Origin of the sequence: Halobellus captivus (assembly GCF_007655485.1) — an archaeon.
GTDB lineage: Archaea > Halobacteriota > Halobacteria > Halobacteriales > Haloferacaceae > Haloquadratum > Haloquadratum captivum.
Window position 1 is genome coordinate 425,891 of the sequence record NZ_VJXQ01000002.1, and the last position, 55,680, is coordinate 481,570.

Here is a 55,680-nt window from a genome sequence, read left to right on the forward strand (position 1 = left end):
CGGCGTCGGCCGACCGGCACACGGCGGCGAACGGCGCCGCTCTCGGCGCGGCGTCCCTCGCGTGGGTGTGCGGTCGTCGCATCGTATCCCACAGATTCGTCTCGTCGGTTATTAACGTTTCGCGCCGCGCGCCCGTTCGGAGAGATCGGTCGGCAGCGCACCCGTGGCTCGTCGGATCGAGCAACCGGCGCGCGCGCCATCAGGCGCGGACCTCCTCCTGTTCGTCGTCCTCGTCGACCCGCTCGACGTCCGCCTCGCGGGCGAATCGCGTCAACACGTCGACGGTGACGCGCTCTTTCTCCGCGCCGTAGTCCTTGACGCGGCGGGTGACCTCGCGGACCTCCGTGTCCGTCGGGGTGAACCCGGACTCCTCCAGTCGCTTCCGGACGGAGTGCGTGCCGGTGTGCTTTCCGAGGACGAACTCCCGCTGGGCACCGACCATCTCGGGCGTCATCACGCCGGGTTCGAACGTGTCGGCGTTCTCGAGGACGCCCGCGGCGTGGATCCCGCTCTCGTGTGAGAAGGCGTTTCGTCCCACGACCGGCTTGTTGGCCGGAACCGGGATGTCGCTGGCCTCCTCGACCATCCGCGACAGTTCGGTGATTCGGGTGGTGTCGACCCCCGTATCGACGCCGTACAGCGACTCCGCCGCCATCACGACCTCCTCGAAGGCGGCGTTGCCAGCGCGTTCGCCGATCCCGTTGACCGACACCTGCGCCTGCGACGCGCCGGCCTCGAAACCGGCCATCGCGTTCGCGGCGGCCAGTCCGAAGTCGTCGTGCGCGTGGACGTCGATCCGCGCGTCGGTGTGCTTTCGGACCTCGCGAACCATATTCGCGAAGCGCGTCGGCGTCGCGACGCCCGTCGTATCGGGGATGTTGACCCAATCGACGCCCGCCTCGTCGACGGCGCTCAGGATCTCCGCCAGGAAGTCGATGTCGGTCCGGGTGGCGTCCATCGGCGAGAACATCGCTTCCGCGCCCGCCTCTTTCACCCGTTCGACGCTCGCGACGGCGCGCTCGACGGCCTCCTCGCGGGAGGCGTGCATCGAGTCCGCCAACTGGACGTCGCTCGTGCTGACGAAGACGTGGATCAACTCCACCCCGGAGTCGATCGCGGCTTCGACGTCTTTGTCGACGACACGAGCCAGTCCGCAGACGGTCGTGTCCGTCGCGGCGGCGATGTCGCTCACGGATTCGAACTCGGCCTCGGAGTTGACCGGGAATCCCGCCTCGATGACGTGCGTCCCCATCTCGTCCAGCGTCGCGGCGATGTTACGCTTCTCGTCGTAGCTGAACGAGGTGCGTGGCGACTGCTCACCGTCGCGGAGCGTCGTGTCGAAAATCCGTACGTTCTCGATCTCGGATTCAGTTATTTGGGCTAATGTGCCCTGGAAGAACTCGACCAGCCGGGGTGTCCGACTGAGCCTCCATGTCGTCGTGAGACATTGTATCTGTTCACTGCCCGGGAAAGCTATTAAAGGCTTTCGCTGTGGCCGGTCTCGACGGCGGATTTCGGCTCACGCGACGACCGTGGAGATCGCTTCCGAAACGTCCGAATCCGCCGTGTGATCCGCACTCTTCCGACAGAATCACCCGAGTCGCATTCTCAGTGATTCGCCGGTTCGGGCCGTGTCACGACTCCGGAATTGGCGCAATTTCCGCCGCAAATCCGGCCGATCGACCACTCGAAACGCTCGCGCGCACGTCAGAAGTGGACACACGACCAAGCTCTTGTCGGACGGATGCGTATCCTCGTCGCCGCCACTTCCGGACCATCGTACGTGGCGCCGCTCTCCGTCACCGGCGGGCAACCACGCCCGAATCCTTTTCGTCCCGCTTCTCGTGGGAGCGATTATGAGCGATTTCAACCTGAACCTCTCGGAGGCCGAAGAACACCTCGACGACGACGTCGAGGGCGACGTGGTGCTCGGTGTGCTCGACGGCTCGACGGATCCCGAACTGTGGATCGAAGCGATCGAGTCCGACAACGTCCTCGTGCTCGCCGTCGAGGGCGACCTCAACGAACTGGCGAAGGGCTTCGCCCGACCCGTGCGGGATATGGGCGGTACCCTGACGCACTTCCGCCGGTTCCTCGTCGTCGCGCCGCCGGGCGTCGATATCGACACCGACCGGCTCTGATCAGCGGTCCTCGGCCATCGATTCGCATCTCACTGCCCACGATTCCCCAGTGACATCGACCGCGGGACTCCCGGATTCACCGTTCCCACCGCCGGGTCGTCGAGTCATCAGTCGTCGGTTCGCAGAAACGTCAGCACGTGTCCGTCGTCGTCGACGACGCGGATCCCGCCGTCGACGGGTACCGGGTCATTCGGCCACGGTCCGCCCGCCTCGACCGCGGCGTCGGGGTTCGGTGCGGCGAACGCGAGATCGACGTGGACGCCGCCGCGCGCGTCTGCAATCCCCAACTGCGGCTCCCAGAGTTCGAGTGCCACCGGGCCGTCGAGGCGGACGCGGCGGCGCTCGGATCCGCGGTCGACCACCTCGAATCCCAGCCGTCGGTAGCGGGCCTCCGCGCGACCGAGATCCGTCACCTCCAGCACGACCTCGAAGATTCCCGTGAGCGGGGGCGTCGTTTCGTCGGACTCGGGGGCCGCGGGGGGCGGGGTCGCACTTTCTGCCCCGGTGTCGACACTCCCGATCTCGACGCAGTTCCCGTCCGGATCGTACACGTACAGCGAGTCGCTCGATCCGAACGAGAACTCGACGGGGTCGAGATCGGCGAGTCGGCGTCGCCAGCGCGGGTACGCCTCCGGCGTCGTCGAGAACGCGTAGTGGGTGTGGACGCCGCCGCGCGGCCGATCGGTCGGCCGACGGAGCACGAGCGTGGTCGGATCAGCATCGCCGGTGCCGATCCGGTATCCAATCGATTCGGAATCCGGATCGGCGTCGCGGTTCGACCTCGCGTCCCGTGCGGTCTCCGTTCGCGACACTGATTCACCCGACGGCGCGAGACCGAACCGCTTCTCGTAGAACGTCCGCGCCCGTTCGAGCGATTTCACTTCGAGGCCGAGCCGACGGAATCCGGTGAGCATACCACCGATTGGCGCTCGACTCCCAAGGGTGTGCTGCCCGGGCGGAGTATCGTTTCGAGCAGAGTGTCAGTTCGGGCAGAGTGTCGGTTCGGGCGTTCCGAGAGGGAACCCAGCGGTCAACTAGCGTCGCATCGGCCAAATGGCGGTGCGTCGGCAAGCTATCAGCCGCGATACCCGCCGCGTACTTATATATCAGCAGTCTCTGTATTGTTTCGTATGGCTGAAACGACGGGGGTCTCGCGGGACCAACCCACGGAGACGCGCGTGCTCCACGTCGACGACGATCCGGCGATCGTGGATCTCACGGCCGCGTTTCTGACTCGGTTCGACGACTCGTTCTCCGTCTACACCTCGACCGATGCCGAAGCGGCGCTGGAACGTATCGAAGGCGAACAGATCGACTGCGTGGTCAGCGACTACGAGATGCCGAAGATGGACGGACTCGAACTCCTCGAACGGGTGCGGGAGTTCGACCCCGACGTTCCGTTCATCCTCTTTACGGGCCGGGGATCCGAGGAGATCGCGAGCAAGGCGATCTCCGCCGGAGTGACTGACTACCTCCAGAAGGAAACCGGGACCGAGCAGTACACCGTCCTCGCGAACCGGATCGAAAACGCCGTCGAACAGACCCGTTCACAGCGGGCGCTGGCCGAAAGCGAGAAGCGGCTCTCCCGTCTGTTCGATCAGTCGCCGCTGGGGATGATCGAATACGACGAGACGTTCACGGTCGTCAGGGTCAACCACGCGGCGACGGAGATCACGGGCTACGACGCCGAGGAACTGGTCGGCGGCACGTGGCTCCCGATCGTCCCCGAGGAGCTCCACCGCCACGTCGCCGAAGTGGAGCGACAGTTGCTCGCGGACCGCGGCGGCTACCAGAGCGTGAACGAGCTGGTGCGCAAAGACGGTGAGCGACGGCTGTGCGCCTGGCACAACCGGGTCGTCACCGACGGCGACGGCGAGATCATCACGATCTTCTCGCAGTTCGAGGACATCACCGAAGAGCGTCGTCAGCGCGAGGCGCTCGAACAGACGAACATCCTCCGGTCGACGCTCTTCGAGACGCTTCCGGTCGGCGTCCTCGCGGAGGATTCCGATCGGAACGTGCTCCGGATCAACGATCGGTTGCTTGAACTGTTCGACATCTCCGCAGACCTCGACGACGTAATCGGTTCCGACTGCGAGGCCTTTGCCGAGGAGATCAGCACGCTCTTCGAGAACCCGGCGGGCTTCGTCTCGCGGATCGAGAAACTGATCGACTCGCGGGAAGCCGTCTGGAACGACGAACTCGTCCTCGCGGACGGCCGCGCCTTCGAGCGGAACTACCGCCCGATCGAGCTTCCGGACGGGCCGGGGCATCTGTGGGTGTACTACGACATCACGGAGCGCAAGCGACGCGAACAGCGACTCGAAGCGCTGAACGAGACGGCCAGAGAGTTGATGACGGCCGAAAGCTGCACCGAGGTGGCCGATATCGGCGTCGACGCAGCCGAGACGGTCCTCGAACTCGACGCCAACGTCATCAACTTCTACGAGGAGGGCACGGGCCTGGTTCCCGTCGCCTACAGCGAGACGGCGACAGAACTCGTCGGTGAGCTACCCGCGTTTTCGACCGGCGAGGGAATCGCGTGGCGCGTCTACGAACAGGGAACGCCGCAGTCGGTCGAGGACGTCCAGTCGGATCCGGACGTCTACAACCCCGACACGAACATCCGCAGCGAGCTGTACATCCCGCTCGACGAGTACGGGCTACTCATCGCGGGATCGCCGACGCCGGACGCGTTCGACGCCGAGGACGTCGTCCTCGGCGAGATCCTCGGGATCAACATCGTGACGGCGCTCGAACAGGTCCAGCGCAACGAGCGGATTCGCGAGCGCGAACGGGAGCTGACCCGACAGAACGCGCGGCTGGAGGAGTTCGCGAGCGTCGTCTCGCACGACCTCCGCAATCCGTTGAACGTGGCTGAGGGACGCCTGGAACTGGCCGCCGAGGAGTGCGACAGCGAGCAGCTCGAGTACGTCGCGGACGCGCACGACCGGATGATCGAACTCATCGACGACCTCCTCACGCTCGCGCGCGACCGGGACACCGACATCGATCCGACGCCCGTCTCGATCGGTTCGTTCGTCGAGTCGTGTTGGCAGAACGTCGAAACAGGGGACGCCGACCTCGCGGTCGACGTCGACGGCGTGATCAGCGCCGACGAAACACAGCTCAGACAGCTCCTGGAGAACCTCCTCCGCAATGCCATCGAACACGGTGGGGGCGCGGTGCGAGTCGGCTGCGTTCCGGGCGGGTTCTACGTCGAAGACGACGGGCCGGGCATCCCGGCCGACGAACGCGAGCAGGTCTTCGAGTACGGCTACTCGACGACCCAAGGCGGGACGGGATTCGGCCTCTCGATCGTGCAACAGTGCGCGGCGTCGCACGGCTGGGAGATCCGCGCGACCGAGAGCGACTCCGGCGGCGCGCGGTTCGAGGTCACCGGCGTCGACCTCGCGGAGGAGTGACTCGGGTGTCTGAACGAGAGGAGATCCGAACCGCCGCCGCGCATCGCATTTCGCGCCTCTCCTCACCTACTCATACGCGCCTCTCCTCACCTGATCTTTCGCACGTCGCTGACGTCGAAGCCGCCCTCGTGAATCTCGGTCTCGAACCGGACGATGTTCTCGCGTTCGATCTGCGAGAGGACGCCGCGGAACTCCTGGACGACCATCGTCCGCGCGCGTTTCGATCCGCCGGACTCCCACTCGAACTGCAGCGTCCCGTCGGCGGCGTCGATCAGGTGACCGAGTTCGGTCCGTGCGAGCGCCTCGCGGCTGGCGTACGCCAACACGAGGCCGTCCCAGCGGTGTGCGGCCTTGCCGAGCCCGCGCAACAGCATCGCGATGTCGTTCCAGGTCATCTCGTCGGAGATCGCCGCGAGGAGGTCCGTGATCGAGTCGATGACGACGAGGTTCCCCGGCGCGTGGGCGTTGAGGTGACGTCCGAGCGCCGTGAGGACCGACGCTCGCTCCTCGCGACCGCCGAGGTCCTGTAGCGTCGTCGTCTCGCCTAAGTACCACTCGCGCGGGACCGGGCTCAACTGGAAGTATTCCGGAGAGAAGTCGCGAACGGAGATCTGATCCGCCGCGGCCCTCACGAGGTCGTCGTCGAGCACGTACGACATCTCCCGATACAGGTTCTCCTCCCCGTCGGTAAAGGAGAGGTAGTGAACATTCTCGGGGAGCCTGGCGTCGTCGTGAAGGTCGCCGTAGTGGAGTCCGAACAGCTCGGGATCGACGTGCGCGACGGCGTTCATCGTCGCGCTCGTGTACATAAACTCCCGCGCGCCCGCCCCCGGTTCCCCGACGAGGAGCACGACCGTCCCCGACGGCGCGCCGCCGCCGACGACGCTGTCGAAGTGGGACACGCCGAACGGGATGCGATCCATACGCACCCGTCTCGGGCGTCGCCGTTAACCGTTTCGGGCAACCGGGGACAGCAACCGTTCTCTCGGACGTGAGATATCGAAGAACCAGTTACGGGAGCGGATCCCGAACCTCTCGGACCGACGTCAGGGCAGCGGACAGAGACTCGCGGTGAAGACGGCGACCTCGTCGGCCTCGTTGCGCGCGCCGTGGACGGCCCCGCGGTCGTGCCGGACCACGCCGGGAGCGTCGACGGTCTCAGTCTCCCCGTCGCGCACGACGGCGACAGCGCCTTCGAGCACGTGGAAGACGTTCGTGCTCTCGGCGTGTTCGTGCGGTTCGAGTTCGGCTCCGGGACCGAGCGCGAACGCCTTCACGAGCACGTCGTCGGTGACCACGAGCTCTGCGGTCTGGATCTCTCCGTCGTCGGGGTCGAGCGTCGAACGGACGTCGTCGTACAGGTCGAGTGCCATACCTGAGCGGTGCGGCGGAACCGCCTATAGGTTGTCGGTCGCGCGCACGTGCGATGACGACAGAGGTGAACCGGGGACTATACGGTGATGAATCGATGGCTCGACCGTGGAAAGTCGATGGATCAGTCCGTTCGGACCTCGAAGCGTGCGCCGCCGTCCGTCCCCTCGGCCGCCCGAATCTCCCAGCCGTGGGCGTCGACGATCTCGGAGACGATAGCGAGGCCAAATCCGGTTCCGTCGGTGGACGTCGTGTACCCTGCCTCGAAGATCTGCTCGCGTTCGTCGGCCGGGATGCCCGGCCCGTCGTCTTCGACGTAGAACCCCGGCCCGTCATCGAGGGGGCCGACTGTCACCGTGACGTCGCCGCCGCCGTGTTCGACGGCGTTTCGAAACAGGTTCTCGAACAGTTGCTGGAGGCGTTCTGGGTCCGCGATAACCCGCAGTCCCGCCTCGGTATCGACCGAGAACGACGCTTCCTTGGACGCGATCATTCCCCACGACCGCTCCGCGAGGACACCGATATCGACGGGTTCGGTCTCGTCGATTGCGACGCCCTCGCGGGCGAGAGTCAGCATCTCCTCGATGAGCTGTTCCATCCGCCTGTGCGCCCTGACGACCGGTTCGAGATGCTCGATTTCGTCCTCGTCGATGGCGAGTTCGACCCGCCCCTTCGCGACCTGTAGCGGGTTGCGGAGGTCGTGTGAGACGATACTCGCGAACTGTTCGAGCTTCTCGTTTTTCGATTCGAGCTCCTTGCGATACTGTTCGCGGTGCGTCACATCGGTCAGGACGATCGACCTGCCCGTCTGTGCGCTCCCGGTCGTGAACGGGTTCGAGGAGACGTTGTAGTACCTGGTCGTGTCTCCGTCCTCGATTTCGAGTATCGACTCGGGATCGTCGACCGCGTCGAGCAGCTCCGGGGTCAACTCCCCCAAAGGCTCGTCGAGCGCGTTCGAGAGCGCGGGGAACAGCTCCGCCGCGCGTCGGTTGTAATCCCGGAGATCACCGCTTTCGTCGACGACGATAATCGGATCGGTCGTCTCGCCCGCGACCCTGACGAACTGGAACTGATCGAAGTACAGCGAGAACACGCCCACGGAGAACGCGGCCACGCCGATCGACGAGTAGGTGATGTCGAGGACGTAGGGAGAGACCGCCCCCGCGACGTCGAGCAGCACCGGAATCGCGGTGAGGCCGATCAGCACGAACAGCGGGCGAGTGTCGGAGTTGACGCGGGTGAACAGCTCGAAGAGCATAAAGAAGCCGACGAACGCGAGCGCGTACGCCAGTCCCATCGCGACCCAGTGGAACGCCCGATGGCGCATTTCGAGGTACGCGAAGGGCGTCGTCGCGGACTCGGCCACGAAGTACCAGTTGTGAATCGGGTTCGTGAGCTTCACCGCGATAATCACGATGAACACGGCGACGAACGCGCGCCGCACGGTGGGGTTACGGTGGATCGATCGGCCGGTGTAGGCCGAGCAGAAGTACAGCCACGGGCCGACAGAGGCGATACCGACGACGAGCCCGATGACGTAGGCACCGTATCTGAGCCCGACCGTCGGGAGCGTGAGGTATCCAACGTGTGCGGCCGCCCAGCCGCCGCTCGTCAGGAGCAACCAGCGGAGGCCGTCCCGGGTATCTTCGTCTTCGATCTGTCTGGTTCGAGACACCGTCGCAAAGCAAACGATCGCAGCGGCGGCGAAGGCGAACACGTAGGCGCCGTACAGTGCGCTCTGCGAAGATAGCGGAAGCATCCGTATCGGTTTGCTCCCGAATTGGGAGGCACCATCATCAACCCACCGAATCGCGTGACCGATGAGTCCTGAACCGCGCGACTGGCGAGTCGCGAATCCCCGAAAAGGGAGTGTCGATCGCGTGGATGGGGTACCATCCACAACCGGGTGCCTCTGTTCACCGGTCGCCGGTGGGGTCAGCGATCGGCAGCGGAGGTACCCTTGTTTCGGGCCGGTGGTCAGGCCAGCCGGCCGCGACGCCGACGAGGCCGAGACGGGAGCATCGGCGCACGTCGGCGCGTCGGTCCCGCGGTGAGAGGCCGAAGACGCCAGTGGGGAGGCGTCCGCGGCCCCTCGAACGGGTGAGACGGCCGCACCGACCATCCATCGGGGCGGCCGCACAGCGACGTCGCGCGGCGCGGCACGACGTCGCAGTCACTGCTTACTCGGGAGGGAACTTCAACCGGCCCGACGGTCAATCCGATTTCACTGCTCTTCGACGATCAAATCCGGCTAAATTCGGGTAAATCATCACACTTCCTTGCCGGTATTTTTCTCGATCGTCCGACGCCTTTTGTACGATGCCGCGCCAACGCGGCGTATGACCACGATCAAGGACAGCGTCCACGACCACATCGAGGTCGATGGCGTCGCCGCCGCCCTCCTCGATACCGAGCCGGTGCAGCGACTCCGACACGTCAAGCAGTTGGGCACCGTCCAGTTGGTCTACCCCTCCGCAAACCACACGCGCTTCGAGCACTCACTCGGCGTCTATCACCTCGCGGACCGCGCGCTCTCTCACCTCGGGATCGAAGGACCGCGGGCGGAGGAAATCCGCGCGGCGGCCCTGCTGCACGACGTCGGTCACGGACCCTACAGCCACAACGTCGAGCCCGTCACGCACCGCTACACCGGCAAGTACCACGACGACGTCCACGAGCTACTGGCCGGGGGGTCGGTGGGTGACACGCTCCGGGAGCACGATCTCGATCCCGCCCGCGTCGCCGACCTCGTCGCTGGCGAGGGCCAGTACGGCCAACTCGTCTCCGGCGAACTCGACGTCGATCGGATGGACTACCTCGTCCGCGACGCCCACCACACCGGCGTTCCCTACGGAACGATCGACCACGAGCGACTCGTCCGCGAGCTCACGTTCGTCGACGGCGAGCTCGTGCTCGCGGAGGGGAACGTCCAGACGGCGGAGTCCCTGCTGCTCGCACGCGCGCTGATGAATCCCACCGTCTACCAGCACCACGTCGCCCGCATCTCGAAGGCGATGCTCCGACGCGGCGCGGAGCGACTGCTCGATCGGACGGACCGCACCCCCGAGGAGCTCCGGCGGATGGACGACCACGACCTGCTGGTCGCGCTGCGAACGACCGAGGCGACGGCGGCGACCGCCCGGCGACTGCGGACCCGCGATCTGTACAAACGGTCGGTCTGGGCCGAGATTGACGCCGTTCCCGACGAGGTCGTCGACGCAGACTACGAGACGATCCGCGACCTCGAAGCCGAGATCGCCTCGCGTTCGGACCTAACCGACGGCGAGGTCGTCGTCGACGTCCCGAAGCGCCCCGGGATGACGGAGTCGACCTCGCGGGTGATGGTGAGCGGCGAGATGCGACAGTTGGGCAAGCAGTCGCCCCTGGTTTCGGCGCTGCGGACGGCCCAGCGACAGCAGTGGCGGCTCGGCGTCTACGTACCCGAATCAGAGACGGACGCGGTCGGACGCGTGGCGGCCGAGACGCTCGGCCTCGACATCGACGGCGCGCTCGTCTCCGACGTTCGCCCCGGCGTGACGGCGACGCTCGACGAGTTCACGGAGTCGTGAACGAAGTCGTGGATGGTGTCGTGAACGAAGTCGTGGGTGGATTCGTCCCGATCGGCGCGACACCCGCGCCGCTTCGGGAGTTTCAAGCCGCTGTACCGGCGATGCGTATGCAATGATTGTCGAGGGAACGGTACTGCGTGGTCCCGAACTCGAACCCATCAGAGGGCGCGTTATCGTCGAAGAAGGTGCAATCGTCGCGGTCGAGGAGGCGGACGTGTACTCCGAGGACGTCGTCCTCCCGGCGTTCGTCAACGCGCACACCCACCTCGGCGACTCCATCGCCAAGGAGGCCGGTGCGGGCCTCTCACTCGACGAACTCGTCGCGCCGCCGGACGGCCTGAAACACCGGTTGCTCAGAGAGGCCAGCCGCGAGGAGACCGTCGAGGCGATGCGCCGGTCGCTCCGGCTGATGGCCGACACCGGCACGGCCGCCTGCCTCGAATTCAGAGAGGGCGACGTCGAGGGCGTCGAGTACATACGCGAGGCCGCCGCGGGCCTCCCGATCGAGCCGGTTGTCCTCGGACGCGAATCGGAGGCGGCGATGCGCGAGTCGGACGGCTTCGGCGCGTCGGGCGCGCGCGACGGCGACTTCGACCGCCTGCGGAACGCCACCCGAGCGGCCGGAAAGCTGTTCGGGATCCACGCGGGCGAGCGCGACCCCCACGACATCAACCCCGCGCTGGATCTCGCGCCCGACTTCGTGGTCCATATGGTCCACCCCGAGTCGCTCCATTACGAGCGCCTCGCCGACAACGACGTCCCCGTCGTCGTCTGTCCGCGATCGAACCTCGTCACCGGCGTCGGCGTCCCGCCGATCCGCGAACTCGTCGCGCGGACGACCGTCGCCCTCGGCACCGACAACGTGATGTTGAACTCGCCGTCGATGTTCCGAGAGATGGAGTTCGCCGCCAAACTCGCCGACGTGCCCGCGACCGAAGTACTCAAAATGGCGACCGTCAACGGGGCCGAGATCGCGGGCCTGGACTGCGGCGTCATCGAACCCGGCCGCGACGCGAAGCTACTCGTCCTCGACGGCGATTCCAACAACCTCGCGGGCGCGCAGGATATCGTTCGCGCGGTCGTCCGCCGCGCCGGTGCGGCGGACGTGAAGAACGTGCTGTTGTGAGATTTCCTCAGCGAGCGCGTTATCCGGGCGAAAACACTTTACTTGCTGTCTATTATCTGTCGTGATGCGTCCGCGACTCGACCGCGGATGCAGGATCCGAGCGGCCGCTCACCGGATGGCACCAGTAGCGGTCCTCGCGATCCGTTCGAAAACGCGCGCCGCGGCGGATCTTCTACTCGGTTATCGCAGGCTGTCGAGCAGTTCCTCGGCGACGATGTCGGCCGATAAGAGCGCGGGGTCGACCGCGAGGTCGGTCTGTCCGCGTGCGAACTCCGGCAGGGAGTCGCGACTGTAGGTGAAAACCCTGATGTCGGGGTTCGTCTCCTTCGCGACCGGGATCGCCGAGGCGTCGTCCATCTCCGTGAGGACGAGGGCCCTCGCATCCTGGATCCCGGCGTCGACGAGGGACTCGCGCGTCGCGATTCCCTCGATTCGGACGACGTCAGCACCCAGCGATTCGAGCGCGTCGCCGAGGCCGTCGGCGTCGGATCCGGTGAGCAGAATCATTCGTACTCGATCGTCGCGGGCGGTTTATGCGTGACGTCGTAGACGACGCGGGCGACGTTCTCGTTCTCGCCGGTGATCCGCGATTGGATGCGCTGGAGCGTCTTCCACGGGAGTTCCTGCGCGCGAGCGGTCATCCCGTCACGGGACTCGACGGAGCGGACCGAGACGATCCAGCCGTGAACGCGGTTGTCGCCTTTCACGCCCGTCGCCTTCCCGACGACCGCGGCGAACGCCTGCCACGGGTCGTGCTCGGCCGTCTCCTCCTCGACGATGTGGCACGCCTCGCGAGCGACCTGCACGTTCTCTCGCGTCACCTCGCCGACGACGCGGATCGCCAGTCCCGGGCCGGGGAACGGCATCCGCTCGGAGATGATCGCTTCGAGGTCGAGGCCGCGAGCGACCTCGCGGACCTCGTCTTTGTACAGTTCTCGTACCGGCTCGACGAGCCCCTCGAAGTCGACGACGTCCGGGAGACCGCCGACGTTGTGGTGGGACTTGATGTTGCCCTCCGACTCGATGCGGTCCGGATAGATCGTCCCCTGCACGAGGTAGTCGGCGTCGGCCGATTTCGCCTCGCGTTCGAACTCGCGGATGAACTGTTCGCCGATCGCGTGACGCTTCTCCTCGGGATCGACGATCCCCGCGAGCGCGTCGAGGAAGCGGTCCTGCGCCTCGACGACGCGCAGCGACTCCATATAGTCGAACGTCTCGCGGATCTGATCGGTCTCGCCCTTCCGCATCAACCCGGTGTCGACGTAGACGGGCGTGAGCCGGTCGCCGATCGCGCGGTACGCGAGGGCGGCGGCCACGGAGGAGTCGACGCCGCCCGAGAGGGCGATGACCGCGTTCGCGTCGCCGACCTGTTCTTCGATCTCTGCCACTGCGTCGTCAATGAAGGATTCTACGTTCACCATTAGGCTTGCACCTCTCTGTCCGAGCGCTCTCGGGCGTCCAGATCGCCAGCGATCGCGTCCAGGAGTCCCACGAACGGCGGGCTCGCCCGATCCGGCCGCGAGCGGAACTCGGGGTGGAACTGCGTGCCGAAGAAGTACGGGTGGTCCGTCCGTTCGAGGATCTCCATTCGGTTGTTGGCTCGACCGGAGAAGGTCAGCGGACCGTCCTCCAGTCGGTCGATGTACTCGGGGTTGACTTCGTAGCGGTGACGGTGCCGCTCGGTGCAGACCGTGTCGCCGTAGACCGTCTCCGCGAGCGAGCCCGATTCGATATCCGTGTCGTGCGCGCCGAGTCGCATCGTGCCGCCCATATCGTCGACCTCGTACTGCTCCGGGAGGATGTCGATGACCGGGTGCGGCGTGTCGGGCTCCAGTTCCGCGGAGTGCGCGCCGTCGAGACCGAGCACGTTACGCGCGTGCTCGACGACCGCCATCTGGAAGCCGAGACAGAGACCGAGGAAGGGGACGTCGTTCTCGCGGCAGTACTGAATCGCTTTGATCTTTCCGGCCGTCCCGCGCGAGCCGAACCCGCCGGGAACGACCACGCCGTCTGCCTCTTTTAACCGGTTTTCGTGGCGGTCGAGCATCTCGTCGGAGTCGACCCACAGGACGTTCACCTCCGTCCGACGCTCGATCCCGGCGTGCTTCAGCGCCTCGTGGACGGACATATACGCGTCTTCGAGGTCGTATTTCCCCACTAGGGCGATGTCGACCTCCTCCGTTCGTTCGCGCGTCACGAGTTCGCGCCAGCGGTTGTCGCGCTCGGGCTTCGGCAGGGCCTCCGGTTCGAGGTCGAGCCGTTCCATCACGTACTCGTCGAGCCCCTCCTCTTCGACCATCAGCGGGACGTGGTAGACGTCCTCGACGTCGGAGTTCGAGAAGACCGCCTCCGTCGGGACGTCACAGAAGAGCGCGATCTTCTCTTTCGTCTCGGGATCGAGTTCGTTCTCACAGCGCCCGACGAGGATGTCGGGCTGAAGACCGATCGAGCGGAGTTCCTTCACCGAATGCTGCGTCGGCTTCGTCTTCTGCTCGCCGTTCTTCGAGTACGGCACGAGCGTGACGTGCGTAAAGAGGATGTCGCCGTCGTCTTCCTCGTGGGAGAACTGCCGGAGCGCTTCCAGGTAGGGCATCCCCTCGATGTCGCCGACGGTGCCGCCGACCTCGACGATGCAGACGTCGGTCCCCTCGGCGGCCTCCCTGATCCGGCGTTTGATGTCGTCGGTGATGTGCGGGATGATCTGGACGGTCTTTCCGAGGTAGTCGCCCGCGCGCTCCTTCTCGATGACGTGCTGATAGGTCTTCCCCGTGGTGACGTTGTGATCGGAGGTCATATCGACGCCGAGGAAGCGCTCGTAGTTCCCCAAATCGAGGTCGACCTCGCCGCCGTCCTTTAGCACATAGACCTCGCCGTGCTGGTAGGGGTTCATCGTCCCCGCGTCGACGTTGAGGTACGGATCGATCTTGACCGCGGTCACGTCGAATCCGGCGTTCGACAGCAGGCGGCCGGTACTCGCGGCGGTGATACCCTTGCCCAGCCCGGACATCACCCCGCCGGTCACGAAAATGAACTTCCGACCCAGTGAGGGGTCGTACCCGGTGTCGGGTTCCTTCGGCATACCGAGTGTGCGCGAGGCCCCGTCAAAACCGTTTCGGAGCGGACGATCCCCTGCGAAACCCCCGCACGCGTTCCTCACGGTTGTTCCGCGAATTCGGCCCGCCGCGGCATCGACGCGACGGTCGACGGCGTCATCGAGTGTGTCGTATAGAGCGGCCGAATCCGATATCGAACGCGCCGTTGGGACGACCGAATGCGACACCGAAAGCGTCGTGGGGACGGCGTGTGACTGATCGAGTATGGCACTTCCACCGCTCGGCTTCGGCACGTACAAACTGACCGACCCGGAGGCGGCACCGGCGGCCGTCTCGACCGCCGTGGATCTCGGCTACGACCACGTCGACACCGCGCAGAGCTACGGCAACGAGGAACTGGTCGCCGAGGGACTCGCGCGCGCCGACCGCGACGCCGACGACGTCTTCGTCGCGACGAAACTCGACACGGCGAATCTCGCCTACGGCGACGTCATCACCACGGCCCGCGAGAGCGCCGAGCGACTCGACGTCGACTCGCTCGATCTGCTGTACGTCCACTGGCCGATCGACACCTACGACCCCGAGGAGACGCTGCCAGCGCTCGACGAACTCGTCGACGACGGCGTCGTCGACCGCGTCGGCCTGAGCAACTTCCGCCGCGATCAGCTACTCGATGCGATCGATCGCCTCGACGCGCCGCTGGCCGCGCACCAAGTCGAGATGCACCCGCTCCTTCCCCAAGCGGAACTCCACGATCTGGCCGTCGAGCACGACCACCGGCTGGTCGCGTACTGCCCGATCGCTCGCAACCGGGTCGCCGAGGTCGAGGCGATCATCGACGTCGCCGAGAAGCACGACGCCACGCCCGCACAGGTGTCGCTCGCGTGGCTGCGGGCCAAGGGGAACGTCACCGCGATCCCGAAGGCGGCCTCGCTGCCGCACGTGCGCGAGAACTTCGGTTCGCTCGACGTCGAACTCGATGACGAGGACGTCGCCGCCATCGACGCGATCGACGAGCGACACCGCATCGTCGATTTCGAGGCCGCGCCCTGGAATCAGGTCTGAGTGTCTGGGAGCGGTCGTAAATATTCCTCACTCGACCGCGCGCCCGTCGTTCACTCGGTGGTACGCTGTCGTGCGGTCGGATCTACGCAAGTTGCAGACGCTCCGAAGGGTTATATCCGAAGACGGGGCCAGGCTCTCCGTGACGTAACGAGCGTCCCGCGTCGGTCAGCGGTTGTTTCGACACCCCGACGCGGGAGCGGCCTCCGCCCGCACGCGACTGTGTCGACTGTTCGCCCCACACGGTATTCCGTGCGACCTAGCCGGTGTTCTTCATTCCCGCGGCGATCCCCTTCACCGTGAGCCGAAGCGTCTGTTCTTCCTCGTCGGTGCGGAACTCCTGTTCGAGCAGATGCGTCTGCAGGAGGTTCAGCGGATCGACGTACGGGTTGCGTCGGCGGAGGCTCTCGTCGAGCCACTCGCGTTTCAGCAGCGAGTCGTGACCGGTCACCTCGAGGACGACGTCGCGGGCGCGCTCGTACTCCGCAGCGAGGTGCGGGAAGAACTCCTCGCGGAGGTCCGGATCCGCGAGGTCGGCGTAGTACGTCGCGATGTCGAGGTCCGTTCGCGCGAGCGCGAGCGACGCGTTGTCGAGCGTCGTCCGGAAGAACGGCCACTCCTCGTACATCTCTCGCAGGGTTTCGAGGTCGCCGCCGCCGTCGAGGTACGACTGAATGCCCGTGCCGAGCGCGTACCAACCGGTGATGATACAGCGGGACTGCGTCCAGGAGAACACCCACGGGATCGCCCGCAGGTCCTCGACGGTTCGCTCGCCCGAGCGCGACGCCGGGCGCGAGCCGAGATTCAGGTTCTCGATCACGCCGATCGGCGTCGCCTGTCCGAAGTAGGTCACGAACCCGTCGGACTCCAGCAGATCGCGGTACTGCTTGCGCGCCGTCGTCGCCATCTCGTCCATCGCGTCGAGCCACTCGTCGCGGACGTCCTCCTCGGGTTCGCGGATCGCTTGATGTCTCGCGCGCACCTGCGCGTTCAACATCTGTTCGACGTTGCGCTCGGCGATCTGCGGGTTCGCGTACTTCTCCGCGATTGCCTCGCCCTGCTCGGTGAACTTGATCTGCCCCGTGACGGTCTCGTTCGGCAGCGCGAGCATCGCCTCGTTCATCGGGCCGCCGCCGCGGGAGATCGATCCCCCGCGGCCGTGGAACAGCCGCATCTTCACGTCGAAGTCGTCGCAGATCGTCGCCAGGCGGCGCTGGTTCTTGTAGAGATCCCAGTTCGCGGCTAAGAAGCCGTTCTCCTTGTTCGAGTCGGAGTAGCCGAGCATAATCTCCTGGACGTTGTCGCGCGCGGACAACGCCTGCGCGTACGCCTCGTTCTCGAAGAGCATCCCCATAATCCGGCGAGCACCGTTGAGCGCCGATTCCGTTTCGAGGAGCGGAACGACGTCGAGCCCGCAGTGATCCGGCAGCGAGACCACGCCCGCCTGGTCGGCGAGGAAGAGCACTTCGAGCACGTGGCTCGGCTCCTCCGTCATCGAGATGCAGTAGGTGTCGATGGCGCCGACGCCGAACTCCCGCTGCCACTCGCCGAGCGTCTCGAACCGTTCGAGGACTCGCGCGGCCTCCTCGGACACGTCGCCGGGGTCATCAAGATCGAGGACTGGTTCGTCTTGCAAGATCGCCTCCGTGAGGACTTCGATCCGCCCGTCCTCGTCCCGACCGCGGTAGTCGATCCCTTCCTGGGTGAGCGCCTCGTGGACCGCCTCGGTGTGGTTCTTCTGATGATCTCGGAGGTCGAGGCTCGCGAGCGTGAAGCCGAACGTGTCGACCTGCCGCATCAGGGGTTCGACGTACTCGTCGGCGACGGTCTCCGCGCCGATCGAGCGGAGGCTCCCGTCGATCACGTCGAGGTCGGCGAGCAGTTCGCCTTTCTCGCTGTAGCCGTCGGGACGGACGTCCTCGATGCGGCGGAGGCGCTCGCGCATCAGTTTCAGCTTTTGTCGGTAGGGTTCGCCGGGGTAGCGCTCCTCGGCCTCGGCGGCGACGCCGGGGAGCCGAGCCCGGTCGGCTTTCAGCGATCGTTCGAGGTCGGCGCCGACGTCGATGCGGCTGCCGTCCTGACTCAGGAACCCGGAGAGGCGTTTGAGCGCCTGGCTGTACTTTTCGAGCACCACCGAGCGCTGCCGTTCGAGCGTGTCGGTCGTCACCTCGGTCGTGACGAACGGGTTGCCGTCGCGGTCCGAACCCGCCCACGACCGGAACTCGAAGAGCTTCGGGACGTCGACGTCGGGGTAGTCGTCGGCGAGCAGGTCCTCTAATTCGGCGTACACTTCGCCGACGACGTCGAACAGAATCGATTCGAGGTACCACTGGACGTTTCTGGCTTCGTCCTGCGGTTCGGGGCGTCGCTCCCGGACCTGTGAGGTCTGCCAGAGGCTCGTGACCTCGGCGTCGACCTTCCGCCACAGCTGGTCGTGCTCGCGGTCGGTGACCCGACGCTCGTCGAGTTCTTCGAGTCGGCTCGCGATCGAGCGGAGTTTCGCCTTCACCGTCTTCCGGCGCGCCTCCGTCGGGTGCGCGGTGAACGTCGGCTCGATGAGGACGTCGTCAAGTACCCGTTGGACCGTCTCGGCGTCGGTGTCTGACTTGACGAGGGTCTCAACGGTGGCGACGAGGCCGTCCTCCAGCTCTCCGGCCTGCGAGGATTCGCGGACGACGCGGGCGCGCTCCCGCTCCTCGGCGAGGTTGATGAGCTCGAAGTACGTCGTGAACGCGCGGGCGACGATGCTCTCGTCCGCAGGCGAGAGGCCGTCGAGCAGGTGGTCCAACTCGTCTCTGGATTCGTGCTCTCCCTTCCGGTAATCGATCGCCGCGGTCCGGATGCCCTCAACCGTCTCGAAGGACTCTCGAGAGGTCTGCTCGGCCAACACGTCGCCGAGCAGCGCCCCGAGTTCCCGGACGTCCTGTTTGACGTCCCTGCTGTGTAAGTCCATACCAAACGATATATTTTCATCCGAGTAAAAAACCACCGAGTTGCCGGGATATTTACACCCGCCGAAACAGGGTATTACCGCCCGAGACTGCCGTCTGTGATCGACGATCGTTGAGCTATTCATCGACGACTAACGTCTCGAATCCGCGTGTCGTGTCGTGATTATTTCAGGCTCTTTCCGTCTAGTTGAGAATCCGACACGATTTGTCAATGAATCGCCGGACGATGATCGACCAGGGGTTTCGTCATCCTTTTTACCAGCGGGACGAACTGTCCCGTATGAGTGAGCGCGACAAGTATCCGGCGGAGTCGGGTCGCCGTCGGTTCGTGAAGGGTGTCGTGGGGGGTGCAACACTCGCGGGCGTCGGCGCGACGGGTGCCGCTGCGATCAACTCCGCGACGCAGGCCGCCGGTGCGGGCGGCGGTTCGACCGTGGCGTACGCTATCGAGAACATCGACGGTCCCGCTCCGCGCGGAATGCCGCAGATCCCGGTCGAAATCGACGACGAGGGATATCTCAAGGGCGTCTGGCCTGAAGTCAGAACTGTGGAGGAGCAGGGTCTGCAGGTCACTATCGCTTCGACACAGGATTTCAAGGGCACGGGAATCACCTACTCCTCGGACTGGTTCCAGTTCTGCGGCGTCGAGTCCTACGGGGGCATCGACCCGGAGTACGATTCGGAGAACTACTTCCGGTCGGGATCGAGCCCGGGCTACGAGTGGCAGACCGAAGCGTACTCCGAGGGGGACCGCCTGCACGTCGACGACTTCGACGACTATCAGGAGTGGTCGAACGGCGTCGGGAGCGACGGTCTCGGCAAGCCAGCGACCGGTCGCTGGCGCTCCGAGGACGCAGAAGACGTCATTCCGATCCAGGTCATCAAATCGGACCGGGTGATGGAACTGGCCGAAAGTAACCCCTGGCTCGAGGCCTCGACGGAGGAGGGCTTCATCGCGTGGCTCAACAAGTGTACGCACTTCTGCTGCGTGCCGCAGTTCAAAGCCGAGGGCTCGGCGAAGTTCAACGCCGAGGACGACGTCTACTGTCAGTGCCACCAGTCGGTCTACGACCCGTTCAGCATCGTCGAGACGCTGTTCGTGGCGCGTCCGCGTCCGGCCGAGTAACCGGCAACTCCGTTTTTCCCGAAGTTTATCTACTGAGGGGTGTCTCCCCGCGACCGACGCGCGCCAGCGACGGCCTCTCGCGGCTGCGCATACGATCAGCGACGCGGTGGGAACGTCTGCCGATTCGGACAGCTTCATGTAGGACGGCTTCAGAGAGTAGTGTAATGAGCAAATCCGAGGCCGATCTAGCCCCCGACGGCGAGCGTCTCGACGCCTCGGAGATCCACGACGTCCTCCGGAACGACCGCCGTCGACTCGTGCTCGAACGGCTTCGCGCGGGCGAGGGCGTCGAGACGGTGTCCGATCTCGCAGAGCAGATCGGGGCCGTCGAGGCCGGGGAGTCGCCGCCGCCGCGGAAGGTTCGACAGAGCGTCTACGTGTCGCTTCATCAGACGCACCTGCCGAAGCTCGACGAACTGGGAATCGTCGAGTACGACCCGGACGGCAAAACCGTCACGATCGCCGACAACGCCGCCGACGTCGCCGTGTATATGGAAGTCGTTCCGCAGTACGGCATCTCGTGGGCGGAGTACTACCTCGGCCTCGGACTGCTCGGCGGACTCTCGCTTCTGGCCGTCGCGATCGGCGTCCCGATCTTCAGAACGCTATCGCCGCGTTTCATCGCTGTGGGGTTGTCGTTGGCGCTGGTGGTCTCCGCACTGTATCAACTGATCGACCAACAGAGTTCGTTCCTCCACCGACGTCAAAACGACTGAGACCGGCGACGGGCGGCTGACTGTACGGGAGCAGACCGCGACGGATTCGCCTTCACCGATCTTCGCGGACCATCCACACACTGACGGACAAGCCCGTCACGAGGACGAACGCGATCAGCGAGAGCCGCGGGATCGTGAGCAGTCCTCCGGCCATCGGGTAGAGGATCGACGAACAGCCGCCGCCGACCGAACAGGTCGCTCCGATCGCGGGGCGGAGTTGGAGTACCACGTGGTAGGCGGCGACGCCGACGCCGAGCCCCGAGAGCGGCAGCACCGTTCGAATCACCTGTGGCCGGTTCTCGACGGTCGCGACGCCGAGCACGACGGTCAACGGATACAGCAGAATCCGCTGATACCAGCACAGTTCGCACGGGACGAGACCGAGCCCGAGACTGAAGTAGAGGCTGCCGATCGTTCCGACGAGTGCGACGGCGGTGGCAACGCCAAGTAGCGTTCGCGTTCGAGGTGGCACAATCGCGAGGAAACGCCGAAACCGCTTGGTCCTGTCGACGAACCTGTGGGTTTCCCCGCCATTCGGGGCGGATTCGATCATTCTCCCGGGCCTGGGAAGAAAGACTTATCATCGTTTCCCAACCGCAAATACCGTGAGGATAGTTATCAATGGGTATCGCCGAGACGTACACACGCGGACGGCAGTTCGCGATCGCGCGGCCGGGCTCCGTCCTTCTGACACTCGTCGGGGCCGTCCTGCTGTTCGATCTGCTCTCCGGTCTGGCGACCGGGCAGCACTCGTTCAGTAATGTCGGCTCGCTCGTGTGGGACGGGCTGATGCGCGGACTGGTCGTCGGTCTCGCGGGCATCGGGCTCTCTATGACGTACAGTATTTTGAACTTCGCAAACTTCGCACACGGTGACTACATTACCGCAGGGGCGTTCTCCGGGTGGGCGGCGACGTACCTCATCGCCGGGATCGGCCGCGCCGACGTCGGGGCGCTGTTGCTCGTCGGTGCGGGCGGTTCCGTCTTCGGCGGCACGCTCGGAATCGGCGTCACCGGAACGCCCATCGCGGTCCTTGCGGGCATTCTCACCGCCGGAATCGTGACGATCGGCTTGGCGCTGTTCATCGATCGAACGGCGTTCCGCCCGATTCGCGACGCCGACGGGATCACGCTGCTCATCACCAGCATCGGCGTGGCGTTCGCGCTCCGGTATCTGATGCAGTTCGTCTTCGATTCGAGCGTCCGGGGGACGACGTCGCAGCCGCCTGCGTTCCCGCTGTATCTCGTCGACGGCGCGGTGCGGGTCAACGCCCACGACATCGCGCTCGTCGTGGTCGCCGGGAGCCTGATGCTTGCGGTGCATCTCCTCTTGCAGTTGACGAAACTCGGCAAGGCGATGCGAGCGATGGCCGATAACGAGGACCTCGCACAGATCACGGGCATTCCCACCGAGCGCGTCGTCCGCGCGGTGTGGGTTATCGGCGGGGGACTGACGGGCGTCGCGGGGTATATGTTCATCCTCTGGAAGGGGACGCTCGGCTTCAACGACGGGTGGCTGTTGCTGCTCTTGATCTTCGCGGCGGTCATCCTCGGCGGGATCGGTTCGATCTACGGGGCCATCGTCGGCGGTCTCGCGATCGGTCTGACGGCGTCGCTGTCTGTCATCTGGATCCCATCGGCATTCACACGCGCGGCGGCGTTCGCGGTGATGATCGTCATCCTCTTGGTGAAACCCGAAGGGATCTTCTCCGGGAGGACGACCGCATGAGCGTCCGAGAAGACCTCGCAGATCGAGTTCCGGGCGGCGATGCGGGATTCATCGTGGCCGTTCTACTCGGCGTCTACGCCGCGTACGTACTCGCAGGCGTGGCACTCGGGTATTCGATCCGCGGCCAACTGAACTCCGTCGCGGTCTTGACCTTCTACATCGGCGTCTTCGCGATGCTCGCGCTCGCACTGAATCTACACTGGGGATACACGGGGCTGTTCAACATCGGCATCGTCGGCTTCATGGCCGTCGGTATCTACGTGATGGCGCTGGTGTCGAAGCCGCCAGCAGGCACTGGCGCGGCGCAGATCGGCGGGCTCGGTCTGCCGCTCGTCGTCGGCATCGTCGCCGGGATGGCGGCTGCCGCCCTGCTGGGCGCGTTGGTCGCGTTACCGGCGTTACGGTTGCGGGCTGACTACCTCGCGATCGTCACGATCGCGATGTCCGAGATCGTGCGCTTTACGTTCCTCTCGGGGACGCTGGAGGAGTTCCAACTGTTCGGACAGCAGGTCGGGTTCGGCGGCGGATCCGGGGTCATCCTCAATTTCACCGACCCGATGGAGGCGTTCTTCCGCTTCTTCGGACTGTGGGATTCGTATCTCGGCATCGTCACCGCGTTCGAGGTCATCATTCCGAACAACCCGAAGCCGGTCGTCGACGGCCTCGTCTACGGCGTGGTCCTGTTGGGCTTCGTCGCCGTGCTCTACTGGCTGCTCAAGCGAACGGGAGAGTCGCCGTTCGGTCGCGTACTGAAAGCGATCCGCGAGGACGAAGATGTCGCGAACTCGCTCGGAAAGGACACGAACCGGTTCAAGATCAAGGCGTTCATGCTCGGGTGTGCGTTGATGGGGCTCGTCGGCATCCTCTGGCTGATGACGAGCGGCTCCGTCACGCCCAACTTCTTCCGCCCGCGAGTGACGTTCTTCGTGTGGATTGCGCTCATCATCGGCGGATCGGGCTCGAACACGGGCAGCGTCCTCGGCGGTGCGGTCTTCGCCGCGCTGCTGTTCCAGGGGCCGCGATACGTGAAGAACCTCGTCGACACCGTGATTCCGAACGCCGACGCGCCTTCGAGCTTCGGCCCGGCGGTCGCCCCGCTGTTCTCGAACTTCGATCCGTCACCGCTCTTCTTCTACACCATCGACAGCATCAGACAGCTTCAGTTGGTGTTTATGGGACTCGTTCTCATCTGGCTGATGCACAACCGACCGGAGGGGATGCTCGGTCACCGCAAGGAGACGGCCGCGGGGATCCCGCTGACCTCGTCGAGAGCGAAGGGGACAGCGCACGCGGACGGCGGTGAGAGAGGTGGGACAGATGAGTGACACCGACGCGACGAACGCCGAGACTGTCGGGAGCATCCCCGACGACGCGGTCGCGACGTCCAGCGGGAGCGACGGATCGTCGAGCAGACTCGACCTCGGCTCCGGCGGCCCCGACGTCGCCGAACAGTACCCGCTGCAGGTGGAGGGGCTGCGAAAGACCTTCGGCGGCATCACCGCCGTCGACGACGCATCGTTCCGGGTCGAGCAGGGAAGTCTGACCGGTCTCATCGGTCCGAACGGGGCCGGGAAATCGACGACGTTCAACCTCATTACGGGGATGTTGCAGCCCGATTCGGGAACCGTGACGTTCGACGGCGAAGACATCACCGGCCGGAAACCGCACGCGATCGCCAACAAGGGACTCGTTCGAACGTTCCAGATTGCGAGAGAACTTCAGGATATGACGGTCTTGGAGAACCTGATGTTGGCTCCGAAGGGCCAGCAGGGGGAGACGCTCTGGCGCTCCGTCACACCCGGGTTCCGCGACGACGTTATCGAACAGGAAGAAGAGCTCCTCGAACGGGTCTGGAACGTCCTCGAGTTCTTCGATATCGACCACATCGCCGAGGAGTACGCCGGAAACCTCTCCGGCGGGCAGCGCAAACTGCTGGAGATGGCCCGGGCGCTGCTCACCGACCCGGACATGCTCCTTCTCGACGAACCGTTCGCGGGCGTCAACCCCTCGTTGGAAAAGCGCCTCCTCGAACACATTCACGAGTTGCGCGAGCAGGGCTACACGTTCCTGCTCGTCGAACACGATATGGATCTGATTATGGAGAACTGCGAGCGAGTGATCGTCCTGCATCAGGGGCGCGTCCTGACGGAAGGCTCGCCCGAGGAGATACAGGCAAACGAGGAGGTCATCGAGGCCTACCTCGGGGGGAACGTATGAGCGCCGACACCGAGCGCGACCCGCCGCCGTACGACGCCGCGGTGTCGCAGGAGTCCGTACTCGACCGTGAGGCGCAGTCGCTCCTCGAAGTTCGCGGTCTCGACGCGGGCTACGGCGACCTACAGATTCTGACCGACGTCGACCTCGACGTCGGCGACGGCGAGTACGTCACCATCGTCGGCCCGAACGGGGCCGGGAAGTCGACCGTGATGAAGTCCGTGTTCGGTCTCACCACCCATATGGGCGGGACGGTGACGTTCGAAGGCGAGGACATCACCGGGCTCCGACCAGAGGAGATTATCCACGAGGGCATCGGTTACGTGCCGCAGAACCAAAACGTGTTCGCCTCGTTGACGGTTCGGGAGAATCTGGAGATGGGGGCGTACATCCTCGATTCCGTCCCGCAGGACGCTCTTGAGGCGGTCTTCGAGCGGTTCCCGATCCTCGAAAAACGCCAGTCGCAGAAGGCCGGAACGATGTCCGGCGGCCAACAGCAGATGCTCGCGATGGGCCGCGCGCTGATGCTCGAACCCTCGCTGCTCCTGCTTGACGAACCGTCCGCAGGGCTCGCTCCCGACCTCGTCGACGATATGTTCGATCGCATCGACGCGATCAACGACGACGGCACGGCGGTCTTGATGGTCGAACAGAACGCCAAGGAGGCGCTCCGTCGCTGTGATCGGGGCTACGTCCTCGCGAACGGACGGAACCGCTATATGGACGACGGCGATGTACTGCTGAACGACGAGGAAGTCAGAAAGGACTTCCTCGGCGGATAGGTGGCTTTCTGCGAAGGGGTCGCAGACTGTTGGATTCTGAGCGGTTTTGTGGCGTTGTTACGGATTTTTCGCCGTCGCTCGTGGCGTGGTACGTCAAAAAAATTCTGCGAATCGAGCGTCGTCTTGGGTTAGTTCCCCGACAACGCCGAACTGATGACCGACGAGTACGAGGACTCGCCGATGTTGATGCCGAGTTGGTCGTAGACCTCGCCGCCGAACTCGTCGGCGAACACGTTACTGAAGCGCTCGGAGAGCTGTTGACCGTAGTCGTTGTTGATGTAGATTGTCGTAACCGTGCTCACGTCCAGCCGTTCGGACATCACTTGCGCCATCACGCGGCCCTGAAGGATGTCCGAGGGAGCCGTCCGGAAGATGTAGTCGTCGTCTTCGAGGTTCGTGACCGACAGCGCGGTGGAGGACGGGGACATTCCAACCATCTGATTCGGAATGAAGACCTCCTGTGCGGCGGCGATGTTCACGCCCGAGGAGGCCGACCCGCAGACGCTGGGTACGCCCGCGCTGGCGAGCGATTCGGCGGCAGCCGTCCCGGCGCTCGGCGAGGTCTCGGAATCTTCGATCTGAGCGTTGACCGAGAGGCCAGCCGGGTTGGCGTCGTTGACCTGCGTTACGGGCAGTTCGGCGGCTTGAATCATCGGGCCACCCACGGAGGCCAGATCGCCTGTCTCCGGGAGGAGGATTCCGACCGACATCTCTCGGTCAGTGCCACCGGGTGAACTATCGGCCGACGGACCGCTGCCGTCGGGGTTCTCTCCCTCGAAGTTCTGCACGTCGATGGTCTCGTCGGTATTGTCGTTGAACTCCCAGACGGCGTAGGCCGCGGACGCCGGGTCGCCGTTTTGATCGAAGTTCGTCGCTGAGGACGCCCCTTGGTAGTTCACGTCCTCGCCGTTCGCCGCCGCTTCGATTCCTTCGGTGAGGTTTTCGGGAGTGACCTCCATCCCACCGGGGTTGGCGATCCGACGCATCTGATCGCGGACCGCGGTTCCGTTGTTCTCCCCCGCTGCGGCGTTCGCGAGCAACTGGAGGGCGACGGAGTCGTACGATTGTGAGGTGAACACGCCAGGTGAGGCGTCGTATTCCTCTTCGAACAGGGAGTTGAACGCCTCCTGACTCGGGCCGCCCGCAGCGGGTGCGGTCCCCGTGACGTTCGCCATCTCGTTACCAACCTGCCCCGGAAGGTCCCCGTCGCGGAGGCCGTCAGGGACGAGGATCGTCTCGCTCCCGTCCGACTGGCTGTAGTAGTCGCGGAACAGCTGGATCCCGCTTTCGGGGTAACAAATGAAGACGAGCCCTTCGGGTCCGTCTCCAGAGCCGCCGCCGCTATCGCCGCTACTGTCGCCGCCACTATCCCCACCGCTGTCTCCGCCACTATCTCCACCACTGTCGCCGCCACTATCCCCACCACTGTCGCCGCCGTCGTCCGGGCTTCCGATACACCCGGCGATGCCGGTCGCTCCGATCGTTCCCGCCGCACCGACCTGTTTCAGGAATCTGCGCCGTACGATATCACGTGCCATAAACACGGGAATGGGGCACCATTATATAAATGTACCCGTTACGACACTGGTCAGACGTGTATTCGAGACGAACGATGATAGACGTTCCACGACGGTTCAACCGCATTGGGAGCCGGGAAATCGATTTCGGTGAGACCACCGCTGAGTCTCATCCTATCTGACTTCTGTAACGATGTGCGGACACAGTCTGCCGCTGCATTCTCACACTCACTCCGAACACGTTGTCCGATATCGGATCGGGGCGTTCGTTCGAAGACGGTGGCCTCGAAGAACCGTTCGCCACCGGTCGGTTCGACGAATCGCCACCGGTCAGTTCGACGAATCGCCACGCTCAAGCGTTCGGGGCGTCCTCTGTCAGAACATGACTATCCCCTCGTTCGTCATCGGGATCGCGGGCGGGACCGGTGCGGGGAAGACGACGGTCGCGCGACTCATCACCCGCAACGTCGGCGATGCGGTCACCCGGATACCGATGGACAACTACTACGAGGACCTGAGCCACCTCGCGCTCGAAGAGCGCGAAAGCGTGAACTACGATCACCCCTCTGCGTTCGAGTGGGAACTCCTCCGAGAGCAGCTTTCGACGCTTCTGGAGGGCCAGCCGATCGAGATGCCGACGTACGACTTCGAGGTGCACAACCGGACGGACGAACCCACTCGCGTCGAACCCACCGACGTCATCATTCTGGAGGGGATTCTCACGCTGTACGACGAGGCGGTCAACGAGATGCTCGACCTCCGGCTCTACGTCGAGACCGACGCCGACGTCCGGATTCTCCGTCGCATCCAACGCGACGTCATCGAGCGCGGTCGCGACCTCGAAGGCGTCATCGACCAGTATCTCTCGACGGTCAAGCCGATGCACGAACAGTTCGTCGAGCCCACGAAGAAGCACGCGGACCTCATCGTTCCCGAGGGGGCAAACAGCGTCGCGGTCGACCTGCTCAAAGAGAAGATCCACGCTGAAGTCGGGGGGACCGCAGGGCGCGACTGGGAGCGCGAGCCGACGCCGGAGTTCGCGGACCAACTCGTCGTCGATCCCGACGAGTGAGCGGCACCGATCGCACACAGCCGATTCGACCTATGAATCACGGCCTGTTCCCCGAGACCGTCGGAATCGACGCCGATTCCCGGTTCGTCGACATCGACGTCGAATCCCGGTTCGACGACGCCGACACCGACTCCCGCCGTGGACGAGTCGACGGGGTCACCCTCCACGTCGTCGTCGCGGGACCGGAGGACGGCGAACCGGTGGTCCTCCTCCACGGCTTCCCGGAGTGTTGGTACGGGTGGCACGAGTACGTCGAACCGCTGACGGCGGCGGGCTACCGAGTGATCGTTCCCGACCAGCGCGGCTACAACGCGAGCGACAAGCCCTCGGCCGTCGGGGCGTATCACCTCGATTCGCTCGCGGGCGACGTGTCGGGGCTGCTCGACGCCTTCGATATCGGCACCGCGCACCTGGTCGGGCACGACTGGGGCGCGTACGTGGCGTGGTGGGTCGGCCTCCACGCGCCGGAGCGAGTCCGTACGCTGTCGGTGCTCAACGTGCCGCACCCCACCGTGTTTCGGCGGGCGCTCACGCGCAATCCCCGACAGATGCTTCGCAGCTGGTACGTGCTGTTTTTCCAACTGCCTCGACTCCCGGAGACGCTCGCCCGAGCGGGAGACTGGCGAACGCTCACGACCCTGTTCGAGCGAAGCAGCCGCCCGGGGACGTTCGATGAAACCGATTTCGAGCGATACCGGACGGCGTGGGAGGTCGAGGGCGCGTACCGCTCGATGCTGAACTGGTACCGCGCCATCGTCCGCGCCGATCCGCGTCCGGCGACCACCCGCGTGAGGCCGCCGACGCTCGTTCTCTGGGGAGCGAACGACGACTTCCTGCTGGAATCGCTGGCGACCGAGAGTTCGGGGTACTGCGAGTCGGGTCGGCTGGTCGTCCTCGACGACGCCACGCACTGGCTCCACCACGAGTTCCCCGATCGGGTTCTCGACGAACTCACGACACACTTCGAGCGCTGAGCGGCTCCGATATGAAACAGGGCGGTCCGACGGTCGAGTCGGAGTCGTCTCACCGGCCCGCTGGGCTACTGCCAAGCCGTGCCGACGCTTCGTGGGGGTGATGTTCAGTCGGGCTGACGCTCGGTCCCGCTGTCACTCTGTCCTGCTATATATCAATCGGGAGGCAACTTAGCGAGGTTCTTGTAACAAGCGGCCCGACTATCGCTCGACGCGAGAACACGACACCATCACGTGCTATGTGACACCGAATCCGACGGGATGAGCTCCGTGGGAGCCGCGCTCGCGTCACTTCATGAGGCGGTGACCGGGACCCCCACTCGGTCACCTGTGCTTCCGACGGTCGCCACGGCCGCGGCGATGGCCCACAGCGCTACGTTAAAACCGACCCGCCGAGACGGACGCGTATGGCGGATCTCGGAAAGGTCGACCGCGAGTTCTTCGACGAGTACGTCTTCCCGCGGCTCGGTGCCGACCGCGCCGACGTGGCGTTGGGACCGACACACGGCGTCGACTTCGGGCTTCTCGATCTTGACGGCACGGCTGTCGCCATTGCGACCGATCCCATCTCCGTACTCCCGGGCCTGGGCTTCGAGCGCGCCGGGCGGTTCGCGCTGGATTTCGTCCTCGCCGACGTCGCCGTCTCGGGTCTCGAACCCTCCCATCTGGCGGTTTCGTTCACGCTTCCGCCCTCGATGAACGACGAGTCGTTCGCGACGCTCTGGGAATCGATGCACGCGGAGGCGGCCGATCTGGGCGTCTCGATCGTCACCGGTCACACCGCCCGGTACACGGGCTGTTCGTTCCCGTGGGTCGGCGGCGCGACCGCGCTCGCCGTCGGAGAGTTCGACGCGCTCATCCGCCCGGACGGCGCGCGGGTCGGCGACGACGTCCTCGTGACGAAGGGGCCCGCCGTCGAGGCGACGGGACTCCTCACGACGCTGTTTCCAGAACAGTTCGATCTCGAAGCGGAGACGCTCAGCGCCGCACAGGCCCGGCTTGAGGAGGCGTCGTGCGTGCGTGACGCGATGACCGCCACGGCGGCGGGCGGCGTCCACGCGATGCACGACGCGACCGAGTGCGGGCTGTTCGGCGCGTTCGTCGAGATGGCCGCGGGTGCGGAGGTCCGACTGGATCTTTCGACAGGAGAGATTCCGATTCGACCCGGTGTCCGCGAGACTTGCGACGCGCTCGACATCGACCCGTGGAGCGCGACGACCGGCGGGACGCTCGTTCTCTCTGTCGATCCCGAACGAACGAGCGACGTCGTTTCCGCGCTCGAAGCCGAAGGAACGCCCGTCGGCGTCGCCGGGACGGTCCGAGCGGGTGCGGGCGTCGCCGTCGACGGCGGGGAGATTTCGCACCCCGAGGTCGATCCCTCCTGGGCGGCCTACGAGGAACTCGCGGCGGCCGATGCGGAGACAGAGCGCTAGGGAGCGCGAAGGAGCGTCTCAGTCCAACCCCTCGGCGTATTCGCGGTCCCGTCGGTCGGCCTCCGGACGTGCTCCGTCGAGTTCGATTCGCCACTCCTCCAGCACGGACGGCTCGTCGCACGCCGCACCGATCGCCCGTCGAACGTCGGCGACGTCGACGCCGTAGTAGTCGTCCGGGACGCTATCGAGGTACTGCAACGCCGTGCGAAACAGCGATCGCATCCCTCCGTCGTCGTCGAAATCGAAGTGCTTGTACGCGCCAGCGGCGACCTGGACCATCCCGTGGAGAAAGGCGCTCTCGGTCGTCCCGGAGCCGTAGTTGTACCACTCGTCCTCGAAGCAGTCGTGGGAGGCGTGAAAGTCCCGAGCGTTGTAGAGCCGAACGCCGTGAATCGTCGCGCGGCGGAGCGTCCCGTGCTCCCATCCGTTCGACACCGTCCGCTCGCGGTTCCAGCCGGTCGGCGTGCCGGTGGTCGGCGGCGCGACGGTGTCGTCGCGCGTGTGGTCGTTCACGACTCAACGTTCGCGCCGACAAATAAAGAGATTTGACCCTCCGATACTTGCCAGATACTGATGCGAATCTACGAACTCGGGGAGGGGACCCCCGAGGTCGCCGTCGTCGGATCAATCCACGGGGACGAACCCTGCGGGGAACGGGCGATCGAACGCTTCATCGCCGAAGACCCGGTCGTCGAGCGGCCGGTCAAACTCATCGTCGCGAACGAGGAGGCGCGCGAGGCCGACGTCCGCTACCTCGACGAGGATCTGAACCGCGCGTTCCCGGGCGATGCGAACGCTGAATCCCACGAGGGACGGCTCGCGCACGACCTCGTCCGCGAACTCCGCGGAAAGACGGTGCTGTCGCTGCACTCGACGCAGTCGTACGCCGAACCGTTCGCGCTCGTCGACGAGGTGGGCGCGGTCACGCGGGCGATCTGTCCACACCTCCCGATGGAGTATCTCGTCGAGACCGGATCGTTCGCCGCGGGTCGGCTGATCGACCACGCCCACACGATCGAAGTCGAGTGCGGGCTCCAGGGGAGCGAGAGCGCCGCCGCGAACGCCTACTGGATCCTTCGCGCGTTCCTCTCTGCGACGGGCGTCCTCCCCGCGCCGATCGAGGGCGAATCGGAGCCGCCGCTGTCGCTGCATCGCCGCGACGAGGGCGACGTGACGGTCTTCCGACTCCTCGATCGAATTCCGAAGAATCCCGCGGAGGAGTACCGCGTCTTCGTCGACAACTTCCAGCGGGTCGCGCCGGGCGACCTCGTCGCCGCGGCAGATGGCGACGAATTCAGCGCCGACAGCGAGTTTTATCCCGTGTTGCTCTCCGCCAACGGCTACGAGGACGTGTTCGGCTACGCGGCCGATCGGCTCGGGACGCTGGCGTAGGACGGTCGTGGAGGAAGGAGACGCCTCGTTTACTCCGGCGGCGCGAGTTCGACGAGCGTCAGGTCCCTGTCCAGATAGCAGAACTCGTGCGGCGGGTCGCCGCCGACGTCGTCGATGCGGTACTCGGTCTCGAAGTCCGCGCCCTCCGGGACGCAGTACTCGTGGCTCGGACACTCCGTGTGCGGGCACGGACCCGGGAGGCTCACTTTGCTCCCGGCGTACGCGCCCTTCGAGGCGACGTTGGCGGTGATCGACGCGGGCTCGACCTCGACCGCGCGAACCCCGGTGTCGTGGACGGCGCAGTCGAGTAGCTGACCGTTTTCGCGGACGTCCGTCACCTCGTAGCGGACGCCCTCCGAGAGGTTCAGACACTGCTGTCGGTACGGGCAGCCCTCGCACGCCGTCGACGCCCCCTCGTAGACGAACTCCGTCCCCGAGGACGCGAGCCGGTCGCCGATGAGCGTGACTTGGGTCATCTACGCGTGGCTACTCGTCGCTCGCTGTTAAGCCTGTGCGTCTATGCGCAGTAGAGCGGACAGGTTCGTCCACGGGCGGTACCGGCCCGGTAGACACCCCGGAAGAGGCGCGGTAGCAATCGCTCGCCGACGGGCGGTTCGGTCGTCGCACTGTGGCTGCGTGGTGCGTCGTGGACGCGTCGCTACTCGGTTTTGGGCGAACAGTCGGCACCCGCTGACGGCCCACGACGACGCCCTCGCCAACGCCGTCGTCGCCGTCTCCCGCGTCGACGTGCCGAGCAACCGCGACCCGACGCGGGGTGAGTTCTACGTCACGGGGACGCTGGCCGCTCCTTGGTACATAAGCACTCGCCGCGAAATCGACCTGTTCGGGTAGGTTCTACGTTCGCCGCGCGCCCGTCCCCGCGCGGTCGACGTCCGCGAGTCGGATCTCGCCGCCTTCGATCGGAACGCCCGCGTATACGTCGTCAGCGAGCAGGAGCGCGCCGTCGAGGTCGGCGTAGTCGAGGAGCGGCGCGAGGTGACACGCCGCCGCGATGGACGCGTTCGTCTCGATCATACAGCCGAGCATCACGTCGAGGCCGTGCGCCCGCGCGGCGTGGATCATCCGTTTGGCCTCGGCGAGACCGCCAGTCTTCATCAGTTTCAGGTTCACGATGTCCGTCCGGTCGGCGATCGCGGGAACGTCGGGGAGCGTCACGCACGACTCGTCGGCCGCGATCGGCAGCGAGGATCGCTCGTAGACGAATTTCAGACCTTCTGGATCGCTCGCCGGAACGGGCTGTTCGACGAACTCGACGCCGTGGGCGTCGAGGCGCTCGGTCATCCGAACCGCCTCGCGCGGCGTCCACGCCTCGTTGGCGTCGACGCGGATCCGCGCTTCTGGCGCTTCCTCGCGGACGGCGGCGACGATCTCCTCGTCGCGGTCGGTTCCGAGCTTCACTTTTAGGATATCGTACCCGCCGTCGACCGCCGCGCGGGTCTTCTCGCGCATTCGGTCCGTGGTGTCGAGACCGATCGTGAACGACGTTTTCGGCACTCGCTCGGGGTCGAGCCCCCACTTGCGATACAGGGGGACGTCGAGCCGTTTCGCCGCCAGATCGTGCAGCGCGACGTCGACCGCGGCGCGTGCCGCGGGATTGTCGTTCACGACGCCCCGGAGTCCGCGCTCGGTCCGGTCGATCGCGTGCGGGTCCCCGACCGATCCGACGACTGCGAGGAGGTCAGGCAGGACGGCCTCGACGGTGTCTGCCGTCTCGCCGTAGTGCGCCGCGGGTGCGGCGGCCCCGACGCCGGTCGTCCCGCTGTCGTCGGTGATCCGGACGACGACGTTTTCGGCGACCTCCTGGGTCCCGCGCGAGATCGTGAACGCGTCCGCCAGCGGCAGGGAGACGCGCTCGAACTCCGTCGAGAGCATCGGTCACTCCTCTCCGAGGATCGAATCGAGGATCTCGTCGGCGTCGAAGCGGACGAGGTCGGTCGCGGGTTGCCCGAGTTCGTCGGCGTACGCGTCGACGGCCTCGCGGGCCGCCGCGTCGTCCTCGATGCCCGACGTGTTGAGCGCGCCAGCGACGACGTCTCCCTCGTGGACGGGCGCGGCCAGATCCTCGTAGAGGCCGACGTACTCCCCGATCGGGGGCAGCGAGAACGACTCGTAGCCGTGGATCGCCTCTCGACCCGCCGTGTGACAGAGCACCATCGAATCGGGCATCGCGCCGTGGAGGATCCCGCAGGTGACCGCCGAATACGCGGGGTGGACGATGCTGCCCTGCCCCTCGACGAAGAGGACGTCGTAGTCGTCGCCGATTTCGAGCAGCATCTCCTCGACAGCGCCCGCGGTGAAATCGGAGACCACGCGGTCGATCGGGTTGCCCCACCCGGCGATCATAATTCCGGTCTGTCCGGTCGGGATGAACCCCGCGTCGACGCCGCGTTCGCGGGCGGCCTCGACGAGTTCGAGCGAGACCGTCATCTTCCCGACCGAGCAGTCGGTGCCGACCGTCAGGACCACGTCGGCGTCGATATCGGCGCTTCGGCCGCTTGCGACCGTGAGGTCCTCCTTGGGCTTTCGAACGTCGCGGAGCGCGACGCCGTGCTCGTCGGCGAGCGCCGCCAACTCCTCGTCGTCTGAGAGGAAGTAGTGGAGCCCGGCGACGACGTCGCAGCCGCGTTCGATCGCCGTCCGGACGTCGGGCCGCCAGGAATCGTCGAACTCGCCGCCGATCGGCGAGATGCCGATCAGGAGCGTGTCGGCGTCTGGCGCGTCGTCCATCGAGGCGACGATCGGGACGTCGGGAAGGTCCCGTCGGTGATCGCTCGCGGCGGTCCCGGGCCGGTCGCGGTTGAGCACGGCGACGACGTCGTAGTCAGCGTACTTGAGCACGCCCGTGGCGGTCTTCGCCCGTTCGGGGAACTTCTCGTGTGCGAGCACGACGACCCGCTCTGCGTCTGCATCCGGGTCCGAATCCGATGCGGTGTCGGTCATACGTAATCGGACGGCGAGGGTCGTTTTAACGGTCGTGGTCCACCGTCCCGGTGGTCGTCACCAAGCGCACGATTTCCGTGGTCGTCACCGAATTGCACTCGCGAGAAGGAACGCTCACAACAGGGACAACCGAGTCGTCCAGAACTCCCGGACCGCCCGTTCGAGCGCCTCGTCGGGGTCGCCGGTGGCGTCGACCGCGGCGGTCCGATCCGCGACGTCAGTGAACCGCCCGAGCACGGTTTTCTCGCCGAGGACGATCAGGTCGCGGTCGGCTTCGAGGTGCGCCTCGATGGCCTCGCGCGCGCGGTCCAGATGCTCGTCGACCTGCTGATCGCGACGCCGCTGGAAGCGAGCCTGCGAGAACCCGCCCTTCGAGTGCGCGCCCATCACGTCGGATTCGACGTCGTCGACGAGCGACACCGACTCGCCGTCGTAGACGCCCAGCGCGAACAGGTCAGAGCGAACGAGCGCGACCCACACCGGATCGGCGGGGGCGAACCACGAGCGCTCGATCCGGAAGTCCGGGCCCCACTCGGCGAACGCCGCGGGCGGCGTCGGCGGGTCGAGCGCGACCGAAACGAGTCCGGCGTCGTCGACGCAGACCAGACAGGGCGCGGCCCGGTGGACGAGCGCGGCGCGTTCGCCGAGCGTTTCCGAGACGGAGTCCGGAACCTCGTCGTGGACCATCGCGGTCAAGGCCCCTTCCGCGTCCGTCTCGATCGACGAGAGCCGCGAGAGGATCTCGTCGCGACGTGCGCCGCGAAGCGCTTCAGTACCGCGGAAATCGACCTCGGCGTCGCTGGTGTCGGAGAGTCGTTCGACGCGCTCTTCCAGCCCCTCGATCTTGTCTTCGAGTTGGTTGACCTCGGCTTCGGCCTCCTGTCGGTTCCGCGCGGCCTCCGACCGCCGCTCCTCCTCGGCCGCCGCCCGGCGTTCGAGGTGACGCTTCTCCTCTTCCAGTTCCTCGATCCGGGCTTTGAGCTCCGCGCGGCCGAGCAACTCGTCGAGCATATCTCGACGCGCGGCCGCGGACCACTTAGCGGTTGTCGTCCCCGCACCGACAGCAGTTAGGAAAGAATCGCCGAGAGCAGCTTTCGCTGTGCGGCCGAGAGGTGCTGTGCGAACGTCGAGGTGTCGATGTCCAGCGCGTCGGCGACATCGCCCGCGTTCGCCCGCTTCGGGTACGCGAAGTAACCCATCTCGTCGGCGGTCGCTAAGACCTCCCGCTGGCGCGCGGTCAACTCGCCGCGGTCGACCATCACGAGTTCCTCGCACTGCTCGGCCTCCCCGGATCTGACGAGGCGGTCGACGGACACCCCGGACCACCGCTCGACGAGCCGAGAGACGACAGACCGCAGCGTCTCGGCGTCTGGCGCGTGGAAGCTGACCGTCAGCGCGCCGTCCCGAGAGTGGACGTCGCGAACGGGGCAGCCGAACTGCTCGATACACTCGCAGAAGCAGGTCTGTCCCTGCGGACGCTCGAACCGGTAGACGCGCTCTGTGCCGTAGGAGAAGATCTGTTCGACGCTCTCGTCGGTCGGTTCCGAGCGGTCAGAATCTGCCAGCTCCGTGGCCGTGGCCGCGGCCGCGTCGACGACGAACTCCTCGGTCACGGGGTCGCCGGGATCCGCCGGAACCGACTTCGTGATCGACGAGGCGGCAGCCCCCAGCGATGCCGACGCGGAGGCGGCCGGACAGTCAGGCGGCGAGTCGACGGTGATCTCCGCGCGAATCCCACTCACACGCCGAGAGACGCGGCGCGGGATCAAGAATCGTTCGGGACCGCCCTCACGGATATATAAAACACCCGAATATTCGGGTGTGCGATATTCGCCCCCGCTTCGGTAACTATCCTGTGCGAACCATCCCTCGCGTCTCAGCGCGATACACTCACAACAATGAAACGACGAAACTCACCGATTGCGAAGCTCGGTCACGTCGCAGCGCACACCCCCGACCTCGACGAATCGCTGTGGTTCTTCAACGAGGTGATGGGGCTACAGATCACCGAACGCGACGGTGGCACCGCCTACCTCCGCGGAATGCGGGACTGGGAGCACCACACGCTCAGCCTCACCGAGAGTGGCCAACGGGGCGTCGATCACTTCGCGTTCCGCACCGTAAGTCCGGAGGCGCTCGACGAACTCGAAGCGCAGTTCGAGGCCGAAGGCGAGGAAATCACCCGCGTCGACGCCGGCGAAGAGAACGGAATCGGCGAGGCCATCCGGGTCGAAAAGTTCGGTCACAACTACGAGTTCTACTGGGACGTCGAGAAGCCCGGTGCGCCGGACGGACAGCGGTCCGGCCTGAAGAACCGCGTGTACAGCGAATCCGTCGGGAACCGGATCGCGCCGCGGCGGATCGACCACGTCCACGTCAACGACCCCGGTCAGAACGCGTTCGACCACGACGAGTGGCTCCGGGAGACGATGAACTTCCAGTTGAACGAGCGCTACGAGGACGAAAACGGCGCGTACTGGGGCTGGTGGTACGCCGTCACGCCGCTGCCGCACGACATCGCGATCCACCGCGAACCCGAGGACGATCCGACGCAGTTCCACCACGTCGCCTACCACCTCGACAGCCTGCAGGACCTCTGGACCGCGGGCGACATCTGCAGCGAGCACGGCATCGAAATAAACAACCGGAGTAACGGCCCGGCGATGCACGCGATCACCCGCGCGGACTGTATGTACGTGAAAGACCCCGCGAGCGGGCTCCGACTCGAACTGTTCGCGGGGCCGGGATACCTCAACTTCGAGCCCGACTGGGAACCGATCGAGTGGAAGGAGGAGTCACTCGGCGGTCCAACCAACCACCAGTGGCACGGCGGCGGCCCCACGTGGGACGGGATCGACTACGTCTAACGAGAACGAAATCTCCGTCTAACGAGAGCGAAACCTCGGTGTGACGAGAGCGGGATTCCCGACCGCTATCGCGAGAGCGGCGAGATCCGATAGAGCGTCCGAGCGGCTTCGAGGAGGCCCGTTTTCGCGATCGAGCCGCTCCGGTACGCCCCGTACTTCGCGAGTGCACCGCTCCGGTATGCGCCGTACTTCGCGTAGAAGCCGCTCTTTCTGACACCCGCGCCCGCGTAGTGGCGCGCGGACGTCGGGATCGGGGTTCTGCGACCCTCGACGCGGGTCGCCCCGTCACGGATCGCCTCGAGCACGACGTCGGCGGTCAGATCCGCCCGGGTGACGTCGTCGATCTCGATCTCGGTGTACGCGCGGCCGACGTAGCCGACCTTGTGCGCGTCGCTTCCGGCGACGCCGGGGTAGCCGAACGCGTCGGCGTAGCGCCGCGCGCGCCGGTTCTTCCACCCGGTGAACGCCCACGAGTTGTACACTTCGATGGCGTCGGGATCGACGGATTCCAGTCGGTTCCGACGGACGCCGTGTCGGCTCCGCTGGAACGGGTGCGGCACGATCGCGACCCCGCCGCGCTCGCGGATCCACGCCGCCGTCTCTCCCATCGGCGCGCGGCGGGGCGGCATCTCCTCGACGCCGAGCGCGAGCAGGTGACCGTCCGCGGTCGATACCTCGACGCCCGGAATGCCGACCAGCCCGTACATCGGGGCCAGTTCGGCCGCTCGGACCGACTCGTGGAGGACGTCGTGATCGGTCACGACGACGGCGTCCAGGCCGATCTCGGCGGCCTGTTCTAAGATCAGCTCCGTCGGGTCATTGCCGTCGTAGGAGGCCGCAGAATGGACGTGGGGATCGATTCGAACAGTGAGCGACACGGCCGTGAGTTAGTGCCGACGATAGTAAAATCTGTCTGCGCGTGAGAGAATCTCACGCTCGTGTTCGAGACAGTTCACAGCGAGCGATCGAAGTTCTCATGGACGGGATAAAACCGACAGAACCGTCCGAAATTTCGCTCACTGAGAATCGCCCCGGAACCGTTATACGGGCGTCTATCGAGCCACGAATATGCGGATTCCGAGCGGCGTTAGCGGGTTCGATCATCTGATCCAGGGCGGCTTCCTTCCGGAGCGGTTGTACGTGCTCTCTGGACCGCCGGGAAGTGGCAAGACGACGTTCACCGCCCAGTTCGTCGCTGAGGGACTCAGAAACGGCGAAAACTGCCTGTACATCACGATGCACGAATCCCGCGGGGAACTCGTCGACGACATGTCGGGCTACGGGTTCGGTTTCGAGACCCTCGCGGCCTCCGAGCAGTTCCGCTTCGTCAACCTGGCGAGCAAGAAAGGCGAGCGCCTGCTGAATCAGTTCTCTCAGAGCGGCAGTCCATCGAGCGTCCAGGGCCTGACGGACAAGGTCGTCGCGTTCGTGAACTCCAGAGACATCGATCGCCTCGTCATCGATTCGACGATGCTCTTGGAACTCTTCTTCACCGACGGCGACGAGGAGATGGCGCGGTTTCTGACGGCGTTGAAGGGCTGCGACGCGACGACGCTCCTCATCTCGGAGATGACCGATCCGAGCGCGTACGCCGACGAGCACTTCCTCGCCCACGGCGTGGTCTTCTTCCACAACTACCTGGAGGCCACCGGAATGACTCGCGGGATCCAGGTCGTGAAGATGCGCGGCACCGACATCGACTGCGACATCCGATCGCTCCGGTTCACCGACGAGGGCCTCGTCGTCGACCCGACGAAGCGCGTGGACTTCTGAGATGTACGAACGAGCCTTCGACACCGACTGGGAGTCGCTGTCGGGCGAGGAAGCGATACGTCGGATGTACGCCCTCGGAATCGCCAAACAGCTCGGAGGCGGTGACCCCGAGGAGCGGTCGCGGATCCGCGCGCTCGCCACGAGCGCCTACGAGCGGAGCGTCCTCGACCTCGCGTTCGAGGAGGGCAAACGGAAAGTCGCAGACGTCCGGCCGTTGCACGACAGCGACGAGGAGGCGTGGGAAGAGCTCATCGAAACCGAGGGCTCGACGGCTCCCTCTCCGGAATCGTTGCACGCGGACTCCCGTTCGCAGGAACTCCCCGACGCGGTCGAACAGCCGCCGTTTCTCGATGGGTTCGATATCGACGACCTCGAACGGCTTCAACTGCCGTCGTTTCTCAGGCGCGATGACGAGTGATCCAAGGCCGAATGGATGCCGGGATTGAGCGGAAGCTGACACGAAACGCCGCACACGAGCGAGAGCCGAGATGGTCCCTCGCGGATGGGGGACCCGAGCGCGACGAGAGGGAGGTTCTTGACGCTCCGGCCCCAATCGTGCGTATGGCGAACGAGACGACCCAAGACGTCCCAGACTCCGAAGACGAGTGGCGCGAACGGCTCACCGACGAGCAGTACGAGATTCTCCGAAACCGGGGGACAGAGCCGAAGTTCAGCGGCGAGTACCTCGACGTCGACGACGAGGGAACGTTCCGGTGCGCAGGCTGCGGGGCCGCACTCTTCGACAGCGACACCAAGTTCGATTCCAACTCCGGCTGGCCGTCGTTCTTCGACGCCAACGAGGACGCGATCGAGACGGAAACGGACAGTCGACACGGGATGCGCCGAATCGAAGTGCTGTGTCGGAACTGCGGCGGCCACCTCGGTCACGTCTTCGAGGACGGCCCGGAGCCGACAGGCAAGCGGTACTGCATCAACTCGGTCGCGCTGGAGTTCGATCCCGAAAAGTAGCGCGTCAGATCACTCCGCGGCCGAGAGGTTCGTCGTCAGAACCGGCATCGTCGCGCGGGCGACGACCTTCTGTGAGACGCTGCCCATCAGGTTGTTCGCGTAGTCGCCGCGGCGCGTACCCATCGTGATGAGATCCGCGTCGACCGCGTCCGCGTACGCGAGAATCTCGTCTGCGGGGTCGCCCTCGCGGATCGCCGTCGTCACCTCGATCCCGGCGTCGCGCAGGCGGGCAGCGGCGCGGTCGGTCGCGGCCTCGCCCTCCCCTTCGAGTTCGGTGAGCACGTCGGTCTTCATCTCCTCGTGCAGCGTGAGAAACGCCCGGTCGTCGATGACGTAGAGAATGTGGACCTCGGCGTCGCGGGTGTCGGCGATGTCGGCCGCGGTCTGGACGACCGCGTCCATGGAGTCAGTTCCGTCCGTCGGGAGCAGGATTCGTCCGAACATATGGCTCTGCGGGACGTTTCGCCTGCGGCACCCTATATTCTCCTTTTTCGTCTCATCCACGCCGAGGACAGGGCGACGTCCCCGCCCCCGTTGTCGAGCAGCTCGGACGGGGTCACCGCGGGCGCATCGGCGCGAACGAATGGATTCAAGTCCGCGCCCCCGGTATCGGCGAGTATGAACCCCGGAGACCGCGTCCGCGTCGAACGCGCGGGCGTCACGAACGAGGGCGTCCTGATGCCCTCCTCGACGCCGGAACACCTCGTCGTCAAACTCGACGGCGGGTACAACGTGGGGATCGCGCGCGAAGACGCCGACGTAGACGTCCTCGAATCCGACGTTTACGACGTCGAAGCCGCACAGTCGGAGTCCGCGGAAAGCGAGGTCGCCTTCGACGACGACCTCCCGACGATCTCGCTCATCTCGACCGGCGGGACCATCGCCTCGACCGTCGACTACCGCACGGGCGCGGTGACGGCACAGTTCGACGCGGAGGACGTACTGCGCGCCGTTCCTGACCTCGCGGGCCGGGCCAACTACCGCGGGCGGGTCGTCGCGAACATCCTCTCGGAGAATATGACGCCCGCGGTGTGGAAGGAACTGGCCGACGCGGTCGCCGAGGAGATCCGCGCCGGTGCCGACGGCGTCGTCGTGATGCACGGCACCGACACGATGCAGTTCTCGGCGTCGGCGCTGTCGTATATGCTCGACACGCCGGTCCCGATCGTCTTCACGGGCAGTCAGCGCTCGGCGGACCGCCCCTCCTCGGACAACGTGATGAACGCCGTTTGCGCCGTCGAAGCCGCGAAGGCCGACGCCGCGGAGGTGCTCGTCTGTATGCACGCCTCCACCTCGGACGACGTCTGTGCGCTCCACCGCGGCACCCGCGTCCGCAAGAACCACACGTCCCGCCGCGACGCCTTCGAGACGGTCGGCGCTGAGCCGCTTGGGACCGTCGACTACGACGCCGAGGCGGTCGAGTTCCGCCGCGAGTACGCCGAGCGCGGCGCGGTCGAACTCGACGTCGACACCGACTTGAACGAGGACGTCGACCTGCTGAAGTTCACGCCCGGAATGGACATCGACCGCCACGCGGAACTGCTCCGGTCCGCTGCTCTCGACGGGCTCGTCGTCGAGGGAACCGGCCTCGGGCACGTTCACACGGAGCTGATCCCGACGCTCGAAGCGCTCGTCGACGACGGCGTCGTCGTCGCGATGACGAGTCAGTGCCTGGAAGGGCGCGTCTGCGACCGCGTCTACGACACCGGTCGCGACCTGCTCGACGCGGGCGTCGTCGAGACCGGCGACACGCTCCCGGGGACTGCGAAGGTGAAGCTGATGTGGGCGCTCGCGAACCTCGACGACCCCGCCGCCGCGATGGCCCGCCCGATCGCCGGAGAGTTGCAGGAGCGCTCGGTGCCGTGGACGTAGGTGCGACCCGTCGACGACGGCAGCGGAGACCGGTCGAGCGCTGATGGCCGACACCGGCCGAGCGCTGATCACCATACTCCGACCGAGACCCAGAGACGTGAGATCTTACACGTGAACCCCCGATACGCGAGACCCCGATGACGGACGTTCAATCCGATCCGAGCCGCAGGTCAGAGCGCGACACCGCCGAGACCCCCACGTACGCCTGCGACGACTGCGGTCGTCGATTCTACACCCAAGACCTCCTCGTCTTACACCGCGGCGTCGCCCACCCGAGTGCGCTCGACGAAGGCGAGCGCGACGCGTACCGCGAGGCCTACGCGGCCGAGGAGCGCGCGATCCGATCGTTCCGCATCCGCGCGCTCGGAATCCTCGTGCTGTTGTACTTCGGCTTCCTCCTCCTCTACGTGTTCTATGCCTCGTGATGCATCCGCCCGCCGCGAGTTCGCGACTCGGTGGTCCGTTCGGGTCGTCACGTTCGGGCTGGCGCTGGTCGGTGCGCTCCTCCTCGCACGAGGGGCCGCCGCCAGCAACGCGGCTGTCGGGCTCTCCGACGCCTCCAGCGACGGGCTCGCGGTCCCTCGCTGGCTCTACGTCGCCACCGGCGGCGCGGCGATCGGTGCCTCGGCGCTGCTAGCCGGGTTCGTGACCGATCGCGGGTTCGTCGAGCGACTCCACGACTGGCGGCGGGACGTCGCCGCTAGCAATCGAGTCCGCGAGGTTGGTCGCGCGGTCGCCGCGTTCGTCGGACTCGCGCTGTTCGCGCTCGTGGTCTATCGCGGGTTCACGGGGCCGCAGCTCTCGACGATCAACTTCGGGGTCGTCGTCGTCTTCGCGGGCGGCCGCGCGGGGTTGACGATGGCGGCCTACGCCGTCGGCAACGTCTGGCCCGCGCTGAACCCGTTCGAGACGATCGGCTCGCGGCTGCCGAACGGCTTCGTCGACTACCCCGACAGGCTCGGCCGGTGGCCCGCCGCCCTCGGCATTCTGCTCCTCGTGTGGCTCGAAACGACGACGGGACTCACCGACACCCCGGCGACACTCGCGGCAGTTGTCGCCGCCTACGGCGTCGTCGCCGTCGCCGGGGCGGTCCTCGTCGGCAGCGACGCATGGGTCCGAAATATTGATCCGATCGCGACGTTCTTCCGGTTCTACGGCCGGGTCGCCCCGCTCGCGTGGGAAGACGGGCGGCTTCGCGCGTCGCTTCCGGCGATGCGTCTCGTGGACATCGACGAGCGGACTGACAACGTCGTCGACGCCAACGAAGGGAATGATCCCGTCTCTGACGACTCCTCGGATCCCCGCGGACAACTGATGACCGGAATGGGCGACGTCGCCGTGGCCGTCGCGCTGGTCTGGGAGCTCACGTTCAGCGGGTTCGTGACGACCGAACAGGGGGTCGCGGCGGTTCGGGCCGTCGTCGGTGTCGGCGTCCCGCCCACCCTCGTTTACGCCGCGCTCTTCGTGGGCGGCTTCGCGCTGTTCTACGGCGCGTACGTCGCCGCGGCGCGCGTCTCCGTTCGCCGGGTGTTGACGACGCGGACGCCGCGGGAACTCGCGGTCGCGTTCGCGCCGTCGCTGCTCGTCGTCGCCGCGGGCTACCACCTCGCGCACTACTTCGCGTTCTTCCTGTCGCTGCTTCCGTCGCTCCTGGCCGTCCTCGCCGCGCCGCTGTCGGCGCCGACGAACCCGGTGGTCCTCACGCTCCCCGCGTGGGTGTCCGCGCTGAACATCGTCTTCGTGCTCGGCGGCCACTTGGTCGCGATATGGGTGGCGCACTCGATCGCCTACCGGCTCTTTCCCAGCCGACTGCAGGCGATCCGGAGCCAGTACCCGTTCGTCTTCGTGATGATCGGGTACACCGTCGCGAGCCTGTGGCTCATCTCGCTCCCGACGGCGACGCCCGCGTTTCTCGGATGAGAGGCCGATCCGCTCGTTTCACCCGGAAAGGAACGCTGGCCGCTCGTTTCAACCGTGCACGAACGCGAGGTGCCTGTTTCACCCGAGTACGAACGTAAGGCACTTGTCGGCGCGTCCACTCCGAGCGGTGGGATGCTACTGGCAGGAACGGTCGTCGCCGACCCCGAGACCGTCTACGAGGAGGGCGCGGTCGTCGTCGACGACGACGAAGTCGTCGCGGTCGGCCCGCGATCGGAGGTCGAAGACGCGTACGCCGACCACCCCGTCCGCGAGTTCGACCTCGTTTCACCGGGTCTCATCGGCGGGCACATCCACTCCGTGCAGAGCGTCGGTCGCGGGATCGCCGACGACACCGCGCTCTTGGAGTGGCTCTCCGAGCACGTCCTCCCGATGGAGGCGTCGCTCGGGCGCGAGGAGATGCGGACCGCGGCCGAACTCGGCTACCTCGAACTGCTGGAGAGCGGGACGACGACGGCCATCGATCATCTGTCTGTTCATCACGCCGAGTCGGCCTTCGAGGCCGCGATCGACCTGGGCGTGCGCGGCCGCCTCGGGAAAGTGATGATGGATAAACGCGCGCCCGACGGCCTGCAGGAGGAGACCGACGAGGCGCTGTCGTCGACGAGGCGGCTACTCGAGACGTACCACGGCGCGGCCGACGATCGGATTCGGTACGCGGTCACGCCGCGCTTCGCCGTGAGTTGCACCGAGGCGTGTCTCCGCGGCGCGCGCGACATCGCGGACCACTACGACGACGTCCGGATTCACACGCACGCCAGCGAGAACGCCGACGAGATCGAGACTGTCGAATCCGACACCGGAATGCGGAACATCGCGTGGCTCGACGAAGTCGGGCTGACGGGCGAGGACGTGGTGCTCGCCCACTGCGTGCACACGACAGCACGCGAGCGCGACATCCTCGAACAGACGGGGACGCACGTCACGTACTGTCCCTCGTCGAATATGAAACTCGCCTCGGGTATCGCACCGATCGTCGACTACCTCGACCGGGGGATCAACGTCGCGCTCGGGAACGACGGCCCACCGTGCAACAACACGCTGGATCCCTTCACCGAGATGCGACAGGCGAGCCTCCTCCAGAAGGTCGATCGTCTCGATCCGGAGGTCACACCCGCACAAGTTGTCTTCGAGATGGCGACGCTCGGCGGGGCCCGCGCGGCTGGCTTCGAGAACGTCGGGGCGCTTCGCCCGGGATGGAAGGCCGACGTGATCGCTCTCGACACGGATCTGACGCGCGCGACGCCGCTGTTCGATCCGTTCTCACACCTCGTCTTCTCGGCGCACGGCGACGACGTGACCTTCGCGATGGTCGACGGCGACGTCGTCTACGACGACGATTTCGGCGGTCTCCAGGCCGGAGACGCCGGCGATATTCGACGACGGGCGCGAGCCATCGCGGACGGGCTTCGCGACTGAGCGACCCGTCTTCGGACATCGTCGTCAACAGCCGTGTCTACTCTCGCGCGCCGCGTCCGATCGCGCTCATTCCACCGTTTTTCCGCAGAAGAATGTTCGAGAGCCATCTGGCTTTCGCTCGGCGACTTGCTTCCGGAGAAGTGCTCGGTCAGGGATTTGAACCCTGGTCCTCGGCTCGAAAGGCCAAGATGATTGGCCGGACTACACCAACCGAGCCTGCATCCTTACGTGGCGGATATACTCGTTTAAAGATTCCGTTACAGGGGCGGTGCGGCACTGTTTCGCGTACGTCTCAGCGCACCGTCGACGCCCGAAACCCACCCGCGAGCGTCGTCATTTGCCCTCGAATTCGGGCTCGCCGTCGCCCATAAACGCCGTCATTCCCGTCATCAGATCCTCCGTGTCGAACAGGAGGCCGAAAGACTGCGCCTCCACGTCGAGCCCGGCGTCGACGTCGTCCCAGCCGCGGTGCATCGCACGCTTCGTGTACCGCTGGGCGATCGGCGGCCCCGCGGCGAGGTCGCGGGCCATCTCGAACGCGCGCTCCTCGAAGGCGTCGTTCGCGACGACCTCGTTGACGAAGCCGTAGTCGGCCATCGTCGCCGCGTCGTACCGGTCGGCGGTGAAGATGATCTCTTTCGCCCGGCCCATTCCGACAATCCGTTGAAGCCTGACGGTGCCCCCCCATCCGGGGAGCAGTCCGAGGTCGTGTTCGGGCTGGCCGAACTCCGAGCGCTCGGAGGCGACGCGGAGGTCCGCGCCCATCGCGAGTTCCATCCCGCCGCCGAGGCAGTAGCCGTCGACGCCCGCGACGATCGGGAGTTCCGAGGATTCGAACCGACCGAACGTCTCCTGTCCCAACCGGGAAAGCTCCGCGGCGTGGTTGACGTCGCCCGCACCGCCAGCCATCGCCTGAATGTCGGCTCCGGCGGAGAACGCGCGATCACCCGCACCGGTGATGAGCACCGCGCGAACGTCATCGTCGACCTCGAAGCGCTCGATCGCGTCGCGAAGTTCCTCCAGCAGCCCGTCGGTGATCGTGTTCATCCGGTGAGGTCGATCGAGGACAACGTGGCCGACGCGCTCGCGAACCTCGACGGTGATCGCGTCGTACTCGTATGCGTCGGTCGGGGCTCCGGTGTCGCCGTCCGGAGAACCGGCCTCGGCCGAACCGTAGAAACTGCTCCCGGCGTCGACGAGTTCCCGGAGATACGAGACCGCCTCGTAGCGCTCCTCGCCCGTCTCCTCGTACCGCTCGTCGAGGACGGCGAGCAGTTCCTCCAAATCGCGCTCGTCGAGCATCCGCGCGGGGCCGTCGGCCCAGCGCCCGCCGAGCTTGACGGCCGTGTCGATGGCTTCGGGACCGGCCACTCCGGTTTCGATCAGCCCGGCGACCTCGTTCGCGAGCACGGCCAGCAGTCGGTTAGCGACATCCTCGCGGACCTGATCGGAGGGGACCTGCGCGCCGCCCCCCGCTCCGTAGTCGTAAAATCCGGTCCCGCTTTTCTTGCCCAGGTCGCCCGCCTCGACCTTCGATTCGAGCAGCGGACAGGGTCGGTACGCGTCGCCGAGCGCGTCGTGCATATAGTCGAGGACGTGGTGGCCGACGTCGATACCGACCTGATCTGCGAGTTCGAAGCTCCCCATCGGGAGGCCGAGCCCGTACTTGGTCGTCGAGTCGACTTCCGCGACGGTCGCGTCGCTGTTTTCAACCATCCACGCGGCCTCGTTCATCAACGGCACGAGGACGCGGTTGACGATGAAACCGGGGCTGTCTTTGTGGACTCGCACCGGCGTCTTGCCCATCGCCTCGGCGAGGTCGGCGACGAGATCCATCGTCGACTCGCTCGTCTGCGCTCCGGAGATCACCTCGACGAGTTCCATCCTGATCGGCGGGTTGAAAAAGTGCATCCCGCAGAACTGCGCGGGGCGGTCCGTCTCCGAGGCCAGTTCGGTTATCGAGAGGCTGGAGGTGTTCGTCGCGAAGACCGCCTCGTCGGGTGCAGCAGCCGAGAGGTCCGCGTAGACGTCCCTCTTGATCGCCATCTTCTCGGGGACGGCCTCGATGACGACGTCGACGTCGGCGACGGCCGCAGCGAGGTCGACGTGCGTCGAGACCCGATCGAGCGTCCCCTCGGCGGTCGATTCGTCAATCTGTCCCTGCTCGACGAGCTTCTCCAGGGACCACTCGATCTGTTCGTACCCGTCGCGAACGAACTCCTCTTCGATGTCGCGCAGGCGGACCTCAAAGCCAGCCAGCGCGGCGACCTCCGCGATTCCGTGGCCCATACTTCCCGCGCCGAGAACAGTAATGGCGTTGACGTCGTCGATCTCCATACACGGTTCGTCGGCTGCTCGGTGTTTCAACGTTTCCTTCGCTCGAAAAATAAACTCAATTTTAGTTTCTATATGGTCCGGGCAGAACTGTGAACGAGACCGTCGATTCGATCGGAATCGGCAATCGAGTCGGGGGACTCACAGCGACCACACCGACAACCCACCGAGTACTACTCGACGGCCTGCCGAATACTACCGGGCGACCTGGCTAATCGACGACTCGCCAGAGGTACCGACTCGCGTGGCTGCGATACGGTCGCCACCGCTCGGCGTGTTCGACCATCGCCTCGCGGTCACCATCGTCGTAACCGTAGAGTTCGCCCATCCCCTTTCGGATCCCGAGGTCCTCGACCGGGAACACGTCGGGGCGGCCCAACACGAATATGAGGTACATCTTGGCCGTCCAGACTCCCACACCGCGGATCTCGGTCAGCAGACCGATCACGGTCGCGTCGTCTTCCCCTTCGAGTCCCGTCCTGGTCAAGTCCCGTTCCTCGAACGCATCGGCGACGTTGCGGACGTACTCGATCTTCTGTTTCGAGAGGCCGACGTCGCGAAGCGCGTCGTCGGGGGCATCGCGAACGCCCGTCGGCGTCACTTCGATCCGATCGAACAGCCGTTCGCGGATCGCTGCCGCGGACTCGACCGACAGTTGCTGGTTCACGATCGCGACCACGAGCCGTTCGAACTCGTCGTCGGCGGTGCCGATCGGTAACTCGCCGTGCGTTTCCACAAGCGGCCCTAGTTCCGGGTCGGTTCGCAGCGGCTCCATCGGTCCACTGTCCGATCCGAGCGGACAAAGACGCGTCGCTCGGTGGCCGCCACCTGGGTCCTCAACTGCCCGCACGTGGGGCCCGCGACGTCGCTCGCGAGATCACCCAATCAGACGAATATATCCCTCCGCCGCTCGAATCGAGGATATGGAGGATGCGGACGCAGGCGGATCGTCGGTCGATAGTGTGAGCGAAGCATCCCCGACGTCGATCGAACGCCCGGACGTGGCCGCAGTCGACAAACTCGTCGACCTGTGGGTCGCACTCGCGGCGGACCAACGAGCGCACGACTCGCACATCCTCGCCGACGAGAACCGCGCCGTCGTTCGCGACACGCTCGCCCGCCACGCGGTCACGGGAGGGATCCGGATCGCCCGTTTGGAGGGAACCCTCGTCGGATTCGTCACGTTCGGTATCGAGCGCGGTTCGTACGAGCAGGACGAGGTCCGCGGCGTCGTCAGGAACGTCTACGTCGACCCCGCGTGCCGAGACGACGGCGTCGGCACCGCGTTGATGGACGCCGCGGAGGCGGCACTGCGTGAGGCCGGGGCGACCGTCGTTTCGCTGGAAGCGATGGCGGCGAACCGTCGCGCCCGGGAGTTCTACCGTGATCGAGGGTACGCGACCCACCGAATACAGTTCGAGAAACCGATCAGTGGACACCCACCGGCGGGCTCATCGGAAAGGGATGCGGCGGGCGGGCCGTCCGCCGAAAACGACACACACTCAAAGGAGGACTGAGTAGGTCGACTCGCGCCAGGGGAGCATGGGCGGTTCATGCACTCGACTTGTAATCGAGACTTCGTGGGTTCAAATCCCACCCCTGGCTCTTCTCGTCGCGAATCCGCCGTCTGCGTCGGTCGGTTTCGAGTCGGTTTCGAGAGTTCACCAGCGGCACAGTCACCGAGATACCGATCGTGAGAACATCCTGGAGAGAGGTTGCTCTGCGCGGAAGAGACTGTTCGATGCGCGGAAGAGCTTCGGTTTCGACGGAGGGAGGAGGGCCTGCGTCAGCGGAGGTGCCCGGTGAGGAGCCACCGATCCGGCGTAGTGGGCTGAGGGGGGAGGGGGCAACCGGACGGGTATCGCGTCGGCGGGGACCGAATCGCGGGCGGCCCAACCGGGGCAGATTCGACTACGGGGGAGACCCACGTAAAAGCGCGCTTGCCTCAAAGAACCGTTTTAGTCTTCGTGTCACCGACGCCGACCTGCCGGGAGAAGGATCAGCGCACCTGGAATCGAGAGGGTTATCAGTTGAATCGGGTTTTTCCGGATATCGAAGTTCGGATCCAACGGTTGCGTCTGCACGTCAGTGATCCGCAGCGACGAGTAGTAGATGATCACGTGCGTGAGTGCGTACCCGGTAGCGAACGGAACAATGAGTGAGAACTGGACACCGAACTGTGTCGCAAGCAGGTTGAAGACGATCGCGACAATCGAGGACACAGCGAGGAAATCACCGATCTGTAGCGTCACACCGGTGAACGCGGTCAGCGCGGTGTCGACGAGAGACGCGCTTCTCGGGGTGTAGACAAACGCCGAGAATACGCTTGTGGCGATGAGAGTCATCCCCACGATGAACCCGACGATCGGGTACGCATACTCCATCAGTTTCGCTCACTAGCGGGAACGATATAACCCTACCCCCTCGGTATCAGAACTGAGTTTCAGATGCCGAACGAGGTCAGCCACGATCGGAACAGGTCGGTCGGTGATCTCCTGTCGCGTCCGGGAGCGTCACCCGCCTGTCCGGGCATCTCGCTGGGCTGGCCACGGTCTGCGGTTCCGCGGTCATTCCCCGGTGTGTCCTTCGATTCGCCCTGGTTCGACCGTGAGCTATCACTCCCGTTTGGAGACGCGTTCCTATTTTCCAGCACGTCTGATGCTGGTGCGTTCGGGTTTCCCGGCAGATCACTCCGGTTCTCGTTCGTTTCGGCGTCGACAGAGACTCGCCCCGGTCGATCGCCGTTTCGTCCCGGTGCGTCACCGGCCTGCCCCGGTGGACCCCCACGCTGCCCCATCGCCGCTGTTTTCATCCCCTGTCCGGAGTTCTGTCCCGCGATTCCCCGAGCGACCTCGGCGACCTCGGGCCCCGAGAGGTTCCGCGCCTCCGTTCGGAGTACCTCGATGTTCGAGGCGTTGATACCGTTCGCCTCTCGAACCGACTCCGGCAGTGACGAAGCGCTCTCGTTGGCCTGTCCGAGTCGCCGTTCCACCGCGTTGATCTCGGCTGTCAACCGCGCTGCGGTCGCGCGGTATCGCCCGTCGGAAATCTCTCCGGCCTCGTGGGCCTCCTCCAGTTCGTCGAGTCGCTCTCGAAGCCGTTCGATCCGTTCGCGGCTGTCGTCGACGTCGGTCGCGATAACCGCGGCCTTGGAGTCGTTCGTGGCTGCCGCGGCGACGCGCTGGCCGAACGCACGCGAGGAGACCTCGCTATCGACTTCCGTGCGCTGAACGGCGATCACACCGGCCAGTTGCGCGCCCGGGCTGAGGGCCGACGAATCGTTCTCAGCAGCGTCCGAGTCGTCCTCGGCGGTCGTCGTCGTTTCGTTCTCGTCCGCCGACGGCTCATTCGCTTCGGCTGTCGCCTCGCTCGCTTGTTCTGTGGCGGTTTCGTTGTCTCGCACCTGCGCTGCCGTCGAGTCGGTACTCGACGCGGAAGCGTCAGCAAGCGATGCCTGCGAATTTACCCCCGTCGCGGCTGCGATGCCGACGGGAACCGTCCCGATAACGACGACGAGCACGACAAGGAGCGTTACTGCGGATCGCATCTTGCTCTCCCCTACAACACGGATCGGCATATACCTCAAACATCCTTTGGCCCAGTTACGCCGACTTAATTCGGATTTTGTCGCCGACTGCGACGGTGTGTCACCGGTACTGTCAGAACGGGTGCGAGGTCGGTCCGCTTGCCGCCGACTGCGTTCACTCCTCATCATCTCGCCCCGGTTCCAAGCTCTCTCCGGGAAGCACGAGGACGTTTTCGCGGCCCAGGCGGAACGCGTCGAGTTTGTCCTCGTCCCGCATTTTCCGGATCACCTGACTCGTCTTCGCATCGGTCCAGTCGAGTGTCTGTGCGACCTCCTGCTGCTTCATCCGGCCGCCCTCGTGTTCGACGAGCGCGAGCACCCGCTCCTCGTTGCTGAGCAGCTCGTCCTCCCAAGGCGGCGCGCCGCCCGCCCCGGTCTCGTCGGCGGCCGCCACGCCCGCCGCACCCTCTCCCGTCGCCGAACCACCTGTCGGCGAACCGTCCGAACCGTCCCCGGCAGTTTCATCGGTGCCACCGCCGGTTGCAGCCGAACTGGCGGATCCGTCGTCTCCAGTAGTCGCCGCGGGTCCAGCCCCCGAAGTCGTGCTCACGTCGGCGGAGGGGTCGCCACCAGGCCCCACACCCGCTCGTTCGCGACGTCGATACAACAGCCACCCGACGGCACCACCAACGATCAGGAGTCCCAGCGCGCCGAGAATGAGTCCGTTGACGTCGCTGCTTTCACTCGACCCATCACCGGCATCGTCGGCCCCTGTCGTAGTCGAATCACCGGCGGGCGGCGCCTCGGTGACCAGGACGGTCGGTTCGTTCGCGCCGAAATCGAGCGGGCCGTTCCAGACGACGATCCGGGAGTTCAACCGCGTATCGTCCGGCTCCGGCTGCACCGTGTCGAGCGCGTATCCGTCCGGCCAGGAGAACTGCAAGGAGGTCTCTTCGTCGAGGAAGAGCCCGGCGAGCGCGTCGCCCGCGCGGATCTCCCCGTCCTCGACGACGGCGAAGTTCGTCCAGACGAACGTGTAGGTCACGACGCCGTACTCTTGCCCCAGTGTCTGTGTGGAGGTCGCGACACTGACGTCCGCTATCGTCATCTCGCGGCCGGTCGCGTTCTCCGCGGTCGCCGCGGTCGACTCCATACGCTCGCGGAACTGTGAGGTGTACGCCGATTCGTTGGCTTCGATGTCGCTTTGGAGGCTCTCGAACGCTTCGGTCGCGTTCTCATCGTCGAGGCGGACGCGGTACTCGACCGCCCACGCCGCGCTGCCATCCTCAGTGAGCGCGACTTGCATCGATACATCGTCCGGCGCGATCTGCGTTCCGACGATCGTGTCCGTCGTCTGCGCCGACGCGCCCTGCGCCGTCGTGCCGACGCCCCCGATGAGAGCGGCAACGACGAGGACGACACAAACGAAACGCACTGCGCGATCGGTCATTTCGTAGCTATCTCGTACCGGGGGGCACAAACAACTTCCGAGACTGAACGTCCCAATTATTTGAATTATGCGAGACGGCGGAGATCGAACCCCGGTCGAGATAGATCGGTCAACCGCGGCTCACACGTCGAATACCACGTAGCCCACCCAGCCCGCTTTGGTTTCCTCGACGCGCATCTCCGAGTACGTCACGGCCTTCACCTCTCGGGCGTCAAGCGTCGCGAGCGGGATGCCGCGGTACGTCCCCGAGAGTCGCCACTCGACCACAGCCGCACCGTCTGTCTCGCCATCTGCGTTGTCGGTGACTTCGCCGTGTTCTCCGGCCACGTTTCGGACCTGCACTCGGTTGTCGACCGGCAGTACGCTGCGAACGTCTCGTTCGTAGATCAGTTGATCGAGATAGTCGAACAGCAGCGCCTCCAGGCTCTCGGCTGCGACGTCGACATCGTAGCGTTCGGCGCTCGTCGTCGCGGGAATCTCATCGCAAGAGGCGGCGGCGAGCCCGTTCGCGACCGCGCCGAACAGCGTCGAGAGATCGGGCGCGATCGCTTCGACGGCGACGTCCGCGGTGTGCTCGCGAAGCTCGAAGGACATACGGAACGCGACGGTCGGGGCCAGCCTGTGTCTTCCGGTTACCGCCCTGGAGTGCCAACCGTTCAGACGGCGCTTCACTTAATCAGACAATGGTTGACTCGGTCGGACGACGCCTCACTCGGTCAGATATCGTCCCGAGAACTCCGATAATCAGTCGTCGTCGCGAGAGTCCTCGGTGGATTCCCCCGAATCGCCGGTATCGGGGTCCCGCTCGCGCCGGGCCAACTCGTGCGGCGTCTCTGCGTGGGCGGGGTCGACCCGTTCGTCGTACCGCCGTTGTTGATCGGTCTCCTCTGATGCCGGTGCCACGTTCGCGTCGGGAGCGGCCGCATCGCCGTCCCCGTCGGAATCGACCGCATCGCCGTTCCCGTCGAGGTCGACGTCGGTCAGCGAGTTCAGCTCCGCCCGTGAGAGTCCATCTGCCGTGTCCGTAAGTGCGACGCCGCTCGTGACGATCGCCTGCACTCCCTCTTCGACGGTCATATCGACGTCCATCACCCGACTCTCCGGGAGGTGCACGAGGTGGCCGCCCATCACCGGGTTCGGCGCGAGCGGGAGAAACAGCGTGAGCATCTCCTCGTGGCCCGCGGCCGTCCGGAGAACCTCCGGCGTCTCCGTCGTGACGAATCCGAGCGTGTACGCCCCTTCGTGCGGAAATTCGACCAGTTTGACCTCGCGGAAGTTCTCCGCGTCGGAATCGAGCATCACGTCGCTCATCCGCCGAAAGCTTTCGTACACCGATCCCACGCCGGGGATCTGTCCGATGACGTAGTCGAACTGATCGACGGCGCGCTCTCCGTATCGGGAACTGTTCACCACGAGGCCGATGCCGATGACCGCGCCGAAGACGATGACGGGAACGGCGGCTTCGATGATCCGTTCGGGGTCGATGTTCAACACGTCGGGGACCATCGAGACGACCGGCAGCACGACGACGACGTCGGAAAACAGGTTCAGATACCCGTAGACGGCGTTGAACAGGAACAGAAAGACGGCGACGGTGATGACGAGCGGGACCACGACCGCGAGTCCGGAGATGAACGCCTCGCGGAGGACGTCGTACATCGATTTCCGAACACCGCGCATCGAGGGCACAGCGGGGCCTGCGTCAGACATACGTACGCCGCCGGTACGAAGCATCCCCTCAAAATTCCCCTGGGTCCGGTACCTCCCCGTCGGGAAGGGGCCGAGCACGCTGGCGAGGAACGATATCGGGCGCGCGCCGATCGGCGAGGAGCTTTATCCGGTTCGCGCCCCGAGTGTGGAGTATGCCGATGAAGGGCGGCGACAGCGACGAGTACCGCGAGATCGACCGCTGGGACGGCGGCGTCGGCTGGGTGGCCTATCCCGAGGAGACGATGCAGCGCGCGAGCCACGCGCTCGTCGGCGACGGCGGCGGCGTCTGGGTTATCGATCCCGTCGATACCCCCGACATCGATGCGTTGATTGCCGAGTTCGGCGACGTCGCGGGCGTCGTCGTCGGTCTCGACAGGCACACGCGCGACGCGGCCGCGTTCGCGCGCCGTCACGACGCGTCGGTGTACGTCCCGCGATGGATGACCGGCGTCGCCGACGAGATTGACGCGCCGGTCGAGCGGTTCGACACCGAGCTCGGAGGGTCCGGGTTCGAGGCGTTTCGAATCAAGGACTCGACGCTCCCGCCGTGGCAGGAGGTCGGGCTGTATCACCCCGATGAGGGGACCCTCGTCGTTCCCGAAGCGGTCGGTACAGTCGCGTACTTCTGTGCTCCGGGCGAGCGTCTCGGCGTGCATCCGATGCTCCGTCCGATGCCGCCTCGGCGCGTGCTGTCGGGGTTCGATCCCGAACGCGTGCTCGTCGGCCACGGGGCTGGCGTGACGTCCGACGCTTCGTCGGCGCTTCGCGACGCGCTCGCGAACGCGCGGACGAACCTCCCCGGTGCCTATGGGCGGGCGCTCAAAGAGATGCTGTCCTAATCGGTGCATCCGATGCGGTCCTAACCGGCGAGTTCGATTCGGTCCTAACCGGCGAGTCCGTAGGAGAAATACAGAGGAGGGACCGCTGTCGTCGACGCCGACGACGTTTTTACTCGGGCGGCCGTCTCACTGGTCGTGGTCTACATCACGAGCGGGCTGTTGGGGGCACTCCTGGAGATGGCCGAGGCGGAGGAACCGACCTCCGTCAGCGTCGTCCTCGAATCGACGCCCGCGAGGGAGTTCGAGACCGGCCTCTCGCTCGGTCCGGAGACGCCGGTACTCACTCATTTCTACTTCCCCGAGGCGAGCGGGTCGGTAACTGCAGTTTTCGGGATGGACCTGGGAACGCCCGCGGGTCGGAGTCGCGCCCGGT

General features: G+C 65.6%; 53 protein-coding genes and 2 tRNA genes (1 of these 55 running past the window's edge). 28 read left to right on the forward strand and 27 right to left on the reverse strand.

Annotated elements, in window-relative coordinates:
- Window positions 1–199: 199 nt before the first annotated feature.
- Window positions 200–1,453, reverse strand: coding sequence for a homocitrate synthase/isopropylmalate synthase family protein (locus FJT57_RS07505; protein WP_144903699.1), 1,254 nt, complete (start codon window positions 1,451–1,453; stop codon window positions 200–202).
- A gap of 403 nt (window positions 1,454–1,856) precedes the next feature.
- On the opposite strand from FJT57_RS07505, the gene FJT57_RS07510 reads away from it, so the two are divergent.
- On the forward strand, window positions 1,857–2,141 hold the full coding sequence (locus FJT57_RS07510; RefSeq protein ID WP_144903702.1) for a DUF5779 family protein: 285 nt from the start codon (window positions 1,857–1,859) through the stop codon (window positions 2,139–2,141).
- Between the two features lie 107 nt (window positions 2,142–2,248).
- Here the strand turns inward: FJT57_RS07510 and FJT57_RS07515 are convergent, their stop codons facing one another.
- Window positions 2,249–3,055: a VOC family protein gene (locus tag FJT57_RS07515; RefSeq protein WP_144903704.1), complete on the reverse strand. Its 807-nt coding sequence runs from the start codon at window positions 3,053–3,055 to the stop codon at window positions 2,249–2,251.
- A gap of 216 nt (window positions 3,056–3,271) precedes the next feature.
- On the opposite strand from FJT57_RS07515, the gene FJT57_RS07520 reads away from it, so the two are divergent.
- Entirely contained in the window at window positions 3,272–5,566 is a 2,295-nt protein-coding gene (locus FJT57_RS07520) for a hybrid sensor histidine kinase/response regulator (protein WP_144903707.1), read from the forward strand.
- A gap of 86 nt (window positions 5,567–5,652) precedes the next feature.
- Here FJT57_RS07520 and FJT57_RS07525 read toward each other — a convergent pair whose 3' ends face one another.
- The 3 genes from FJT57_RS07525 to FJT57_RS07535 all read right to left on the reverse strand — a co-directional run bounded on the left by FJT57_RS07525 (window position 5,653) and on the right by FJT57_RS07535 (window position 8,696).
- Window positions 5,653–6,489: an RAD55 family ATPase gene (locus FJT57_RS07525; RefSeq protein ID WP_144903710.1), complete on the reverse strand. Its 837-nt coding sequence runs from the start codon at window positions 6,487–6,489 to the stop codon at window positions 5,653–5,655.
- A gap of 123 nt (window positions 6,490–6,612) precedes the next feature.
- Window positions 6,613–6,939 carry a cupin domain-containing protein gene (locus FJT57_RS07530; RefSeq protein WP_144903713.1) on the reverse strand — a complete coding sequence of 109 codons (327 nt, stop codon included), beginning with the start codon at window positions 6,937–6,939 and terminating at the stop codon, window positions 6,613–6,615.
- A 122-nt stretch (window positions 6,940–7,061) separates the two neighbouring features.
- A complete protein-coding gene (locus tag FJT57_RS07535; RefSeq protein ID WP_144903715.1) occupies window positions 7,062–8,696 on the reverse strand; it encodes a sensor histidine kinase in 1,635 nt (544 codons plus the stop codon).
- A gap of 580 nt (window positions 8,697–9,276) precedes the next feature.
- Here FJT57_RS07535 and FJT57_RS07540 point away from each other — a divergent pair.
- Together FJT57_RS07540 and FJT57_RS07545 are read left to right on the forward strand one after the other, a co-directional pair.
- Window positions 9,277–10,506, forward strand: coding sequence for an HD domain-containing protein (locus tag FJT57_RS07540; RefSeq protein ID WP_144903717.1), 1,230 nt, complete (start codon window positions 9,277–9,279; stop codon window positions 10,504–10,506).
- 112 nt (window positions 10,507–10,618) lie between these two features.
- Window positions 10,619–11,632, forward strand: coding sequence for an amidohydrolase family protein (locus FJT57_RS07545; protein ID WP_144903720.1), 1,014 nt, complete (start codon window positions 10,619–10,621; stop codon window positions 11,630–11,632).
- Between the two features lie 180 nt (window positions 11,633–11,812).
- Here the strand turns inward: FJT57_RS07545 and FJT57_RS07550 are convergent, their stop codons facing one another.
- From FJT57_RS07550 to pyrG, 3 genes are read right to left on the reverse strand one after another with little or no spacing between them, the layout of a single operon-like run.
- Complete coding sequence (locus tag FJT57_RS07550) at window positions 11,813–12,139, reverse strand: DUF7126 family protein (RefSeq protein ID WP_144903722.1); 327 nt, start codon at window positions 12,137–12,139, stop codon at window positions 11,813–11,815.
- The gene (gene guaA, locus FJT57_RS07555) at window positions 12,136–13,053 is read right to left on the reverse strand and encodes a glutamine-hydrolyzing GMP synthase (protein WP_144903725.1); all 918 of its coding nucleotides are present in this window, start codon (window positions 13,051–13,053) and stop codon (window positions 12,136–12,138) included. The genes FJT57_RS07550 and guaA overlap by 4 nt, the downstream gene beginning before the upstream one ends.
- Window positions 13,053–14,711, reverse strand: a complete 1,659-nt coding sequence (gene pyrG, locus FJT57_RS07560) for a glutamine hydrolyzing CTP synthase (RefSeq protein ID WP_144903728.1) — start codon at window positions 14,709–14,711, stop codon at window positions 13,053–13,055. Before pyrG ends, guaA begins: the two co-directional genes overlap by 1 nt.
- 238 nt (window positions 14,712–14,949) lie before the next feature.
- On the opposite strand from pyrG, the gene FJT57_RS07565 reads away from it, so the two are divergent.
- Window positions 14,950–15,750, forward strand: coding sequence for an aldo/keto reductase (locus FJT57_RS07565; protein WP_144903730.1), 801 nt, complete (start codon window positions 14,950–14,952; stop codon window positions 15,748–15,750).
- A 256-nt stretch (window positions 15,751–16,006) separates the two neighbouring features.
- On the opposite strand, the gene ppc is transcribed toward FJT57_RS07565, so the two are convergent.
- Window positions 16,007–18,700 carry a phosphoenolpyruvate carboxylase gene (gene ppc, locus FJT57_RS07570; protein ID WP_144903733.1) on the reverse strand — a complete coding sequence of 898 codons (2,694 nt, stop codon included), beginning with the start codon at window positions 18,698–18,700 and terminating at the stop codon, window positions 16,007–16,009.
- Between the two features lie 278 nt (window positions 18,701–18,978).
- On the opposite strand from ppc, the gene FJT57_RS07575 reads away from it, so the two are divergent.
- Together FJT57_RS07575 and FJT57_RS07580 are read left to right on the forward strand one after the other, a co-directional pair.
- A complete protein-coding gene (locus FJT57_RS07575; protein ID WP_144903736.1) occupies window positions 18,979–19,824 on the forward strand; it encodes a ubiquinol-cytochrome c reductase iron-sulfur subunit in 846 nt (281 codons plus the stop codon).
- A 164-nt stretch (window positions 19,825–19,988) separates the two neighbouring features.
- Window positions 19,989–20,540: a DUF7344 domain-containing protein gene (locus FJT57_RS07580; protein WP_144903738.1), complete on the forward strand. Its 552-nt coding sequence runs from the start codon at window positions 19,989–19,991 to the stop codon at window positions 20,538–20,540.
- A 52-nt stretch (window positions 20,541–20,592) separates the two neighbouring features.
- Here FJT57_RS07580 and FJT57_RS07585 read toward each other — a convergent pair whose 3' ends face one another.
- Entirely contained in the window at window positions 20,593–21,012 is a 420-nt protein-coding gene (locus FJT57_RS07585; protein WP_144903741.1) for a disulfide bond formation protein B, read from the reverse strand.
- A gap of 149 nt (window positions 21,013–21,161) precedes the next feature.
- On the opposite strand from FJT57_RS07585, the gene FJT57_RS07590 reads away from it, so the two are divergent.
- Genes FJT57_RS07590 through FJT57_RS07605 form a run of 4 tightly spaced genes read left to right on the forward strand, consistent with a single transcriptional unit; the run spans window position 21,162 to window position 25,264 of the window.
- Window positions 21,162–22,268: a branched-chain amino acid ABC transporter permease gene (locus FJT57_RS07590; RefSeq protein ID WP_144903744.1), complete on the forward strand. Its 1,107-nt coding sequence runs from the start codon at window positions 21,162–21,164 to the stop codon at window positions 22,266–22,268.
- Window positions 22,265–23,593, forward strand: coding sequence for a branched-chain amino acid ABC transporter permease (locus FJT57_RS07595; protein WP_144903747.1), 1,329 nt, complete (start codon window positions 22,265–22,267; stop codon window positions 23,591–23,593). The genes FJT57_RS07590 and FJT57_RS07595 overlap by 4 nt, the downstream gene beginning before the upstream one ends.
- The gene (locus FJT57_RS07600) at window positions 23,586–24,485 is read left to right on the forward strand and encodes an ABC transporter ATP-binding protein (RefSeq protein WP_144903750.1); all 900 of its coding nucleotides are present in this window, start codon (window positions 23,586–23,588) and stop codon (window positions 24,483–24,485) included. Before FJT57_RS07595 ends, FJT57_RS07600 begins: the two co-directional genes overlap by 8 nt.
- Window positions 24,482–25,264 (forward strand): ABC transporter ATP-binding protein, encoded by a 783-nt coding sequence (locus FJT57_RS07605; RefSeq protein ID WP_144903752.1) that lies wholly within the window; start codon window positions 24,482–24,484, stop codon window positions 25,262–25,264. The genes FJT57_RS07600 and FJT57_RS07605 overlap by 4 nt, the downstream gene beginning before the upstream one ends.
- A 128-nt stretch (window positions 25,265–25,392) precedes the next feature.
- Here FJT57_RS07605 and FJT57_RS07610 read toward each other — a convergent pair whose 3' ends face one another.
- The gene (locus FJT57_RS07610) at window positions 25,393–26,802 is read right to left on the reverse strand and encodes an ABC transporter substrate-binding protein (protein WP_144903755.1); all 1,410 of its coding nucleotides are present in this window, start codon (window positions 26,800–26,802) and stop codon (window positions 25,393–25,395) included.
- A 361-nt stretch (window positions 26,803–27,163) separates the two neighbouring features.
- On the opposite strand from FJT57_RS07610, the gene udk reads away from it, so the two are divergent.
- From udk to FJT57_RS07625, 3 genes are all read left to right on the forward strand, one after another.
- Window positions 27,164–27,853, forward strand: a complete 690-nt coding sequence (udk, locus tag FJT57_RS07615) for a uridine kinase (RefSeq protein ID WP_144903758.1) — start codon at window positions 27,164–27,166, stop codon at window positions 27,851–27,853.
- Window positions 27,854–27,885: 32 nt separating this feature from the next.
- Window positions 27,886–28,827 carry an alpha/beta fold hydrolase gene (locus tag FJT57_RS07620; RefSeq protein ID WP_144903761.1) on the forward strand — a complete coding sequence of 314 codons (942 nt, stop codon included), beginning with the start codon at window positions 27,886–27,888 and terminating at the stop codon, window positions 28,825–28,827.
- A 404-nt stretch (window positions 28,828–29,231) separates the two neighbouring features.
- Window positions 29,232–30,257 (forward strand): AIR synthase family protein, encoded by a 1,026-nt coding sequence (locus FJT57_RS07625; protein ID WP_144903764.1) that lies wholly within the window; start codon window positions 29,232–29,234, stop codon window positions 30,255–30,257.
- 18 nt (window positions 30,258–30,275) lie between these two features.
- On the opposite strand, the gene FJT57_RS07630 is transcribed toward FJT57_RS07625, so the two are convergent.
- On the reverse strand, window positions 30,276–30,770 hold the full coding sequence (locus FJT57_RS07630) for a DUF309 domain-containing protein (protein ID WP_144903766.1): 495 nt from the start codon (window positions 30,768–30,770) through the stop codon (window positions 30,276–30,278).
- Window positions 30,771–30,830: 60 nt separating this feature from the next.
- Here FJT57_RS07630 and FJT57_RS07635 point away from each other — a divergent pair, with 60 nt between their 5' ends.
- Window positions 30,831–31,649: a M14 family metallopeptidase gene (locus FJT57_RS07635; protein WP_144903769.1), complete on the forward strand. Its 819-nt coding sequence runs from the start codon at window positions 30,831–30,833 to the stop codon at window positions 31,647–31,649.
- 29 nt (window positions 31,650–31,678) lie between these two features.
- Here FJT57_RS07635 and FJT57_RS07640 read toward each other — a convergent pair whose 3' ends face one another.
- Entirely contained in the window at window positions 31,679–32,125 is a 447-nt protein-coding gene (locus tag FJT57_RS07640; RefSeq protein ID WP_144903772.1) for a UPF0179 family protein, read from the reverse strand.
- A 163-nt stretch (window positions 32,126–32,288) separates the two neighbouring features.
- Here FJT57_RS07640 and FJT57_RS07645 point away from each other — a divergent pair, with 163 nt between their 5' ends.
- Window positions 32,289–32,501 (forward strand): hypothetical protein, encoded by a 213-nt coding sequence (locus FJT57_RS07645; protein WP_144903775.1) that lies wholly within the window; start codon window positions 32,289–32,291, stop codon window positions 32,499–32,501.
- A gap of 3 nt (window positions 32,502–32,504) precedes the next feature.
- Here FJT57_RS07645 and FJT57_RS07650 read toward each other — a convergent pair whose 3' ends face one another.
- From FJT57_RS07650 to FJT57_RS07665, 4 genes are all read right to left on the reverse strand, one after another.
- A complete protein-coding gene (locus FJT57_RS07650; protein ID WP_144903778.1) occupies window positions 32,505–33,542 on the reverse strand; it encodes a dipeptide epimerase in 1,038 nt (345 codons plus the stop codon).
- A gap of 3 nt (window positions 33,543–33,545) precedes the next feature.
- Window positions 33,546–34,610: a DUF1611 domain-containing protein gene (locus FJT57_RS07655; RefSeq protein WP_144903780.1), complete on the reverse strand. Its 1,065-nt coding sequence runs from the start codon at window positions 34,608–34,610 to the stop codon at window positions 33,546–33,548.
- A gap of 114 nt (window positions 34,611–34,724) precedes the next feature.
- Window positions 34,725–35,621, reverse strand: coding sequence for a Vms1/Ankzf1 family peptidyl-tRNA hydrolase (locus FJT57_RS07660; RefSeq protein WP_144903783.1), 897 nt, complete (start codon window positions 35,619–35,621; stop codon window positions 34,725–34,727).
- 56 nt (window positions 35,622–35,677) lie between these two features.
- Window positions 35,678–36,352 carry a helix-turn-helix domain-containing protein gene (locus tag FJT57_RS07665; protein WP_144903786.1) on the reverse strand — a complete coding sequence of 225 codons (675 nt, stop codon included), beginning with the start codon at window positions 36,350–36,352 and terminating at the stop codon, window positions 35,678–35,680.
- 156 nt (window positions 36,353–36,508) lie between these two features.
- On the opposite strand from FJT57_RS07665, the gene FJT57_RS07670 reads away from it, so the two are divergent.
- Window positions 36,509–37,477: a VOC family protein gene (locus tag FJT57_RS07670; protein ID WP_144903789.1), complete on the forward strand. Its 969-nt coding sequence runs from the start codon at window positions 36,509–36,511 to the stop codon at window positions 37,475–37,477.
- Between the two features lie 65 nt (window positions 37,478–37,542).
- Here the strand turns inward: FJT57_RS07670 and FJT57_RS07675 are convergent, their stop codons facing one another.
- A complete protein-coding gene (locus FJT57_RS07675; protein ID WP_144903792.1) occupies window positions 37,543–38,355 on the reverse strand; it encodes a CehA/McbA family metallohydrolase in 813 nt (270 codons plus the stop codon).
- A 190-nt stretch (window positions 38,356–38,545) separates the two neighbouring features.
- On the opposite strand from FJT57_RS07675, the gene FJT57_RS07680 reads away from it, so the two are divergent.
- The 3 genes from FJT57_RS07680 to msrB all read left to right on the forward strand — a co-directional run bounded on the left by FJT57_RS07680 (window position 38,546) and on the right by msrB (window position 40,219).
- Window positions 38,546–39,250: an RAD55 family ATPase gene (locus FJT57_RS07680; protein WP_144903795.1), complete on the forward strand. Its 705-nt coding sequence runs from the start codon at window positions 38,546–38,548 to the stop codon at window positions 39,248–39,250.
- A 1-nt stretch (window position 39,251) separates the two neighbouring features.
- Window positions 39,252–39,668: a hypothetical protein gene (locus FJT57_RS07685; protein WP_144903798.1), complete on the forward strand. Its 417-nt coding sequence runs from the start codon at window positions 39,252–39,254 to the stop codon at window positions 39,666–39,668.
- 143 nt (window positions 39,669–39,811) lie between these two features.
- Complete coding sequence (gene msrB / locus FJT57_RS07690; protein ID WP_144903801.1) at window positions 39,812–40,219, forward strand: peptide-methionine (R)-S-oxide reductase MsrB; 408 nt, start codon at window positions 39,812–39,814, stop codon at window positions 40,217–40,219.
- Window positions 40,220–40,228: 9 nt separating this feature from the next.
- Here msrB and FJT57_RS07695 read toward each other — a convergent pair whose 3' ends face one another.
- Window positions 40,229–40,663 (reverse strand): universal stress protein, encoded by a 435-nt coding sequence (locus FJT57_RS07695; RefSeq protein ID WP_144903805.1) that lies wholly within the window; start codon window positions 40,661–40,663, stop codon window positions 40,229–40,231.
- Between the two features lie 174 nt (window positions 40,664–40,837).
- Between FJT57_RS07695 and gatD the strand changes: the two genes are divergently transcribed.
- The 4 genes from gatD to FJT57_RS07715 all read left to right on the forward strand — a co-directional run bounded on the left by gatD (window position 40,838) and on the right by FJT57_RS07715 (window position 45,448).
- Window positions 40,838–42,091: a Glu-tRNA(Gln) amidotransferase subunit GatD gene (gene gatD, locus FJT57_RS07700; RefSeq protein WP_144903808.1), complete on the forward strand. Its 1,254-nt coding sequence runs from the start codon at window positions 40,838–40,840 to the stop codon at window positions 42,089–42,091.
- A gap of 137 nt (window positions 42,092–42,228) precedes the next feature.
- On the forward strand, window positions 42,229–42,516 hold the full coding sequence (locus tag FJT57_RS07705) for a C2H2-type zinc finger protein (RefSeq protein WP_238993940.1): 288 nt from the start codon (window positions 42,229–42,231) through the stop codon (window positions 42,514–42,516).
- On the forward strand, window positions 42,506–44,011 hold the full coding sequence (locus FJT57_RS07710) for a hypothetical protein (RefSeq protein WP_238993941.1): 1,506 nt from the start codon (window positions 42,506–42,508) through the stop codon (window positions 44,009–44,011). The genes FJT57_RS07705 and FJT57_RS07710 overlap by 11 nt, the downstream gene beginning before the upstream one ends.
- A gap of 132 nt (window positions 44,012–44,143) precedes the next feature.
- On the forward strand, window positions 44,144–45,448 hold the full coding sequence (locus tag FJT57_RS07715; protein WP_144903811.1) for a 5'-deoxyadenosine deaminase: 1,305 nt from the start codon (window positions 44,144–44,146) through the stop codon (window positions 45,446–45,448).
- Between the two features lie 141 nt (window positions 45,449–45,589).
- Here FJT57_RS07715 and FJT57_RS07720 read toward each other — a convergent pair.
- The 3 genes from FJT57_RS07720 to FJT57_RS07730 all read right to left on the reverse strand — a co-directional run bounded on the left by FJT57_RS07720 (window position 45,590) and on the right by FJT57_RS07730 (window position 48,557).
- Window positions 45,590–45,664, reverse strand: a tRNA-Glu gene (locus FJT57_RS07720).
- A gap of 117 nt (window positions 45,665–45,781) precedes the next feature.
- Complete coding sequence (locus FJT57_RS07725; protein WP_144903814.1) at window positions 45,782–47,785, reverse strand: 3-hydroxyacyl-CoA dehydrogenase/enoyl-CoA hydratase family protein; 2,004 nt, start codon at window positions 47,783–47,785, stop codon at window positions 45,782–45,784.
- Between the two features lie 208 nt (window positions 47,786–47,993).
- On the reverse strand, window positions 47,994–48,557 hold the full coding sequence (locus FJT57_RS07730) for a DNA-3-methyladenine glycosylase family protein (RefSeq protein ID WP_144903816.1): 564 nt from the start codon (window positions 48,555–48,557) through the stop codon (window positions 47,994–47,996).
- A gap of 148 nt (window positions 48,558–48,705) precedes the next feature.
- On the opposite strand from FJT57_RS07730, the gene FJT57_RS07735 reads away from it, so the two are divergent.
- Together FJT57_RS07735 and FJT57_RS07740 are read left to right on the forward strand one after the other, a co-directional pair.
- Window positions 48,706–49,299 (forward strand): GNAT family N-acetyltransferase, encoded by a 594-nt coding sequence (locus FJT57_RS07735; protein ID WP_144903819.1) that lies wholly within the window; start codon window positions 48,706–48,708, stop codon window positions 49,297–49,299.
- Between the two features lie 14 nt (window positions 49,300–49,313).
- Window positions 49,314–49,387 (forward strand) — tRNA-Thr (locus tag FJT57_RS07740).
- Window positions 49,388–49,752: 365 nt separating this feature from the next.
- Here FJT57_RS07740 and FJT57_RS07745 read toward each other — a convergent pair.
- From FJT57_RS07745 to FJT57_RS07765, 5 genes are all read right to left on the reverse strand, one after another.
- The gene (locus FJT57_RS07745; protein ID WP_144903822.1) at window positions 49,753–50,166 is read right to left on the reverse strand and encodes a hypothetical protein; all 414 of its coding nucleotides are present in this window, start codon (window positions 50,164–50,166) and stop codon (window positions 49,753–49,755) included.
- A gap of 59 nt (window positions 50,167–50,225) precedes the next feature.
- Entirely contained in the window at window positions 50,226–51,329 is a 1,104-nt protein-coding gene (locus FJT57_RS07750) for a hypothetical protein (protein WP_144903825.1), read from the reverse strand.
- A 154-nt stretch (window positions 51,330–51,483) separates the two neighbouring features.
- Window positions 51,484–52,758: a helix-turn-helix transcriptional regulator gene (locus FJT57_RS07755; protein WP_144903828.1), complete on the reverse strand. Its 1,275-nt coding sequence runs from the start codon at window positions 52,756–52,758 to the stop codon at window positions 51,484–51,486.
- Between the two features lie 120 nt (window positions 52,759–52,878).
- A complete protein-coding gene (locus FJT57_RS07760; RefSeq protein WP_144903830.1) occupies window positions 52,879–53,352 on the reverse strand; it encodes an archease in 474 nt (157 codons plus the stop codon).
- Between the two features lie 150 nt (window positions 53,353–53,502).
- A complete protein-coding gene (locus tag FJT57_RS07765; protein ID WP_238993942.1) occupies window positions 53,503–54,468 on the reverse strand; it encodes a DUF502 domain-containing protein in 966 nt (321 codons plus the stop codon).
- Between the two features lie 152 nt (window positions 54,469–54,620).
- On the opposite strand from FJT57_RS07765, the gene FJT57_RS07770 reads away from it, so the two are divergent.
- Both FJT57_RS07770 and FJT57_RS07775 read left to right on the forward strand, forming a co-directional pair.
- A complete protein-coding gene (locus FJT57_RS07770) occupies window positions 54,621–55,307 on the forward strand; it encodes a DUF4336 domain-containing protein (protein WP_144903832.1) in 687 nt (228 codons plus the stop codon).
- 135 nt (window positions 55,308–55,442) lie between these two features.
- Window positions 55,443–55,680, forward strand: partial view of a hypothetical protein gene (locus FJT57_RS07775; RefSeq protein WP_144903834.1) — the 5' portion only. It continues 179 nt past the right edge of the window; only the first 238 of its 417 coding nucleotides appear in the window; it begins with the start codon at window positions 55,443–55,445; its stop codon lies off the right edge, out of view.

Excerpts from the sequence above, each read along its gene's own strand:
- FJT57_RS07715 (WP_144903811.1), top strand. The coding sequence starts at position 44,144 with ATGCTACTGGCAGGAACGGTCGTCGCCGACCCCGAGACCGTCTACGAG.
- guaA (WP_144903725.1), bottom strand. The coding sequence starts at position 13,053 with ATGGTGAACGTAGAATCCTTCATTGACGACGCAGTGGCAGAGATCGAA.
- FJT57_RS07620 (WP_144903761.1), top strand. The coding sequence starts at position 27,886 with ATGAATCACGGCCTGTTCCCCGAGACCGTCGGAATCGACGCCGATTCC.
- FJT57_RS07590 (WP_144903744.1), top strand. The coding sequence starts at position 21,162 with ATGGGTATCGCCGAGACGTACACACGCGGACGGCAGTTCGCGATCGCG.
- FJT57_RS07640 (WP_144903772.1), bottom strand. The coding sequence starts at position 32,125 with ATGACCCAAGTCACGCTCATCGGCGACCGGCTCGCGTCCTCGGGGACG.
- FJT57_RS07575 (WP_144903736.1), top strand. The coding sequence starts at position 18,979 with ATGAGTGAGCGCGACAAGTATCCGGCGGAGTCGGGTCGCCGTCGGTTC.
- FJT57_RS07580 (WP_144903738.1), top strand. The coding sequence starts at position 19,989 with ATGAGCAAATCCGAGGCCGATCTAGCCCCCGACGGCGAGCGTCTCGAC.
- FJT57_RS07765 (WP_238993942.1), bottom strand. The coding sequence starts at position 54,468 with ATGTCTGACGCAGGCCCCGCTGTGCCCTCGATGCGCGGTGTTCGGAAA.
- FJT57_RS07540 (WP_144903717.1), top strand. The coding sequence starts at position 9,277 with ATGACCACGATCAAGGACAGCGTCCACGACCACATCGAGGTCGATGGC.
- FJT57_RS07770 (WP_144903832.1), top strand. The coding sequence starts at position 54,621 with ATGCCGATGAAGGGCGGCGACAGCGACGAGTACCGCGAGATCGACCGC.
- FJT57_RS07545 (WP_144903720.1), top strand. The coding sequence starts at position 10,619 with ATGATTGTCGAGGGAACGGTACTGCGTGGTCCCGAACTCGAACCCATC.
- FJT57_RS07705 (WP_238993940.1), top strand. The coding sequence starts at position 42,229 with ATGACGGACGTTCAATCCGATCCGAGCCGCAGGTCAGAGCGCGACACC.
- FJT57_RS07745 (WP_144903822.1), bottom strand. The coding sequence starts at position 50,166 with ATGGAGTATGCGTACCCGATCGTCGGGTTCATCGTGGGGATGACTCTC.
- FJT57_RS07610 (WP_144903755.1), bottom strand. The coding sequence starts at position 26,802 with ATGGCACGTGATATCGTACGGCGCAGATTCCTGAAACAGGTCGGTGCG.
- FJT57_RS07655 (WP_144903780.1), bottom strand. The coding sequence starts at position 34,610 with ATGACCGACACCGCATCGGATTCGGACCCGGATGCAGACGCAGAGCGG.
- FJT57_RS07600 (WP_144903750.1), top strand. The coding sequence starts at position 23,586 with ATGAGTGACACCGACGCGACGAACGCCGAGACTGTCGGGAGCATCCCC.
- pyrG (WP_144903728.1), bottom strand. The coding sequence starts at position 14,711 with ATGCCGAAGGAACCCGACACCGGGTACGACCCCTCACTGGGTCGGAAG.
- FJT57_RS07595 (WP_144903747.1), top strand. The coding sequence starts at position 22,265 with ATGAGCGTCCGAGAAGACCTCGCAGATCGAGTTCCGGGCGGCGATGCG.
- udk (WP_144903758.1), top strand. The coding sequence starts at position 27,164 with ATGACTATCCCCTCGTTCGTCATCGGGATCGCGGGCGGGACCGGTGCG.
- FJT57_RS07695 (WP_144903805.1), bottom strand. The coding sequence starts at position 40,663 with ATGTTCGGACGAATCCTGCTCCCGACGGACGGAACTGACTCCATGGAC.
- FJT57_RS07525 (WP_144903710.1), bottom strand. The coding sequence starts at position 6,489 with ATGGATCGCATCCCGTTCGGCGTGTCCCACTTCGACAGCGTCGTCGGC.
- FJT57_RS07760 (WP_144903830.1), bottom strand. The coding sequence starts at position 53,352 with ATGTCCTTCGAGCTTCGCGAGCACACCGCGGACGTCGCCGTCGAAGCG.
- FJT57_RS07680 (WP_144903795.1), top strand. The coding sequence starts at position 38,546 with ATGCGGATTCCGAGCGGCGTTAGCGGGTTCGATCATCTGATCCAGGGC.
- FJT57_RS07730 (WP_144903816.1), bottom strand. The coding sequence starts at position 48,557 with ATGGAGCCGCTGCGAACCGACCCGGAACTAGGGCCGCTTGTGGAAACG.
- FJT57_RS07515 (WP_144903704.1), bottom strand. The coding sequence starts at position 3,055 with ATGCTCACCGGATTCCGTCGGCTCGGCCTCGAAGTGAAATCGCTCGAA.
- FJT57_RS07635 (WP_144903769.1), top strand. The coding sequence starts at position 30,831 with ATGCGAATCTACGAACTCGGGGAGGGGACCCCCGAGGTCGCCGTCGTC.
- gatD (WP_144903808.1), top strand. The coding sequence starts at position 40,838 with ATGAACCCCGGAGACCGCGTCCGCGTCGAACGCGCGGGCGTCACGAAC.
- FJT57_RS07535 (WP_144903715.1), bottom strand. The coding sequence starts at position 8,696 with ATGCTTCCGCTATCTTCGCAGAGCGCACTGTACGGCGCCTACGTGTTC.
- FJT57_RS07755 (WP_144903828.1), bottom strand. The coding sequence starts at position 52,758 with ATGACCGATCGCGCAGTGCGTTTCGTTTGTGTCGTCCTCGTCGTTGCC.
- FJT57_RS07650 (WP_144903778.1), bottom strand. The coding sequence starts at position 33,542 with ATGCTCTCGACGGAGTTCGAGCGCGTCTCCCTGCCGCTGGCGGACGCG.
- FJT57_RS07625 (WP_144903764.1), top strand. The coding sequence starts at position 29,232 with ATGGCGGATCTCGGAAAGGTCGACCGCGAGTTCTTCGACGAGTACGTC.
- FJT57_RS07530 (WP_144903713.1), bottom strand. The coding sequence starts at position 6,939 with ATGGCACTCGACCTGTACGACGACGTCCGTTCGACGCTCGACCCCGAC.
- FJT57_RS07565 (WP_144903730.1), top strand. The coding sequence starts at position 14,950 with ATGGCACTTCCACCGCTCGGCTTCGGCACGTACAAACTGACCGACCCG.
- FJT57_RS07605 (WP_144903752.1), top strand. The coding sequence starts at position 24,482 with ATGAGCGCCGACACCGAGCGCGACCCGCCGCCGTACGACGCCGCGGTG.
- FJT57_RS07685 (WP_144903798.1), top strand. The coding sequence starts at position 39,252 with ATGTACGAACGAGCCTTCGACACCGACTGGGAGTCGCTGTCGGGCGAG.
- FJT57_RS07750 (WP_144903825.1), bottom strand. The coding sequence starts at position 51,329 with ATGCGATCCGCAGTAACGCTCCTTGTCGTGCTCGTCGTCGTTATCGGG.
- FJT57_RS07660 (WP_144903783.1), bottom strand. The coding sequence starts at position 35,621 with ATGCTCGACGAGTTGCTCGGCCGCGCGGAGCTCAAAGCCCGGATCGAG.
- FJT57_RS07520 (WP_144903707.1), top strand. The coding sequence starts at position 3,272 with ATGGCTGAAACGACGGGGGTCTCGCGGGACCAACCCACGGAGACGCGC.
- FJT57_RS07710 (WP_238993941.1), top strand. The coding sequence starts at position 42,506 with ATGCCTCGTGATGCATCCGCCCGCCGCGAGTTCGCGACTCGGTGGTCC.
- FJT57_RS07725 (WP_144903814.1), bottom strand. The coding sequence starts at position 47,785 with ATGGAGATCGACGACGTCAACGCCATTACTGTTCTCGGCGCGGGAAGT.
- FJT57_RS07550 (WP_144903722.1), bottom strand. The coding sequence starts at position 12,139 with ATGATTCTGCTCACCGGATCCGACGCCGACGGCCTCGGCGACGCGCTC.
- FJT57_RS07735 (WP_144903819.1), top strand. The coding sequence starts at position 48,706 with ATGGAGGATGCGGACGCAGGCGGATCGTCGGTCGATAGTGTGAGCGAA.
- FJT57_RS07670 (WP_144903789.1), top strand. The coding sequence starts at position 36,509 with ATGAAACGACGAAACTCACCGATTGCGAAGCTCGGTCACGTCGCAGCG.
- ppc (WP_144903733.1), bottom strand. The coding sequence starts at position 18,700 with ATGGACTTACACAGCAGGGACGTCAAACAGGACGTCCGGGAACTCGGG.
- FJT57_RS07510 (WP_144903702.1), top strand. The coding sequence starts at position 1,857 with ATGAGCGATTTCAACCTGAACCTCTCGGAGGCCGAAGAACACCTCGAC.
- msrB (WP_144903801.1), top strand. The coding sequence starts at position 39,812 with ATGGCGAACGAGACGACCCAAGACGTCCCAGACTCCGAAGACGAGTGG.